Source organism: Achromobacter sp. UBA2119 (assembly GCF_002331005.1).
GTDB classification, from domain to species: domain Bacteria; phylum Pseudomonadota; class Gammaproteobacteria; order Burkholderiales; family Burkholderiaceae_B; genus Achromobacter; species Achromobacter animicus.
On record NZ_DCYD01000002.1, the window covers coordinates 1 to 54,536 of the forward strand.

Here is a 54,536-nt window from a genome sequence, read left to right on the forward strand (position 1 = left end):
CGGGTGCAGCAGGCACTCCGGGCGCAGCAGGTACTCCGGGCGCAGCAGGCACTCCGGGTGCAGCAGGTACTCCGGGCGCAGCAGGCACGCCGGGCGCAGCAGGAACTCCGGGCGCAGCAGGCGCTCCGGGCGCAGCAGGCACCCCAGGTGCAGCAGGCACCCCGAACGCGGCAAGCACCCCCGGCGCCACGACCTCCTCACCCTCCGACGCCGACAAACCCGTCGGCACGCTTCCGGACAAAACTGTGCAAACTGGCATGCCCGGCTGGCTGGCCGACAATCTTCTCGTGATCGTTACCGCGGTGCTGGCGCTGGTTGCCTTCGCCATTGCCTGGCTATTGCGCCGGGCCGCCGCGCGGCGTGACGACGATGACGAGGATAGCTATACCTACAACGAGCCCGCGCTGGATACGGCAGCGCTGAACCGCAAGCTCGATACCATCAATCTCGACCTGGACGTACCGCCCACGGACGAACCGCGCCGTATCGGCGGTCCTCGGGTTTGAAGCATGTCTAGAGTTGCATTGGGGCTGGCGTATGACGGCTCCGCCTGGCAGGGTTGGCAGACACAGCCGCACCGGCAGACGGTGCAGGATTCGCTGGAATCCGCCCTGGCCAGTTTCTGTGGCGTCGCCGATCCGGTGCCCACGATCTGCGCCGGGCGCACCGATACCGGCGTGCATGGCGCGATGCAGGTGGTCCATCTGGACACCACGCTGAACCGCAAGACCGAATCCTGGGTGCGTGGCGTCAATGCGTTTTTGCCGCCCAGTATCTCCGTGCAATGGGCCGAAGAAGTCTCCGACGAGTTCCACGCGCGTTTTTCGGCGCGCGCCCGCACTTACGTCTATCTGCTCTGGCGCGGCCGGGTGCGTCCGGCGCTGTGGGCAGGACGTGCGGGTTGGTGCTTTCAGCCGCTGGATGTGGACGCCATGCGCGCGGCCGCCAAGGCGCTGGTCGGCGAGCATGATTTTTCCAGCTTCCGTTCCTCGCAATGCCAGGCCAAGCATCCGGTGCGCCACATGCACAGCCTCGAGATCGAAGAGCGCGGACCGTTCCTCGTCTTCACGCTGAAGGCAAATGCCTTTCTGCATCACATGGTGCGCAACATCATGGGTGCGCTGCTGCAGGTCGGGCAGGGCAGGGAATCGGTGGACTGGATGACGCAGCTTCTGGCGTGGCGTGACCGCAAACGCGGCGCGCCCACGTTTGCGCCGGATGGCTTGTACCTTGCCAGCATCGATTACCCGGAAGCCTTCGGGCTGCGCGAACTCGATGGCGGGGCGACGCTGTTGTCGCCCTTTACTCAATCCTATTAGGGAAGCCGCCGCGCAGCCGGCGGGTTCCCGCGCCTTTCTGGAGGCATGCGCCATGCAACGCCGCGCGTTTCTGAAGCAGACCGCCCTGGGCGCCGCCGCCGGCAGCGCCGTGCTGGCCGCTCCCGCCATTGCGCAGGAAGCGCCCAACCTCACCTGGCGGCTGGCTTCGGACTTTTCGGCCGATGCGGCGACGCTGTTTGCGGGAGCCGCCGACGTGTCGCGCTACGTGGCCGAAGTCACGGAAGGGCGCTTCAACATCGAGGTCTTTCCTGCCGGCCAGTTGTTCCAGCCGGGCCAGGCGCTTGAAGCCGTGCAGCACCGCATCGTTGAATGCGGTCATGCGTCATCGGTCCAGTACTTCGCCACCGATCCCGCGCTTTGCTTTGATGGCGGCGTGCCATTTGGATTGAACACGCGCCAGATGAACGCATGGATGCGGAAAGGCGAGGGTCTGACGCTGACGCGCGAGGCCTTCGCCAAGTTCGGCATCCTGAACTTTCCCTGCGGCTATACCGGCGCACAGATGGGCGGGTGGTTCCGCGGCGAGATCAAGACCGTTGTTGATCTGCGCGGCCTGAAGGTAGCGGCCGATGGCTTTGCCGCCCACATCCTGTCGCGACTGGGTGCGACGCCGGTCGACATACCCGCGAGCGATGTGCATGCCGCGCTGGCGCAAGGCGTGGTGGACGGGGCGGCGACGATCGGCCCGTTCGACGATGAGCGGTTTGCGTTGTTCGAAGTCGCGCGCAATTATTACTTTCCGGGCTGGTGGGCCGGCACGCAGCAGTTGTCGCTGTACGTCAATCAAGACGCGTATGGCGAGCTGCCCAAGGCCTATCAGACCGCGCTGTCCCTGGCCTGCGCCGCCGCATGCAACGACATGATTGCCGCGTTCGATGCCAACAATCCCGATGCACTGCGCCGGCTGGTGTCGCAGGGTGCGCAATTGAAGGCGTATCCGCGGCCGGTGCTGCAAGCTGCGCACGAAGCCACGGTGGCGTCCTGCAATGAATTAAGCGCGAAAAACGCGACGTTCAAGAAGCTCTACGACAGCATGCTGGTTTTCCGCGGCAAGCAGGTCCCGTGGTTCCGCATGGCCGAGGGCAGCTTCGACAACATGGTGGCGACGCTGGGCGCGCCCGGGGCGTAGGGGCCGGATATACTGGCCTATCCAGTCGCCGCGGGGCGACACATCCAGAAAATGCCATGCGTACACGCATAAAGATCTGCGGGCTGACCCGCGAAGAAGACATTGAAGCTGCGGTGTCCGCCGGCGCCGACGCGATCGGCTTTGTCTTCTATCCCAAAAGCAAACGTTGCCTCACGCCTACGCGCGCCGCGCAGTTGCGCCGCGGGGTGCCGGCGTTTGTCGACGTCGTCGCGCTCTTCGTGAATGCGCAAGAGGAAGAGGTTCGCACGGTGCTGGGCGAAGTCGGGCCCGACCTGCTGCAATTCCACGGCGACGAAACGCCGCTGGAATGCGCGCGCTATGGGCATCGCCACCTGCGGGCCTTCCGTGCCGGCGCGCCCGGCCTGGAGACGGCGGAAAACCTGGCAGCCACTTGCCGCGCATACGGCCAGGCCGCGGGATGGTTGTTCGACAGCTACAGCGCCGGTTATGGCGGCAGCGGACACGGTTTCGACTACGCGTTGCTGGATGATGTGCGGGCCGATCCCATGTCCCGTCCGTTGATTCTGTCTGGCGGATTGAATGCAGAAAACGTCGGCGCGGCCATCGAATCCGTGCGGCCTTGGGCGATTGATGTGAGTAGTGGCGTCGAAGTCGAGCAAGGAATAAAAAGTTCTGATAGAATCTCGTTCTTCGTTGCTGCGGCACATGACGCAGACACGAAATTGAAGGAAAAGAAATAGTGCTTTAAAGCGCTTTAGAGCGTGTTGCGAAAGGGCAGTTTGGCAAGGCCGCAAGGTAAATGCCGCAAAACCCGAAACGCAATAAAAACTGCAAAAAATCTTCCAAGACGATTTGCACAGTTTAAAAAAGCACTATATAATTCTTCTTCTTTGCAGGCGGTTAGCTCAGCTGGTTAGAGCGCCACGTTGACATCGTGGAGGTCGTTGGTTCGATTCCAATACCGCCTACCAAATTCCTGCAAAGGTGTGTTCGATAGAGCTAGTCGAACGCAGACCTGAAAAGCCGCGACAGTCTTATGACTTCGCGGCTTTTTGCTTTTCCGCGTGCGACGGTGCTTTTAACAAATCAAGCGCGCGGCGCGATCCTCGCATCGGTTCGCAACATCGCTGCATCGGTTCGCAACATCGCTGCATGGGTTCGCTCCATCGCCGCATCAGTATCGCAACGCTGTTGCCTTGGTATCGCAATAGCTTCGCATCAATACCCACGCAGGTATATTCCTTCTTTCCCAATTCAAAGCCCGCCCATGCACTGCACGTTGAAGGCGTTCGTTCTGGCTCAGTTGCTGTGGCTGCCCGGCTGCGCAATCAAGGCGCCGTCGCCGGCGCAAACGGCTAGCGACGAGGCGCCGATGTATGCCGGCGCAGATCGCCGCGCGGCCGCCGCGTTGCGCGCGGGCGATGAACAACAGGTTGCACTGGCCGCAAAGGCGTTTGCATCGCCATCGGCGGCGGCGCAGGCGCGGGTCGAAGCGGGCTATCGTCTTTTCCGTGAAGACCAGCCCGGCCAAGCCATGCGGCGCTTCAATCAGGCCTGGCTGCTCAATCCCGACAACGCCGAGGTATACGCAGGTTTCGCTGTCATTCTGGAAAGCCAGCGCAAAGTCTGCCAGGCGATGGGCATGATGGACCGCGCGATCAGTTTGAATCCGCCCGCGTTTCGCGGCATTTATGCGGACGCGGGCCGGATCGCGGCGCGTTGTGCGGCAGAAGACAAGACGCTGCCGCCCGAGGCGCGCATCGCGGCCACGACGCGTTCGGACGAGTGGTACCGCAAGGGCGAGGCCGTCGAGCCGGACAAGGGTTATCTGTATGCGTCATGGGCCACTGCCTACTACTGGCGCGGCCAGTATGGCGAGGCGTGGGCCATGGTTCACCGGTCGCGTGACGCCGGCGGCAGCCCTGATGCGGAATTCGTCAGGATGCTGCGCGCCCGCATGCCGGAGCCCGCCGCATCCTGAGCCGGTCGATGCTGGGGGCGTCGAAGATAATGCGGGCAGGGCAGACGTTGCGGACACGGCAGACGATCCGGGCGGAGCAGGCAATGGACGCGGCGCGAAGCAGCCGGTTCCCCACCCGCCCATTTGCGATATCCTGCACACCATCATGATGAGAGCACTTTGGTTATGCCTGGGCTGCCTGATGCTGGCGCTGGGCGTCATCGGCGCCTTTCTGCCGGTGATGCCGACGACGATCTTCCTGATCCTGGCCGTGGGCTGCTTTTCGCGCTCGTCGCCCCGGCTCGAGAAATGGCTGCTGGACAGTCCGACATACGGTCCATCGCTGCGCGCCTGGCGCGAACAGGGCGCGGTATCGCGCAAGGGTAAAACGTACGCCAGCCTGGGCATGGCAGCGGGCTATGTGTTGTTCTACTGGAGCGCCAATCCCTCGCCGTTGCTGGCCATCGGCGTGGGCATCTTCTTTCTGGCCAGCGCGGCCTACGTGCTCAGCCGGCCCAGCCCGCGTGCCGAGAGCCAGGCCACTGACCCAGCAGCCGAACCGCTCACCGAACCGACCACCGATCTGCCCTCCGACGCTACGACAGAATCCGCCTCGGACCCGGCCGACACGCCTGCTCGCAAATAGCCCGCACGGCCCGCATACCTCAATGCGAATGCCGCGGATCCCCGCGCGTCTCCACCACTTTCAAATACAGCGTCGCCGCCTCCAGGCACCCGCCCGTGGACAGTTGTCCCACGGTCTGCCGGTAGAGCTCCTGCCAGGGCGTCTGCGACGGCGGCGCTTCGTATGCCGGTTCCTGGCGGCGCCGTTCCAGTTCCGATTCATCCACCTGCAAGATGACCGACCGCTGGTTCAGGTCCACGCGGATCCGGTCGCCGGTGCGCAGAAGCGCCAACCCGCCGCCCACCGCAGCTTCCGGCGACATGTTCAGGATGGACGGACTGGCCGACGTGCCGCTTTGGCGGCCGTCGCCCATGCAGGGCAGCGAGTCGATGCCGCGCTTGATCAGATGCGACGGCGGCGCCATGTTCACGACCTCGGCGCTGCCGGGGTATCCCACGGTGCCTGCGCCGCGGATCACCAGAATGCAATGTTCGTCGATGTTCAGGGCCGGATCTTCGATCCGGGCGTGATAGTCCTCCGGGCCTTCGAAGACGATGGCGCGGGCGTCGAAGGCGTTTTCCGAACCGGGCTCCGACAGGTACGCGCGGCGAAATGCCTCTCCCACGACCGACATCTTGATGATGGCGCTATCAAAGAAGTTGCCGGACAGCACGATGAAGCCGGCGCGGTGCTTGAGCGGCATGTTGCAGCTTCGGATGACGTCGGTGTAATGGGTCTTGGACGCTGCGGCAATGTCGCCGATGGTCTTGCCCGACACGGTCCCGCAGTCAGGATGCAGACGGCCCGCGGCCAGCAGCTCGTGCAGCACGGCCGGCACGCCGCCCGCGCGGTGAAAGCCTTCGCCCAGGTGCTCGCCGGCCGGCACGCAGTTGACCAGCAGCGGCACGTCTTCGCCCAGCCGCTGCCAATCGTCCAGGCTCAGGTCGACGCCCATGTGGCGCGCAATCGCGATCAGATGCGGCGGGCAGTTGCTGGACGCGCCCAGTGCCGAGGCAACGACGATGGCGTTTTCGAACGCCTGCCGCGTCATGATGTGCGAAGGCCGCAGGTCTTCGCGCACCATGTCGCAGATGCGCATGCCAGTGGCGTAAGCCATCTGGCCGCGTTCGCGATACGGCGCGGGAATGCTGGCACAGGTGGGCAGCGACATGCCCAGCGCTTCGGCCAGCGAGTTCATGGACAGGGCGGTGCCCATGGTGTTGCAGTGGCCGATCGACGGCGACGACGCCGTGGCCAGCGTCATGAAGCCTTCGTAGTCCAGCTTGCCTGCGGCCATCAGGTTGCGCGCGTGCCAGATGACGGTGCCCGACCCCACGCGCTGCCCCTCATGCCAGCCATCCAGCATGGGTCCGCCGGACAGCACGATGGCCGGAATGTCCACGGTGGCCGCGGCCATCAGGCACGCGGGCGTGGTCTTGTCGCATCCGGTGGTCAGCACCACGCCGTCCAGCGGATAGCCGTGCAGGATCTCCACCAAACCCAGATACGCCAGATTGCGATCCAGCGCCGCGGTGGGCCTTCGGCCCTGTTCGGCCAGCGGATGCACCGGGAATTCCATGGGGATGCCGCCGGCGTCCCGGATGCCCGCCTTGATGCGTTCGGCCAGCGCCAGATGGTGGCGATTGCAGGGCGCCAGGTCGCTGCCTGTCTGCGCGATGCCGATGATCGGCCGCCCCGACTGCAGTTCCTGGCGCGTCAGGCCGTAGTTGAGATAGCGCTCGACGTAGATCGCCGTCATGTCGGCGTGCGAAGGATCGTCGAACCATTTCTGGCTGCGCAGTCGGCGGGGTGTCTGGGACATGGCTGTCTCGCTTCGGTTGCTTACTGGCCCGGACCAAAAGCGGATCCGGGCCACCATTGGCGCTAGTTGCGCGCCTTCTGGATTTCGTCGTTCAGCTGCTTGACCAGTTCCGGGCCGAGCTCTTGCGTGTACTTGTCGACCACGGGCTGCACCTTCTGGCGCATGCGGGCCACTTCTTCCGGCGTGACGGTGTTGATCTTCATGCCGTTCTTTTCAAGCGTACCCATGGCCTTGGTGGAATCGGCGCGGCTGTCCTGCCGTTCAAAGTCGCGCGACGACGCGGCGGCCTGGCGTATCAGCTTCTGCTCGTCGGGCGACAGCGTGTCCCACCACTTCTTGGACGCCAGCACCACCCACGGCGTGTAGACGTGGCGCGTGATGGTCAGGTAGGGCTGCACCTCGTAGAACTTGCTGCTCTGGATTGTGGTGATGGGATTTTCCTGGCCGTCGACCGTGCGCGTTTCCAGCGCGGTAAACAGTTCCGAGAACGGCATCGGCACCGCGTTGGCGCCCAGCGTGTTGAACACACCCAGCGCTATCTGGTTCTGCATGACGCGCAGCTTGATGCCCTGCAGGTCCTCGGCGCGCGTGATCGGCCGCTTGGAATTGGTCATGTTGCGAAAGCCGTTTTCCCAATAGACCAGGCCGACCAGACCTTTGGCTTCCAGCTTTTTTAGCAGATCCTGCCCGAGCGGGCCGTCCAGCACCGCGTCGGCCTCTTTTTCGCTGTTGAACAGGAACGGCAGGTCGAACACGCCGAATTCCTTGACCATGCCCGCCAGCGGCGCGGTGGATCCCACCATCATTTCCTGCGCGCCGCCCACCAGCGCGCTCTGCATCTGCTCGTCCGAGCCCAGGTTGGCGGAGCCGAAGGTCCGCATCTTGAGCTTGCCGCCGCTGACCTTTTCCAGTTCCTGCGCCAGATGGCGGGCCGCGCGGCCCTGCACGCTTTCCTCGTTCAGCCCGTAGCCGAAGCGGATGAGGCGCGGCTTGACGTCCGCGGCCGCGGCCACCCCGGCGACGGTGCAGGACAGCACCGTCGCCAGGACAAGAATGCGGGTCTTGAATTGCTTGATCATGGTGTTTCTCCTCGGGGGTTTTCAAGTGCCGCTAGTGCATCCAGCGTGCGGGTACGGTGATCAGTTCGGGGAAGATCACCAGCAGGACCAGCAGCAGTGTGTAGGCCACGACGTAGCGCCACACCCCTCTGCAGATGGTTTCCATATTGATGCGGGCCACGCCGCAAACCACGTTGAGCACCGTGCCCACCGGGGGCGTCAGCAGGCCGACGCTGCCGACCATGACGAACATGACGCCGAAGTAGACGGGGTCGATCCCTGCCTTGATGACGACGGGCATGAGTACGGGCCCGAGGATCAGGATGGTCGGCGTCAGATCCATCACCGTGCCGACCAGCGTCAGCAGGATCAGCAACGCGAACATCAGCATCTTTGGCTGATCCATGACCGGCTCAAGCAATGCGATCAGGTCCTGAGGCAGGTCCGCCAGCGTGATCATGTAGGACGAGACCATGGCGGCCGCCACCAGAAACATGACCACGGCGGTGGTGCGCGCCGCGTTGATGAAGAGCGGTCCCAGGTCGCGCCAGCCGATTTCGCGGTAGACGAAGAGGCTGACCAGCAACGCATACACGGCGGCGACGACGGCCGCTTCCGTGGGGGTGAAGATGCCGCCCCGCAGGCCGCCGATGATAATGACCGGCAGGAACAGCGCCCATAGCGATCCGCGCAGCGCCTTCAGCCGGATGCGCCAGGGTTCGCGTGGCGCCGGCTTGATGCTGCCGTGTTTGCGCGCGACCCAGGTCCACACCGCCACCAGCGTCAGCCCCATCATGAGGCCCGGTGCGATGCCGGCGAAGAACAGCTTGGTGATCGACACATTGGTGGCGACCCCGAAGATGATGAACGAGATCGACGGCGGAATGATGGGCGCGATGATGCCGCCGGCGGCGATCAGGCCCGACGCCTGGCCGGCCTCATAACCCTTTTCGCGCAGCATCGGGATGAGCAGTGATCCCAGCGCCGCGGCGTCAGCCACGGCCGAGCCCGACAGGGACGCCAGCAGCACGCTGGCGAAAATGGCCACATATCCCAGGCCGCCCTGGATGTGGCCCACGAACGTGTTGGCCAGATGCACGATGCGCCGCGAGATGCCGCCGGCGTTCATCAGCTCGCCGGCCAGCATGAAAAGCGGCACCGCCATCAGCGTGAAGCTGTTGGCGCCGGACAGCATGTTCTGGGCAAGGAGCTGGGTGTCGTAGAAGTCCAGCTGGAACATCATGACGATCGCGCTGATGATGAGCGCGAAGGCGATCGGCATGCCCAGGGCGATCAGCCCCAGCAGCACGACTAGGAAGACGGTCAGGATCATTGCGGATATCCGGGCAGGTGATTGGGGGCGGGGAGGGGCGGGTTCAGACCGCCGGGTCTTCCGGACTGGACTCCGCCGGCAGCGGGCCGCCCGCAATCACGCGGACCAGGTCGATGAGGGTCAGGATGCCCATCGCCACGGCGGCATACAGGCCGGCTGCGTTAAAGACGGCCAGCGGCATGCCGGTGACCGGCAGCACGGTGTCCATGCCGATCACCGTCTGGACCCAGCCGCCTTCAGCCATCAGCCACAGCACCCACAGGATCATCAGCTGGCAGGCAATGTGCGACACGCGGCGCGCGCCCGGGCCGAAGCGTTCCACCATCATGGTGACGCCGATGTGCTGGTGTTCGCGCAGCGCGATCACCGCGCCCAGGAAGATCATCCAGACAAAGGCCAGGCGCGAGACCTCATCGGACACGTTGATGCCGGAGTTGAAGAGATAGCGCAGCGCCACGTTGCCGAACAGCAGCACGACCATCACGATCAGACAGGCCACCATCAGCCAGGTCTGCAGCACAAAACACCAGTCCGCGGCGCGGGCCAGCGGCGACCGGCCGGGACGCGATGGCCCCGGCCGCCCCAGTGGGGAAGCTTGCATGGTTGTCTCCTCTCCGTTTTTCCGGAGTTTTCTAATCATTTGATGTGGGTCATGTTAGCGCTAACATTTTTGCTTTGGCAAGCCTCTTTTTTTCCGTCAGACTACGCGCTTGCATTCACCGCGAGGGTCCATGTCCATCCGCAAACCCCGAAGCTCGCGCGCCGGCCGCGTCACCATGCAGGACGTCGCGCGGCGCGTCGGCGTCAGCGCCATCACGGTCTCGCGGGCGCTGCGCACGCCGGACAAGGTGGGGGAAGACCTGCGCCAGCACATCGCGCGGGTGTGCCAGGAACTTGGCTACGTGCCCAACCACGCCGCCAGCGCGCTTGCGTCGGCGCGGTCGCAGACCATCGTGGTGCTGATTCCGTCGCTGAGCAACGTGGTCTTCGTGGACATCATCACGGGCATCAAGGACGTGCTGGACCAGCACGGCTACCACATGCTGATCGGCGTGACGGGCTATTCGCCGGACGAAGAAGAGGCGTTGCTGCGCAAGTACCTGCAGCACTCGCCCGACGGGTTGGTGCTGACTGGCATCGATCACAATCCGGGCGTCTGGGAACTGCTGCGCGCGCAGGCGATTCCCACGGTGCACACGATCGAAACGCTGGAAGGCAACGACGACATGAGCGTCGGGTTCTCGCAATTCGACTCGGGCTACGCGGCCGGCCGTCATCTGGTGGAACGCGGCTACCGCCGCATCGGCATCATTGGCGCGCAGCTGGATCCCCGGTCGCTGCGCCGTTGCGAAGGGTGCCGTCAGGCGCTGCGCGATGCAGGCTTGTATGACGCGGCGCTGGAGATCATGACGCCGGAGAAATCGTCGATCAGCCTGGGGGCCGCGCTGATGCAGGACCTGCATACGCGTCATCCCGACTGCGACGCCGTGTTCTTCTGCAACGACGACTTGGCGCAGGGCGCGGTGTTCCAATGCGGCCGCGACGGGTTGCAGGTGCCGGCGCAGATGGCGATCGTCGGGTTCCATGACCTGGCGGGCACGGCCTGGACCACGCCGCCGCTGTCCACCATCGCCACGCCGCGCTATCAGATCGGGCTATCCGCCGCGCGATTGCTCATGCAGCATCTGGCGGGCGAACCCGTGCCCGAGCGGCACGTGGATCTGGGTTTCGAACTGGTCCAGCGCGAAACCAGCTAAGCGCCGCACGTTCATGCTGTCGGCGTCGATGGATTTCTAAGGGGGCGCAGCGCCAGAAACACCCCGGCCGCCATGATGAGCCCCATGCCCGCCAGCGCCAGCGCGTCTGGCGGGCGCTGGAACCAGAACGTGCTGAAGCCCAGCGCCAGCAGCAACTGGAAGTAGTTCAGCGGCGCGAGCGTCGCGGCCGGGACGCGCTGGAAGGCGGCGATCAGCAGGATCTGCGCCAGTCCGCTGCATGCGCCCAACGCAAGAATGATGGCGGTGTCCGCCGGCCCCGGCCAGGGATCGGGCAGGAAGAAGGGCGCCGGCAGCGCCGTCACGATGAGGCAGATGAACGCGGTGTACGCATACTGCACCGGCCCCGGCACCTTGTTCGACAGCTTGCGCGTCAGCACCTGGAAGATTGCGTAACTGACGGCGGACACCGCCATCAGCAACGTGCCCAGCAGAGGCAGGTCGCCGCCGGGCCGCACGATCAGCAGCATGCCGCCAAACCCCGCAGCCACGGCGCCCCATTGCGCCGCGCGGACGCGTTCGCCCAGCATCCAGGGCGACAGCGCCACCATGATGAGCGGGGCCGTGAAGTAGATGGCGGTGGCTTCGGACAGCGGCATCCAGATCAGCGCGGTCATGAAGCAAGTGGCCACCGTGGCCAGCATGACGCCGCGCAGCACCAGAAGCGGCTTTTCCGGCGCGTCGCGCAGGCGCAGGCCGCGCCCATGGCGCCACAGCATGCCCATCGCCAGCGTCACCACCGCCAGGTAGCGCATCACGTTCAGGAAGGGCGCGGGGTAGCGTTCCAGCAACTGCTTGGCGCCCGCGTCGAAGGTGGCAAACGCCACCAGCGCCGCAAAGAACAGCAGGATGCCGGTCTGGCGTGCGGGCGTTGATCCGGTCAGGGTGCTCATCCGGCGCACGTGCTCATGCACGCCTTTGCGTACCCCCGCGCATGGTCACTTGCCGCCACGGTCGAATCCTTCAAGAAACGCGTCCAACGCCGGTCCGATCGCCTCGACCATGTAGCCGCCTTCCTGCACCACCACGGTCGGCACGCCCAGACCGGCGACGCGCGCGCCGATGTCGCGGTAGGCGTCGATGTCCAGCCGGAGCACGCTGATGGGATCGTCCTTGTACGTGTCGAACCCCAGCGGCAGAACCAGCGCTTGCGGCGCATAGCCCGCTAGGGCGTCCAACGCGATGTCCAGCGCCTGCAGGAATTCCGTGTTGCCGCAGCCGTGCGCCAGTGGCAGGTTAAGGTTGTAGCCTTCGCCCGCGCCGTGGCCGCGTTCGTGCGCGTAGCCGGTGTAGAAGGGGTAATAGCCCGCCGGGTCGGCATGAAGCGACACCGTTATCACATCCGGCCGCTGGTAGAAGATGTTCTGCGTGCCGTCGCCGTGATGCGCGTCCACGTCCAGCACCGCCACCTTGGACCACGTCTGCAGCAGCCGGCTGGCCGCGGCGGCGCTGCTGTTCAGGTAACAGAAGCCGCCCGCGCGATCGCGATGGGCGTGGTGGCCGGACGGCCGGCACAGCGCATACGCCACCCCGCCACCGCCCGCCACATGATCCGCCGCCGCCAGCGCGCTATGGGTGGACCGCAGCGCCGAACGCCACGTCTGCGGCCCGATGGGGCAGGACAGGTCGCTCAGGTAATACCCGGTCTGCGCCACGATGGACGGCGAGGGGCAGGGGCCGCGCCCGGCGGCATCGATGCGGCCGTTGTAGTACGGCGAGAGATTCGGCAGAACCTCCGGCCCGGGATCGACCCCCGGCGCCCTCAACGCCTGCCAGCGCGCAAAGGCCGTTTCCAGATAATCCAGGTAATCCGCGCTGTGGACGTGTTCGAGCGGCTTGCGTCCATAGTCGGCCGGCGCTTCGACCTTGATGCCGCGGGCGGCCAGCGCCTGCTGCAGGTTCTCGGCGCGCGACGGCAGGTCGGTTGGGGCGCTGATGCGGCCCAGCCGCATGAATTGGCGGGGCGAATGCAGCAGCTGTTCTTCGGAAAAAAAGGCCTTCATGGATATCCTCGCTCAGACCGTCCGGGTCAATGCCAGATGCGCAGGGCTCATGCCCGCTTCAGTTCGATCTCGACGAACACGAACTCCGTGTCGCTGGGATTGATGACGTTGTGCTCGACGCCGACCGGCCGGTAGTACGCCACGCCGGTGGTGAGCTGGCTGGTGACCTGACCGGTGGGCGTGTCCAGCAGCAGCGGGCCGGTGGTCTGCGGCACCACCACGTAGTTCATGCCATGGCGGTGCCAGCCCGTCTCGCCACCCGGCGGGAAGCGCCACTCGGTGACGGTGACCTGCTCGTTGTCGATCTGCACGGTGGGGATAGCGGCGGGGCGTTGCATAAGCGGTTCTCCTGAATGACGATGACGGAATGGCGGTCAGGCGGCCTGCGCCTTGGTCGGGTCCCAATGCTGGCCCGGCACCGCGGCGATCAGCTGGCGCGTGTACGCATGCTGCGGGTTGTCGAAGATCTGGGCAGGCGACCCGTACTCGACCACCTTGCCGCGATGCATGACCAGCACCGAATTGCAGATCTGCGCCGCTACGCGCAGGTCGTGGGTGATGAACACCAGCGCAATCTTCAGCCGCTGCTGCAGGTCGTGCAGCAGTTGCAGCACTTGCGCCTGCACCGACACGTCCAGCGCGGAGACCGATTCGTCGGCCACCAGCACCTTGGGTTCCAGCGCCAGGGCGCGCGCGATGCCGATGCGCTGGCGCTGGCCGCCCGAAAACTGGTTGGGATAGCGATCGAAGGCAGACGGATCCATGCCCACCAGCGACAGCAGCTCGCGCGCCCGGGCCTCGGCCTGCGCCCGCGCCACGCCGTTGGCGACCGGGCCGTCGCTGATGATGCGGCCCACGGTGTGCCGGGGGTTGAGCGAGGCAAACGGGTCCTGGAAGATCATCTGGATTTCGTGCCGCATCGGCCGAAAGCGCGATTCGGGCAGCGTGGCGATGTCCTGCCCGTTGAACAGCAACTGGCCGCCATTGATGCCGACAAGCTTGAGCAGGCATTTGCCGATCGTGGACTTGCCGGACCCCGATTCACCCACGATGCCCAGCGTCTCGCCGCGCCGCACGGCAAAGCTCACGCCGTCCACCGCGCGCACCTCGCGCTTGTTGCCCAGCCAGCCGTGGCCGATCACGTAGGTCTTCTTCAGGTCCTTCACTTCCAGCACCGGTCTGTCGTCTGCGATCCCGGCGCGCTCCTCGCCGCGCCGGTGAGGCACCGCCGCGATCAGGCGCTGGGTATACGGATGGCGCGGACGGTTGAGCACTTCGTCGGCAGGGCCTTGCTCGACCAGAATGCCTTTCTCCATGACGGCCACGCGATGGGCGATCTCGGCCACCACGCCGAAGTCGTGCGTGACGAACATCACGCCCATGCCTTTCTCTTTCTGGATCCGCGCGATCAGCGCCAGGATCTGCGCCTGCGTCGTCACGTCCAGCGCGGTCGTGGGCTCGTCCGCGATCAGCAGTGCGGGTTCCAGCGCCAGCGCCATCGCGATCATGACGCGCTGGCGCTGTCCGCCAGACAGCCGGAATGGGTAGACGTGATAGAGCGTCGCCGGGTCCGGCAGGCCCACGAATTCCAGCAGTTCCAGCGTGCGCTTCAGGCGCTCGGCGCCTGGGTAGGCGTCATGCACGCGCATCACCTCGCTGATCTGCTCGCCCACCGTCATCAGCGGGTTCAGGGCCGACAGCGGCTCCTGGAAGATCATCGCCATGTCCTTGCCGCGCATGGCCTGAAGCGCCGGCTCGTCCAGCTGCAGCAGGTCCTGGCCGCGGAACAGGATGCGGCCCTGCTGCGGCGTCAGGTAGTCGGGCAGCAGTCCCATGATGGCGTTGGCGCTCATGGACTTGCCCGATCCGGATTCGCCGACGATGCACAGGATTTCTCCGGCGCGGATGTCGTACGAGACGTCCTGTACGGCGTAGGGGCGGTCACCGCCCTTGGGCAGCGCAATGGTCAGGTTCTGGATGGACAGCAGCGGCGTCGATTCTGGGGTTGGATTCATGCCGGCCTCCTATTCGCCGCGCTTGCGCAATTGCGGGTTGAGGGCGTCGTTCAGGCCTTCGCCGATCAGGTTGATGGCCAGCACGGTCAGCAAAATCGCGACGCCCGGCCACACGCTCATCCACCACGCTTCGCGGATCATCGTGCGCGCCGCGCCGATCATGAAGCCCCAGCTCATCAGGTTGCGGTCTCCCAGACCCAGGAAAGACAGCGACGATTCCGTCAGGATGGCGGTCGCCACCATGAACGAGGCCGACACGATGATGGGCGACATGGCATTGGGCAGGATCTGCGTGCCTACGATGCGCGCCGGCGTCTGGCCAATCACGATGGCCGCCTGCACGAATTCGCGCTGCTTGAGCGTCATGAACTCCGACCGCACCAGCCGCGCGGCCGGCGGCCAGGACACCACGGCGATTGCGCCCATGATCGAATACACCGACGGACTCAAAATGGCGACCAGCACTACGGCCATTGCCAGTTGCGGAATGGTCTGGAAGAACTCGGTGAAACGCATCAGCGCGTCGTCCACGCGGCCGCCGCAATAGCCGGCCACCGACCCCACCAGGATGCCGAACAGCAGCGCCACGGCGGTCGACAGCAAACCGACCATCAGCGACACGCGCGCGCCCCACACCAGGCCGGCCGTGATGTCGCGGCCCAGCATGTCCGTGCCGAACGGATAGTCCGCATTGGTGAACGGCGGGATCAGCGGATCGGCCACCATCATCCACGGCGATTCCTCGTACAGCAGCGGCGCCGCCAGGGCCACGGCCACCACGATCAGCATGATGACCAGGCCGGCCACCGCCCCGTAATTGCGCATGTAACGTTGGGCGAATGACTTCATGCGGAGGCTCCTTGCTGCGCACCCGCGCCGATGCGCGGATCGATCAGGCGGTACAGCACGTCGGTCAACAGGTTGAAGACGACGACCATGATGGACGTGACGAGGAAGATGCCCAGCAGAAGCTGGTAGTCGCGTTGCAGCAGGGCGTCAAACATCAGGCGTCCGATGCCGGGCCACGCGAAGACGGTTTCGGTCAGGACCGCGCCGCCCGCCATCTGCCCGAGTTGGATGCCGGCAAACGTGATGACCGGCAGCAGCGCGTTGCGCAGCACGTGCGCGCGGATCACACGGCTGGGGCTCACGCCCTTGGCGCGGGCCGTTTTCACGAAGTCCATGCCGATCACTTCCAGCATCGACGCGCGCGTCAGCCGCACATAGACGGCCATGAAGAAGCAGCCCAGCGTCACGGTCGGCAGGATAAGGTGCAGCGCGATGTCGCCCGCGCGCGCCCAGCCGGTCAGGTTGGCGCCCACGGTTTCCATGCCGAACGCCGGCAGCCAGCCCAGCACCACCGAAAACAGCAGAATGCCCATCAGCGACAGCCAGAAGAGCGGCGTGGCGTACAGGAGCAGGGCCCCGGTCATCACCGAGCTGTCGATCCAGCGGCGCTTGTTGCGGTAGCGCGCCTTGGCCGCCACCACGCCCAGCAGCACGCCCAGCACGATGGAAAACACGAAGGCGCACGACATCAAGAGGAACGTGGCGGGCAGGCGCTCGACGATCAGGTCCAGCACCGGCACGTGGTTGCGGTACGAAAAGCCCAGGTCCAGCTGCACCACGCCCTTCAGATAAAGCAGGAGCTGCGTCAGGATCGGCTTGTCCAGTCCGAAAGCGACACGCAGCTGGTCCACGTAGGCGGCATCGCCCGCGCCGGCCTGGCCGGCGAGCACGGCGGCGGGGTCGCCGGGCGCCAGCCGTATCAGGAAGAAATTGATGATCACCACGCCCAGCACCACCACCAGGGCCTTGCCGATGCGGGAAAGCAGGAAAGACAGGAATCTCATGCTCGGGTCCTTTCAGGACGGGCTTTGCCGGCGGCAAGCGGGCCCATCGCGCAGCGGGACGCCGCCGCGGGTCAAACCCACGGCGGCGCATCGGCAGCGCTTACTTCTTCTCGATGTAGACGTCGTCGAACGACTCGTTCAGACCGATGGCGGTCTTGACCAGGTTCTTGACGTTGGCGCGAGACAGGGTGGGGAACTCCATGTCGACCAGAAATCCGTTGGCCACCTCGTTGACGAGGGTCGTCTGGATCTTGGTGTAGAGCTCCTGGCGCTTGGCCGGATCGACCTCGGAGGCGGCGGCCTCCCACAGCTTGTCGGTCTCGGGATTGCTGTATCCCTGCACGTTGGCGAAGGGCGAACCCTTGACGATGTTCGACGAGATGTACAGCCGCTGCACGCCCAGCGCGGGGTCGCCGTACTGGTAGGTGAAGGTGGTGGTCAGGTCGAAGTCCCAGTTGCCGGTGCGGCTGGCCCAGCCGCCCGCGTCGGTCGATTCCACATTCACCTTGAAGCCAAGCTGTTCCAGCGCCTGCTTGGTGTATTCACCCAGGCGGTCCCAGGTCGAGCCATACGGAAAGCTCAACTGGCGGATCGTGTAGTCGCCCGGCTTGATGCCTGATTCCTTGATCAGCGCGCGCGCCTTCTTCATGTCGAACGGCATCGGCGGCATGTTCTTGTCGTAGAACATCTCGGTCGTCACGAACGGGCTGGTCGACACCTTGCCCAGGCCGAAGAAGATGTTGTTGACCACCATGTTGCGGTTCATGGCCGCCATGACCGCCTGACGCACCTTCAGGTTGTCGAAGGGCGGCTTGCGCATGTTGAAGATCAGGTAGGCCTGCGGCGAGAACATCTCCCAGCCCGCGGTGGTGTATTCCACGTTGGGCAGGCCGCGCAGGCGCTTGATGTCGACGTTGTCCACGTCGCCGCCGCGCAGCACGTCCACGCTGCCGCGCTCGAACGCCACGGCGCGCGAGGCCGCATCGGGAATCACGTTGAACACCAGCTCATCCAGATAGGGCTTGCCGGGCTTCCAGTAGTCGGGATTGCGCGCCAGCTTGATGTATTCGCCGCGCTTCCATTCCTTGAAGACGAACGGGCCGGTGCCCACGGGCTTCTGGTTGGCGGGGTTGGTCATGTAGTCCGTGCCGGCGTACAGATGCTTGGGCATCATCGGTGCAAAGCCGGGTTCGAACATCAGCATGAAGGCCGGGAACGGCGTCTTCAGCTTGATGACCACGGTCTTGGCATCCGGCGCCGTCACGGAATCGACGAACTTGTTCAGGATGACGCGGGCACGCGCATGGGTCTTGGGCAGCATCTCCGCCAACGAGAACACCACGTCTTCGGACGTGAACGGTTTGCCGTCATGCCACTTCACGTTGTCCTGCAGATGGAAGGTGTAGGTCAGCCCGTCGGCGGCTGCTTCCCAGGACTTGGCCAGGCCGGGCTGAGGCTTCAAGTCGGTAGAGTAGGTCAGCAGGCTTTCGTAGATCTTGCCTGCAACGAATTGCGTTGGCCCCTGCTGATTGATGGCCGTGACGATCACCGGCGGTTCGGGCTGCACGATCATGTTCAACGTGCCGCCCTTGGTCTGGGCGAACGCCTGCGTGGCGGGCAACGCGGCCGCAAGGACCAATGCGCCGATGCTTAGGGAAAACCAGTTTTTCGATTTCACTGCGAGCCTCCGGGCTGGAAAGGGTCGGACAGGCGGCCGCCTGGACGCGGCGATAGCCGTGCCGAATCAAGCAAACCTCATGCCACCTGCGTTTCTCGGGTACTGCGGGTGGAGCTGCTGCAACAATGCTTCGTTCAGGTGCTGGTTAAGGCGCCGCGCACCAATGCGGAGAATTCAATGGTGCTTCGCCAGGGCGGCGAGGGCGGTGCGGTCGTCGGCTGCGGTGCGGTGAGTGTCCGGCTGCAAGTTTTTTCCCCTTTGCATTTTTTGTTGGACGAATCAGGCGTGCTGGCTACGGCTTGGGCAAATCATTCAGGGCGCTGACTGGCGCCATTGGCCCGCGCCACCATGGCGTCGAGCAGGACGTTGCACCCGGCCTCCAGATGCTCGGGCCGGGCGTCTTCGATTTCGTTGTGGCTGATGCCGTCCTTGCACGGCACGAAGATCATGGCGGTGGGCGCGACGGCGGCCATGTAGACGGCATCGTGTCCAGCGCCGGTGACGATGTTCATCGCGGGCAGACCACGGTTCGCGGCGCCCTTGCGCACCTTGTCGACCAGATCGGGATCGAATGGCGTCGGCGGAAAGTACTGCACATCCTTCACCTCGACACGCACGCCATGCGCGACGGCGATGTCGTCGCAGACGCGCCGCCAATCCTGGTCCATGCGGTCCAGCGTCGCCTCGTCTTCGTGGCGCAGGTCGGTGGTGAAACGCACTTGGCCCGGGATCACGTTGCGCGATCCGGGAAATGCGTGGATCTCGCCCACCGTGCCGCGTCCATGCGGCTGATGGGTGTTGGCGATGTTCACGACCGCCTGCAGCAGGAAGCTCGTGGCAAAAAGCGCGTCGCGGCGGATTGCCATCGGTGTCGGGCCGGCGTGCATTTCCATGCCGGTCACCGTGACGTCGTACCAGCGCAGCCCCAGCGACCCCGTCACCACGCCGACGGTCTTTTCCTCGTGCTCAAGAATCGGGCCCTGCTCGATATGCGCTTCGAAATAGGCGTCGACGGGGCGGCCGCCCACGGGATCTGCGCCCGCGTACCCGATGGCGGCAAGCTCGTCGCGCACGCTGATGCCCTGCGCGTCGCGGGCCGACAGCGCGGTTTCCAATGGGAATTTGCCGGCGAATACGCCCGATCCCATCATGACCGGCACAAAGCGCGAGCCTTCCTCGTTGGTCCAGATCGCCACTTCCAGCGGGGCGTCGGTCTGCACGCCCGCGTCGTTCAGGGTGCGGATGACTTCCAGCCCGGCCAGCACGCCATAACAGCCGTCGAACTTGCCGCCCGTGGGCTGCGTGTCGATGTGACTGCCCGTCATGACAGGCGGCAGGCTGTCGTCGCGGCCCGCGCGCCGGGCAAAGATGTTGCCCACCTGGTCCACGTGCACCGTCATGCCGGCATCGCGCATCCAGCCGGTCACCAGATCGCGCCCCTGGCCATCGAGCGCGGTGAGCGCCAGGCGGCAGTTGCCGCCCTTGGGCGTCGCACCGATCTGCGCAAGATCCATCAAGGATTGCCACAGCCGGTTGCCGTTGATGGACAGGGTGGGTGTCGTCATAGGTCGCCTCGGGGGTTGGAAACGTCGCCAAAGTCCTCGCGCAATCGCGCCAGGATGCCAAGCAGGTGTGCGTGCATGGCGTGGCGCGCCCGCATGGGGTCGCGCGCCGCGATCGCAGTCAGGATGCGCTGGTGTTCGGCGTGGGCGACGGCCCACACCTTGGCATCGACGAAGTAGTCCTGCATCCGGCGGTACACCGAACTGGACTGGGTCAGGTTCCACAGGTGGCCCACTGCGGCGGCCAGCGCGGCGTTGCCGCAGGCGGCAGCGATCGCGCCGTGGAATTCGCGGTCGTGCCGACCGGGTGACTCCGTCAGCGACATGCCCTCATGGGCTTCGCGGATCGCCGCAAGCTGGGCGGGCGTGGCGTGCTGGGCCGCCATGCCGGCGCATTCGGGTTCGATCAGGAGGCGGGCTTCCAGCAGGTCGAACGGCCCGATGTCGTCGGTGCTCTGCGCCGCGCTGGCGTTCGGCCCGGCGCCCCACGCCGCGCCGCCGCCTTCCTTGTCCGCCACGAAAACCCCGGTGCCGACGCGGACCTCGACGTAGCCCTCGATTTCAAGCGCGATCAGCGCTTCGCGGATCGACGCGCGGCTGACCTGCAATTGTTCGGCCAGATCCCGCTCTGACGGCAACCGCCGGCCGCGCGGAAAGTCGCCGGCCCGGATGCGTCCCGCGATCTGGTCGGCGATCATGCGATACAGACGAGTGACAGCGACGGCTTGAAAGGTGCTCATCGGGCGGTCTGCGCAAAGGGTTGGCCTGGTGGTCAGGCCACCAATATAGGCACCTCGCCCTTGAAACAAAAGGGGAAACCGACGCTTTCAGGGAAAACGATGTGAGGGAATCCACTGCTGTTCGTCTGGTGGTCAGGCCAGTCGGAGGTTATTGGCCTGAGTTCGACGGGCGTCTACTGCCCGTCATCGTCCGGTTCGGGCGTTTGCGTAAACGCTCGCACCAGCCGGGCGATGCCGTCGAGTTCGTCATGGGCGCCCACCACCCATTCCGGCTTGCCGAACGGGCTGTCGGCCGGCGTGTTGTCCAGATTGGCCTTCAGGTCGCCCAGGAGTTCCAGCGCCATGTCGGTGGCCTGGGGGCTGCTGCGGGTCGACAGGGCGATCGCAATCGCCAGTGCTTGGCGCATGGCCAGCAGGCGGCCTTCCAGTTCGGTTTCCATTGATTGATCCTTGTTTGCTGCGGGAATCTCGCGGCGGGAGTCCGTGGCGGGAATCGGGCTGCGCGATTCTCGGCATGCACGTCTTGCCCGGTGTGTCGCGGCATTTTACGGGGCAGGGCGGCGCAGCAGGATGGCGCTCGCTCGCCGTGGCAAAGCTTGCCCCGCGGCAGACGCGGTGCTCGCCGTTTGCGCAAGATCAAAGTGCCGGGGGGCGGGCAGGCGAATAATCCGGGTTATGCAAGCCGCTCTACGCCCTCAATCTTCGGAATCGCCGGCGCCCGCCACCGCCGAGCCGTTTTTTCCACCCCAACTGCTGGCCCGGTTGGACAAGAACGGGCCGCGATACACCTCGTATCCCACGGCAGACCGTTATCACGGAAGCTTCGGCGAGCATGACTACCGCCTCGCCCTGCAGCAGCGGCGCGCAACCAGCCCGGCCGAGCCACTGTCGCTCTACGTGCACATTCCCTTCTGTGAATCGGTCTGTTATTACTGCGCCTGTAACAAGGTGGTGACCCGCCACCACGACCGCGCTGCCCGCTACCTGGATGCGCTGTCCAGCGAAATCGCGCTGCATGTGCAGGAACTGGGCTCGGGCGTGCCGGTATCGCAACTGCATTTCGGGGGCGGCACCCCCACGTTCCTGTCCAACGAGGAACTGGCGCGGCTGATGGGCGATCTGCGCGGCGCCTTCCGCTTTGAGCCCGATGCCGAAATTTCCGTCGAAGTCGATCCTCGCACCGCTACCCCCGAGCGCCTGGCCTTCCTGCAGCAGCTGGGCTTCAACCGCTTGAGCTTCGGCGTCCAGGATTTCGACGAACGCGTACAGGTCGCGGTGCACCGGGTCCAATCGTACGAAGACGTCGCCGCGCTGATGCATAGCGCGCGGGCCTTGGGCTATGCGTCGGTCAACGTGGACCTCATCTATGGGCTGCCGCTGCAAACCACCGAATCCTTCGCCCGCACCATCGAGCAGGTCATCTCACTGCGTCCCGACCGCATCGCGCTCTATGCCTACGCGCATCTGCCCGAACGCTTCAAGCCGCAGCGCCGCATTCAAGAAGCCGACCTGCCGGACCGCGCCACGCGGGTCGGCCTGCTCAGCTCCGCCATCCAGGGCTTTCTGAAGCAGGGCTACACGTATATCGGCATGGACCATTTCGCGTTGAACACCGACGCACTGGCCATTGCCAAGCAACGCGGCGAGCTTCACCGTAATTTCCAGGGTTACAGCACACAGCCGGATCGCGACCTCATCGCACTGGGCGTGTCGGCCATCGGACGCATCGGCGACACCTACAGCCAGAACGCGAAGATCCTCGACGAATACTACGCGGCCATCGAATCCGGGAAGTTCGCCGTCGAACGCGGCCTGGCCCTTAGCCCCGACGATCTGGTCCGCCGCGAAATCATCATGGACATCATGTGCCAGGGCCGCGTGGACTTCGCCCGCATCGAGGCCAAGCATGGCCTGCAGTTCGGCGACTACTTCAGCCGCGAGCTCTCGCAGGTGGCCAGCCTGGCCGAACTGGGCCTGGTGAATCTGCACCTGGGCGAATTGCGGGTCACCGGCCTGGGCTGGTACTTCGTGCGGGCCGTGGCCATGGCCTTCGACAAATACCTGCGATCGGCCATTCCTACCGCCACGTACTCCCGCATCATCTGATCTCTCGCGCGGCCAACCGGCCGCGCGATTCATTCGGCAAACTTGTCGCGCAAGTACAGCGCCAGCGACAAATCATCCGACAGCCCCAGCTTGCGCATGGCCCGGCGCTTGTGGGTGCTGACTGTCTTCTTGCTGCGCACCAGCCTGCGGGCAATCTGTGTCACCGACAGGCCCTGCCTGATGTGGCGCAGCACCTCCACTTCCGACGTCGTCAGCAGCGCATGCGGCGCCGTCGGCTCCATGCTGCAGATCTGTCCGTCTTCGACCGTCAGGAACGGCGTATTGGCCTCGACCACGCCGCGGATCATGTCCGGCAGCAGGACCAGACCCCATTGTTTTGCCAGGTAACCGGCGGCGCCGGCCCGAAAGGCGGCGTACTCGGTCTCTTGGCGATTGCCAGCCGAAAAGGTGATGACCGCCATGTTGGGGTGATAGCGGCGCACCCGCCGCAGGTAGTTGACGCCATCGAAGGGTTCCAGGGGCAGATAGAAGTCGATCAGCGCGACGTCGCACGGCTGCTTGGCCAGTTTCTCCAGCAAGGAGCGCGCGGAGGTCTCGCGGTGCACCACGTGAAACCCAGGGCGGCTTTCCAGAAAGGCGCCAATGCCCAGCGCGACGACGGGATGGTCGTCCAGGACCGCGACCCGGATCACCGGCGGCGGCCGCGACAGCAGCAGGTGCTTGCGGGCCTCTAAGCCGTCCGCCGGCGCGATAAGCGGGCCGTGAAGCGAGCCGCCGGTCATCTGGCTTGCAGTCTCTGAAACGCGATTCATCGTTGCTCCACGATCGGATGGGGGTCCAGGGCAATCCGCGCGGCCACGACGCGGCGGTCGCTGGCGCATTTCCGTGCGCGGCCCTGAAATTCGTGGGCAGATTACGTGTTCGGCGCGCGTTTGAGTTACCAAACGGGCCAAAATCAGACCGATCCGTCGGCACTAAACGTCTCGCTGCGTCCCCGGTGCGCTCACTGCAATCCTCCGTGGCGTTTTCGCCACGGAAAGCCCGCAAACGGTGCTACAATCGGCAACGATCCATGCAGCTATTTCGGCTGCATTTGTTTTGCTGCACCTTGATTCGCGCCCCGCAGTGCGCGCACCAACAGGCCCAAACATGTTTTTCCCGCCCGCACGAACTACGACCCGGAACTTTCGCCCCATGTCGCGTTAGTTTTTTCGTGCGTCGGGTTTCACCGTGTCAGGTCAGCGGTAGGACTCATCAAGACAATCAAATGAACGCGGCTACCAGGCCGCGTTTTTCGTTTCTGTTTTCGTTTTTCAGTTCCAAGAACCCCAGGAAGCACTCCCGATGGTACAGATCACATTGCCCGATGGTTCGCAGCGCCAATATCCGGAACCGGTAACGGTTGCCGAAGTGGCGCAATCGATCGGTACGGGCTTGGCGAAGGCTGCCCTGGGCGGCCGCGTGACGTTCGACGGCGCGGAATCCAAGCTCGTCGACACCAGTTTCCGCATCTCAGAAGACGCCCGTCTGGCCATCGTGACGGCCAAGGATGCGGACGGCCTGGATCTGATCCGCCACTCGACCGCCCACCTGCTGGCCTATGCCGTCAAGGAGCTCTTCCCTGATGCCCAGGTCACCATCGGCCCTGTGATCGACAACGGCTTCTACTACGACTTCTCGTACAAGCGCCCCTTCACGCCGGAAGATCTGGCCGCCATCGAAAAGAAGATGGCCGAACTGGCCAAGAAGGACGAAGTCGTCACGCGCGAAGAATGGTCCCGCGACGACGCCGTCGAATTCTTCAAGGGCATCGGCGAAAAGTACAAGGCGGAAATCATCGCCTCGATCCCGTCCAACGAGACGCTGAGCCTGTACCGCGAAGGCGACTTCATCGACCTGTGCCGCGGCCCGCACGTGCCGTCCACGGGCAAGCTCAAGGTCTTCAAGCTGATGAAGGTGGCAGGCGCCTACTGGCGCGGCGACAGCAAGAACGAGATGCTCCAGCGCATCTACGGCACCGCCTGGGCAACGAAAGAAGAACAGGAAGCCTACCTGCACATGCTCGAAGAGGCCGAGCGCCGCGACCACCGCAAGATCGGCCGCGAACTCGACCTGTTCCACTTCCAGGACGAGGCCCCGGGCCTGATCTTCTGGCATCCCAAGGGCTGGGCCCTGTGGCAGCAAGTGGAGCAATACATGCGCAGCGTGTACCGCGACAACGGCTACCAGGAAGTCAAGGCGCCGCAGATCCTGGACATTTCGCTCTGGAAAAAGACCGGCCACTGGGACAACTACCGTGAAAACATGTTCACGACCGAGTCCGAAAACCGCGTCTATGGCCTCAAGCCCATGAACTGCCCGGGCCACGTGCAGATCTTCAACGCCGGCCTGCATTCCTACCGCGAACTGCCCCTGCGCTACGGCGAATTCGGCCAATGCCACCGCAACGAGCCCTCCGGTTCGCTGCACGGCATGATGCGCGTGCGCGGCTTCACGCAGGACGACGGCCACATTTTCTGTACCGAAGACCAGCTCCAGGACGAATGCGCCGATTTCACGGCGCTCTTGCAAAAGGTCTATCGCGACTTCGGCTTTACCGAAGTCCTGTACAAGGTCGCCACGCGTCCTGAAAAGCGTATCGGCACGGACGAAGTCTGGGATACGGCCGAAGCCGCCCTGATGGAAAGTCTGCGCCGCACGGGTTGCGAATTCGAAATTTCGCCGGGCGAGGGCGCCTTCTACGGTCCGAAGGTCGAATACACGCTCAAGGACGCCATCGGCCGTCACTGGCAGTGCGGCACGATCCAGGTCGATTTCTCCATGCCCGTGCGCCTGGGCGCCGAGTACGTGGACCAGAACGACCAGCGCCGCCCGCCGGTCATGCTGCACCGCGCGATCCTCGGTTCGCTCGAGCGCTTCATCGGCATGTTGATCGAAAACCACGCCGGCGCCATGCCGCCTTGGCTGGCGCCCGTGCAAGCAGTTGTATGCTGCATTTCCGAACCTTCGGCCGATTATGCTGCCGAAATCACGCAAAGCCTGAAAAAACAAGGCTTTAGAGTAGAGTCCGATTTGCGCGGTGAAAAAATCACTCGTAAAATTCGGGAACACAGCCTGCAAAAGGTGCCGTACATTCTTGTCGTCGGCGACAAGGAAAAGCAAAACGGCACTGTCGCGGTACGTGGATTGGGCGGCCTGGACCTTGGCGCCATCCCGTTCAACGACTTTGTGTCCCGGTTGTCCGAAGACGTCGCCACCCGTCGCGACGTCAATCAACCCGATAGCAGCGCTGCTTAACATTTCTAGGAGCTTTCAACATCGCCACTGAAAAAGCCAATCGCATCAACGGTGAAATCCGCGTCCCCGAGGTGCGCCTGATAGGTCTGGACGGAGAACAGCTGGGCATCGTCAAGATTGCCGACGCGTTCCGTCTTTCCGAGCAAAACGACGTGGATCTGGTGGAAATCGCGCCGAACGCCGAGCCGCCGGTCTGCCGTCTGATGGACTACGGCAAGTTCAAGTACCAAGAGCAAAAGCGCCAAGCCGAAGCCCGCTCCAAGCAGAAGGTCATCCAGGTCAAGGAAGTCAAATTCCGTCCGGCGACCGACGAGGGCGACTATCAGGTCAAGCTGCGCAACCTGCGCCGCTTCCTCGAAGAGGGCGACAAGGCCAAGGTGACGTTGCGTTTCCGTGGCCGTGAAATGGCTCACCAGGAACTTGGCATGCGCGTCCTTGAGCGCGTGCGCGACGATCTCCTGGAGCTTGCCCAGGTCGAAGCCATGCCCAAGCTCGAAGGCCGTCAGATGGTCATGGTGCTGGCGCCGAAGAAAAAGGCTGTGCCCGCAGGCAAGCCCGAATCGGCAGCCTGAGCGCCCGCCGTATCCGGTTCATGCAAGGCTCCGCCTTGCGGTCCTGCAACCCGCCGTGTCCGTCTCGTGACCGGCGGGTTCGCTTATTGACCGGCTCTACGCTACGATGTCACAAAGCATAGCCGCCTTCCCACCAGGGGAGGCGGCGTCCGTTCAGGGTGTCGCGATGCACGTTTTGTTCGTTTTGGATCCCTTGCCGCTACTCAAGGCGTACAAGGATAGTTCGGTCGCCATGATGCGTGCCCTCGTGGCGCGCGGTCACACGCTCAGCGTGGCCATGCAGGGCGACCTCTACATCGAGGCGGGCGTCGTCAAGGCGCAGACCACGCCGATCGAGCTGGTGGCGGATGCCGACCTGCACGGTCACGACTGGTGGCGCGAATCCGCTTCCCAGGATCTGCCGCTGGCGGATTTTGGCGCGGTCGTGATGCGCAAGGACCCCCCGTTCGACATGGAATACGTGTATTCCACGCATTTGCTCGAATACGCCGAGGCGCAGGGCGCCTGCGTGTTCAACGGCGGTGCGGCCATCCGGAACCACCCGGAAAAGCTGGCAATCACCGAAATCAGCGAGTTCACCGCGCCCACGCTGGTCACCCGCAACATGGCGCGTCTCAAGGCGTTCCATGACAAGCACCAGGATGTCATCGTCAAGCCGCTGGACGGCATGGGCGGCACGGGCGTGTTCCGCCTGCAGCCCAAAGACCCCAACCTGAACGCCATCCTGGAAACGCTCACCGACAACGGCGCGCGCACCATCATGGCGCAGCGCTTCATCCCTGACATCGTCAAGGGCGACAAGCGCATCCTGCTGATTGGCGGCGAACCCGTGCCGTATTCCCTGGCCCGCATTCCCCTGGCCGGCGAAACGCGCGGCAATCTGGCCGCCGGCGGCCGTGGCGTCGCGCAGGAACTGTCTCCCCGCGACCGCGAAATCGCCGAAGCCGTGGCGCCCAAGCTGGCCGCCCGCGGTCTGCTTCTGGTCGGCCTGGACGTCATTGGCGACTTCGTTACCGAAGTCAACGTCACCAGCCCCACCTGTTTCGTGGAAATCGCCGAACAGACCGGCTTCGACGTGGCCGGCATGTTCGTGCAGGCGCTCGAAAAGGCCGTGGCGGCCAAGGCCGCCAGCGCCGCCTCCGTTGCTGCCTGAGTTTTCGGAACCGACATGACCACGGGTATTGTGATCGTCGTGCACGCGCCCCTGGGCGCGGCAATGCGCGAATGCGCGAGCCACGTCATGGGCGATCTGGACGGCATGCTGGCAATTCATGACATCCTGCCTGAAGACCTGCCGGATGACCTGGCGCCGGATGTCCTGAAAGACATCCTCGAGCAGGACCACGGCGCGGGCGTCCTGGTGCTGACCGACCTGATCGGCGCCACGCCCGCCAACATCTCCAAGCGCGCGGTCGCCGATGCGCAGGCACAGGGCATCCAGTGCTGTGTGCTCGCGGGTCTCAACACGCCGATGCTGTTGCGCGCGTTGACCTACCGCAACCTGCCGCTGGCCGAAACCCGCGAAAAGGCGCTTGCTGGCGGGGTGCAGGGCGTCTTGCGGGTAGACTGACGGGCGGAAAATTGCCCTATTATGTCGGCTATTATTTCAAGCCGACGATCGGTACGACGATTGGCTGCGATCAACACTGCGGCATAGCCCGCGGTCACCACCTTTCCTATGCCTAATACTGACATTGTCATCAGCAACAAACTGGGATTGCACGCCAGGGCCGCCGCCAAGCTGACGCAGCTGGCCAGCAAGTTTTCCAGCGAGATCTTCATTTCGCGCGGTGCGCAACGCGTGAACGCCAAGAGCATCATGGGCGTCATGATGCTGGCAGCTGGACTGGGCGTCACCGTCAAGCTGGAGGCCTCCGGCAGCGATGCCGAGCAAGCGCTTTCCGAAATCGAAACTCTGTTCGACAGCAAATTCGGTGAGCAGGAATAGACCCTCTCCTGAAGCAACCGGCCCGGCTCGGGCCGGTTCGCCCGTAGCGGCAACCGGCGTGCCCACGACCGGCGCGCCCGCGACCAGCGCACCACAAGGGGCTGGTTCTGCCGGCCCCGTTGTGTGTCTCTACGGCAAGGGTGTCGCCAAGGGCTACGCCATCGGCCGCGCCGTCGTCATGGGGGCAGCGGCCCTTGAAGTCGCGCACTACCGGATTTCGCCGGAAGACGTGCCCGCTGAAAGCGCCCGCCTGACCGAGGCCCTGGCGTCAGCCCAGCAGGAACTGCTGCAACTGGCCGACACGCTGCCGGCCGACGCGCCGCGCGAGCTGGGCGCGATGCTCAACGTACACAGTCTGCTATTGGGCGATCCGCTCCTGGCCGAACAGACGCTCGCCTTGATCGCCGAGCGCCATTACAACGCCGAATGGGCGCTGACGACGCAGGGCCAGATTCTGGGCCAGCAGTTCGACGCCATGGAAGACGAATACCTGCGCGAGCGCGGGGCGGATGTGCGCCAGGTGATCGAGCGCGTGCTGCACGTCCTGGCCGGCACGTCGGCGATCCTGCCCGACATGTCCCACATGGGCGGCGACGACGCCCTTGTCGTGGTGGCGCACGATATCTCGCCCGCCGATATGCTGCGCTTGCGCGGCGGGCGTTTTGCCGCCTTTGTCACCGACCTGGGCGGACCGACCTCGCACACCGCGATCGTGGCGCGCAGCATGGGCGTGCCCGCGGTGGTGGCAATGGGCAATGTGCGCGAACTGGTCCGCGACGGCGACATGCTGATCATCGACGGCTCGGTTGGCGTCGTGGTGGTCAATCCGTCCGAACGCATCCTCCAGGAATACCGCCGCCGTCAGGCCGCCTACGCCGACGAGCGCGCAGAACTCAGCCTCCTGCGCGACGAACCGTCCGTCACCCTGGATGGCATCGATATCGTGCTGCACGCCAATATCGAGCTGCCGGACGAGGCCGCGCTGGCGCTGGCTTCCGGCGCGCACGGTATCGGGCTGTTCCGCAGCGAATTCCTCTTCATGGGCCGGCCCGACCTGCCCGGCGAAGAAGAGCAATACGAGGCCTATGCTTCGGTCGTCAAGGTGATGGCCGGCCGTCCGGTCACGATCCGCACGCTGGACATCGGCTCTGACAAGACGCTGGACGGCGAGGCCACCGTAGCCACCAATCCCGCCCTGGGGCAGCGTGCTATCCGCTACTGCCTGGCGCGCCCCGAGATGTTCGCGACTCAGTTGCGGGCCATCCTGAGGGCCTCCGCCCACGGACCGGTGCGCTTGCTGATCCCGATGATCGCGCATATGCACGAGGTCGTCGCGACCAAGGCCGCCATCGAGGCCGCCCGGCGCGAACTCGATGCCCGTGGCCAGGCCTACGCGCCGCACATGGAAGTGGGCGCGATGGTTGAAGTCCCCGCCATCGCCATCGCCATCGAACCCTTTGCCCAGGCGCTGGACTTCCTGTCCATCGGCACCAACGACCTGATCCAGTACACGCTTGCCATCGACCGCGGCGACCACGATGTGGCGTCGCTTTACGATCCGCTGCACCCGGCGGTGCTGCGCCTGGTCGCCAACACCATCAATGCCGGCGAGCGCGCGGGCAAGCCGGTGGCCGTCTGCGGTGAAATGGCAGGCGATTCGCGCATGACCCGCCTGCTGCTCGGGCTGGGTCTGACCGAGTTCTCCATGCACCCGCAGCAGCTGCTGGACGTCAAGCGAGAGGTCCGCCGGGCGCACTCCAATGCGCTTCGCATCAAGGTGGCGTCGGCGCTGAACCGCGCCTTGCCCGTCGATCTGGACGCGCTCGGCCCGGTCTGATTCGTCCTTCGCGGCGATGGCTGAACCAGGTGTCAGACACCCGTCGAGTCGCTGCCACAAGCTGACGATCATCCCTGCCGGGTGTCTGACACCGTCCCAAGCAAGCAGGCATAAAAAAGAGCCCTTCATGATGAAGGGCTCTTTCATTTTTCGATCCACCCGCCGCGGGTCGCGGCGGGAGCATCGCAGCAGCTTAGCTGTGATACGCGGATTCGCCGTGGCTGGTGACGTCCAGGCCTTCGCGCTCCTGGTCTTCCGGCACACGCAGGCCGCACAGGGCATTGGCGATCTTGTAGGCAATCCATGCCACCACGCCGGACCAGACGATGGTCAGCAGCACGCCTTCCAGCTGGACCCACAGTTGGTGAGCAATCATGGAGGGCTCGGCCAGGCCGGGGCCGCCGAAGACCTGCGCATTGAACACGCCGGTGAGCAGGGCGCCCACAATGCCGCCCACGCCGTGGATGCCGAACACGTCCAGCGCATCGTCGGCACGCAGCATGCGCTTCAGGCCGTTCACGCCCCAGACGCAGACCACGCCGGCAACCACGCCGATGATCAGTGCGCCCACCGGACCGACCAGGCCCGCGGCGGGGGTGATGCCGACCAGGCCGGCGACGGCACCCGAAGCGGCGCCCAGCATCGAGGGCTTGCCCTTGATGGCCCATTCCGTGAACAACCAGGCCAGGACGGCGCCCGCCGTGGCGATCATGGTGTTGAAGAAGGCCAGCGTGGCGTTCTCGTTGGCGGCCAGGGCCGAACCCGCGTTGAAGCCGAACCAGCCCACCCACAGCAGGGCGGCGCCCACGAAGGTCATCGGCAGGTTGTGCGGCTGCATGGCTTCACGGCCATAGCCCACGCGCTTGCCAACCACATAGGCGCCCACCAGGCCGGCCACGCCAGCGTTGATGTGCACCACGGTGCCGCCGGCAAAGTCCAGCGCGCCTTGTGCGTTCAAGAGGCCAGGCGCCGTTTCAGAGGCGAACCACACCATGTGCGCGATGGGGATGTAGGCGAACGTGAACCAGATCACCGTGAACACCAGCACGGCCGAAAACCGGGCGCGTTCGGCAAAGCTGCCGACCACCAGGGCGCAGGTGATGCCAGCGAACGTGGCCTGGAACGAGGCAAACAGCAGCTCGGTCAGGGAGTTCGACATGGCGTACGTGCCGTCGGCGGGATTGAACATGCCAGAGAAGAAAGCGCGCGAGAGGCCGCCGAAGAAGGCATTGCCCTCGGTGAACGCCAGGGAATATCCATAGATGAACCAGAGAACCAGGCCCAGCACGAACGTGCACAACACTTGCAGCAAGACGGACAGCACGTTTTTGCTGCGCACCAGGCCGGCGTAGAACATGGCCAGGCCGGGTACGGCCATCATCAATACAAGCAGGGTAGAGACGAGCAACCAGGAAATATCTGCTTTATCCATTTTCAGGCTCCATTGAGTCTTTATTTATTTACAGCGCAGCTTCGCCGGCTTCGCCAGTTCTGATACGGATGACTTGTTCAAGGGGGGCGGCAAAGATCTTGCCGTCGCCAATCTTGCCGGTGCGGGCGGCTTGTTCGATCGCTTCGATGACCTGATCCACAAGGTGGTCGGGCACGGCGGCCTCGACGCGCAGCTTGGGCAGGAAGTCAACGGCGTATTCCGCGCCGCGATAAAGTTCGGTGTGGCCTTTTTGGCGGCCAAAGCCTTTGACTTCGGTGACGGTCAGGCCCTGGACCCCGATTCCGGATAGAGCCACCCGCACTTCGTCGAGCTTGAAGGGCTTGATGATGGCGATGATGAGTTTCATGGCATTTCCTCTCTTGGTTGCACGCTCCGTGGTTAAAGCAATATCCATGCCATGTTGGCCAGCGCTGGCGATGCCCGGGAACGGCGCAAAAGTTGTGCAAAATGGCACCGTTGTGGTGCGCGATGCACCGCAGGCCGGCCTCAATTTGGTGCGCAACAACGCGTAGCAGTCACATGCAACGACATGTGATCCGCAAGAGGGATTTGTAGCCATTTAATGCGAGCGATTGGGGGGGCGGATGTGTGCCGATGCTTGCGCGTAGTCGCGTCAACAGAGCGTGTCGTCCGGCGCTCCGCCTTGCGGGCTGCGGTTCTTTGCCCGCCGACGGCCTTTCCACCCCAGCTGGAATTCGTTTGGACCCGTCCAAATTGGGGCGCGACCGTGATACGAGGGTTTACACGGGTCGGCTTGTTGACCGGTGTGGGCTCGAGTTGAATCGGATTCAGGAGGTGCATCCGCCATTTGGACGATGCACTGCGCGGTCGAATAGACCGGCGGCAAGGTTAGTGGTGTTGGTAGGGGGTTGCCGTCAGGCAGCCCGGTTTTCTCCTGTGCTTTGAAGGGCGGTCACCGCATGCGGCCCGCCCTTTTTTTTGCGGCGGCGCAAGCGGTCTCGCCTGAAACAATCTGGCCGACGCACTACACTTGAGCCATCAAGAACATCGAGAGGCCCATATGAACAATCGCACCCAGTGGATGGAAGACCTTCAGAAGAATATTTCCGACCTGATCGCGCGCAGCCCCGCGGCGGACGTCGAGCGCAACGTGCGCGCCATGATGACGCAGGCGTTTTCCAAGCTGGATCTGGTCACCCGCGAAGAGTTCGACGTGCAGGCCGACTTGCTCGCACGTACGCGCGCCCGGGTCGATCAGTTGGCCGCCCAGGTGCAGCAGATGGAACAGCGCCTGACGGGTCTGGACAAGGGTCCGGCGACGGGCCTGGACAAGTAAGTAAGCAAGCGCCGCGCACCCCCCACGTGCGGGTCCAGCGCGAGATCGTTTTGTCACGGCCGCTCTCCGCGGCCGTTTGTTTTTGCGGATACTGGCGTCCCGAACTCATCCGGAGACCCCCGTGACGCTTGCCGTACTCGCCAGCAGGGCCCTCAGCGGCATGCACGCCCATGCGGTCCGCGTCGAAACACACCTCGGGCCCGGCTTGCCAGGATTCAACGTGGTCGGGCTGGTTGATACCGAGGTCCGGGAAAGCCGCGAGCGGGTCAGGGCCGCCATCATCAACAGCGGCTTCGAGTTTCCGGCGGGGCGCATCACCGTCAATCTGTCGCCGGCAGACATGCCCAAGGAGTCCGGCCGCTTCGATCTGCCGATCGCGCTGGGCGTGCTGCTAGCGTCCGGTCAATTGGCCGCGCCTGCGCAAGATGGCGCGCAGGCGGGCCGGCAGCGGGGCGGGCGTTCCGGTGGGGATTCGGGTGAACAGTCCGTAGACCGCTGCGCGGGCCGCTCCGGCGAACTTCCTGGCGAACGTCCCGGTGAGCATCCCGGCAAAGATCCCGACGGCACTTCCAACGAACCTGCCGGCGACAGCCTCGGCGCACATGCCGCGGGACTTGCGGGCGAGCGTCACGCAGATCAGCCTCGCGCACCCGACCCCGCGCTCTCCCGCCTGGTGCTCGCCGGCGAACTGTCCCTCACCGGCGCGCTCGTGCCGGTCGCCGCGCCGCTGGTGATCGCCTTGAGCGTCGCCCGCGACGCGCCCGATGCCACGCTGATCCTGCCGGCTGGCAGCGCCGAGCAGGCCGCCTGGGTCCCGGGGCTGCGCGTCCTTTCGGCGCGTTGCCTGGCAGACGTGGCGGCCCATGCGGCGGGCGCGTCGCTGCTGCCCGATGCCGTGCCCGCACCGTGGCCGCCCGCTACGCCCATTCCCTGCCTGTCCGACGTGCGCGGCCAGCCCGGCGCGCGGCGCGCGCTGGAAGTCGCGGCGGCAGGCGGGCACAGCCTGCTGATGCTGGGGCCGCCCGGCGCGGGCAAGAGCATGCTGGCCGCGCGCCTGCCGGGCCTGCTGCCGCCGCTCGAGCGGAGCCAGGCGCTGGAAGCGGCGGCGGTGGCGGCAATGGCCGGCATGCCCGACGCGCTGACCGGCCAGCCGCCTTTCCGGTCGCCGCATCATTCGGCGTCGGTGGCGGCGCTGGTGGGCGGGGGTGGGCGGCCGCGTCCCGGCGAAATCAGCCTGGCGCATCACGGCGTCCTCTTCCTGGACGAACTGCCCGAGTTCAGCCGCCGCTCGCTCGAGGCGCTGCGAGAGCCGCTGGAAGCGGGAAGGGTGGTCATCTCCCGGGCGCTGCACGCGGCGCAGTTTCCCGCGCGTTTTCAGCTCGTCGCGGCGATGAATCCGTGTCCTTGCGGCTGGCGGGGCCATCCGGCGCGCGCGTGCACCTGCACGCCGGATCAGGTGGCGCGCTACGCGGGCAAAATCTCGGGGCCGCTGCTTGACCGGATCGACCTGCATGTTGCCCTTCCTCCCTCCGATCCCGCCTGGATGACCGCGCCGCCGGGCGAAGCGTCTCAGGCTGTCCGGGAGCGCGTGGTCCGTTGCCGCGAGCGTCAGCTTGCCCGGCAGGGCAAGATCAACGCCGCGCTGGCCGGGGCCGAGCTGGACGAGTTCTGCGTCATGGACGCCGACGCGCAGGCGCTGTTGCATCAAGCCATGCGGCGCCTGACTGGCTCCGCCCGGGCCATGCACCGGGCGCTCCGTGTGGCCCGCACGATCGCGGACATGGACGGCCAGACCGTGCTTGCGGCCAGCCACGTCGCGCAGGCGGTGCAGTACCGGCGAACAGGCGTATGATCCCCGCCTCCTGTCCCCGTTGTTGGCGGAGCACTCCCCGACTCGACAAAGTCCGGGAAATCACCATATAATCAAAGGCTTTTCCGGATGTGGGTAGCTATTTGTCCGCCTTCGGGAAAGATCCGCGAATCAACGTTGCAGTTCAAAAATCGTTGGTTGCGACCCCCCAGAAGTGGCAACAGGTCTACAAGTTTTGGCGTCTTTGGCGTCAAGCACCTGGCGTCATGTAAATCAACAATGCGTGTTTTAGTTTAGGGAATCATCATGCCCAAGATGAAAACCAAGAAAAGCGCTTCCAAGCGCTTTAAGGTGCGCGGCAGCGGCTCCATCAAGCGTGGTCAGGCGTTCAAGCGTCACATCCTGACCAAGAAGACCACCAAGGCCAAGCGTCAACTGCGCGGCTCTGCAGCGGTTCATGACTCCAACGTGGCCTCCGTCAAGGCCATGATGCCTTTCGCTTGATCTAAGGGAGATCTACTATGCCTCGCGTCAAACGCGGCGTAACTGCCCGCGCACGTCACAAGAAAGTCATTGCCGCCGCCAAGGGTTACCGTGGCCGCCGCGGTAATGTGTTCCGTATTGCCAAGCAAGCAGTCATGCGCGCTGGCCAATACGCCTACCGCGACCGTCGTAACAAGAAGCGCACGTTCCGCGCTCTGTGGATCACGCGTATCAACGCGGCCGTCCGCGAGCATGGCGTCAGCTACAGCGTGTTCATCGCTGGCCTGAAGAAGGCTTCGATCGAACTCGACCGTAAGGTCCTGGCCGATCTGGCCGTGCGCGACAAGGCCGGCTTTGCCGCCATCGTGCAGCAAGCCAAGGCTGCCTTGGCTGCCTGATCGCGCGCTTTAACTCATCGCGCATCGCTGCAAACGGGGCTGTAATAGCCCCGTTTGCGTTTTGAAGGCTGGATTTCATGACTCGATTGGTTGACGACCTGGTAGACCAGGCGCAAGAACGGTTCGCCGCGGCCTCGGACGCCGCCGCACTTGAGAACGCAAAAGCTCGCTTCCTGGGCAAGGAAGGCGCCTTGACGGTGCTGCTCAAAGGCCTGGGCAAGCTCGATCCCGAGCAGAAGCGAGAAGCGGGCGCGCGAATCAACCAGGCCAAGCAGAAGATCGAAGAGCTTCTGAACTCGCGCCGCGCCGAACTGGCGCAGGCGGAGCTGGATGCCCGTCTGGCATCCGAAACCATTGACGTCACCCTGCCGGGCCGCGGTCGCGCGCCGGGCGGCATCCATCCGGTGATCCGGACTTGGGAACGTGTGGAAGAGATCTTCCGTTCCATTGGCTTCGACGTGGCCGACGGCCCCGAAGTGGAAAACGACTGGACCAATTTCACCGCTTTGAACAACCCGCTGGACCATCCGGCGCGTTCCATGCAGGACACGTTCTACGTCGACATGAACGACGCGGACGGCCTGCCGCTGCTGCTGCGCACGCACACCAGCCCCATGCAGGTGCGTTACGCCCGCATGAACAAGCCGCCCATCAAGGTCATCGCGCCGGGGCGCACCTACCGCGTCGACAGCGACGCCACGCACTCGCCCATGTTCCACCAGGTGGAAGGGCTCTGGATCGCCGAGGACATCTCGTTTGCCGACCTGAAGGGCGTGTACACCGATTTCCTGCGTTGCTTCTTTGAAAGCGACGATCTGGTCGTGCGTTTCCGTCCGTCGTTCTTCCCGTTCACGGAACCGTCCGCCGAGATCGACATGATGTTCACCTCGGGTCCCAATCGCGGCCGCTGGCTCGAAATCTCCGGATCCGGCCAGGTGCATCCGCAGGTGGTGCGCAACTTCGGGCTGGATCCCGAGCGCTACATCGGCTTTGCCTTCGGCTCCGGGCTCGAGCGCCTGACCATGTTGCGCTACGGCGTCAACGATCTGCGCCAGTTCTACGAAGGCGATTTGCGCTTCCTGCGCCAGTTCAACGAATAACAGACGGCTGATCATGCAATTTCCCGAATCCTGGCTGCGTACGCTGGTCAATCCTCCGATCGCAACCGATGAACTCGCGCACCGGCTCACGATGGCCGGCCTGGAAGTCGAAGAAACCGAGCCCGCTGCACCGGCATTCACCGGCGTGGTCGTCGCACACATTGTCGAGATCGCGCCGCACCCTGACGCCGACAAGCTGCGCGTCTGCCAGGTCGACGACGGCTCCGGTGAACGCCTGCAGATCGTCTGCGGCGCACCCAACGCTGCTGCCGGCCTGAAAGTGCCGCTCGCCCGCGTGGGCGCAGAATTGCCCGGCGGCATGAAGATCGGCGTCGCCAAGATGCGCGGCGTGCAATCTTCCGGCATGCTGTGCTCGGCCCGCGAACTGGGTCTGTCGCAAGACCATGCGGGGCTCCTCGAGCTGCCCGCCGACATGGTCCCCGGCCAGTCCATCCGTGAAGCGCTGGATCTGGACGACACGCTGTTCACGCTCAAACTGACGCCCAACCGCGCCGACTGCCTGTCGATTCTGGGCGTGGCGCGTGAAGTGGCCGCGTTGACCGGCGCGCCGCTGTCGGTGCCCACCGCGGCCGCCGTGCCTGTCACGCTCGACGAGCGCCTGCCCGTCAAGATCGAGGCGCCCGACCTCTGCGGCCGTTTCGGCGGCCGCGTCATCCGCGGCGTGAACGCCCGCGCGGCGACGCCCGAATGGATGAAGACGCGCCTCGAGCGCGCCGGCCAACGCTCGCTGTCCGCGTTGGTCGATATCTCGAACTACGTCATGCTCGAACTGGGCCGTCCGTCGCATGTGTTCGATCTGGACAAGATCCGCGGCGACATCGCCGTGCGCTGGGCGCGTGAAGGCGAAACGCTGGAACTGCTGAACGGCCAGACCGTGACGCTGGACCCGAAGGTTGGTGTGGTCGTCGCTGGCGAGCAGGTCGAAAGCCTGGCCGGCATCATGGGCGGCGAAGCTACCTCGGTGACGCTGGACACGCAGAACATCTATCTCGAAGCCGCGTTCTGGTGGCCGCAAGCCATTGCCGGCCGCGCGCGCCGCTTCAAGTTCAGCTCCGAAGCCAGCCACCGCTTCGAACGCGGCGTCGACTACGCCAGCATTCCCGAGCACATTGAATTCATCACCCGCCTCATCGTCGACATCTGCGGCGGTCAGGTCGGCCCCATCGACGACCAGATCGTCAATCTGCCCCAGCGTCCGCCGGTGCGCATGCGCCTGGCGCGCTGCCATCGCGTGCTGGGCGTGCCGGTCACACGCGAGCAGGTCGCCACGATCTTCGGCAGCCTGGGCCTGGACTACTCGGTCGAAGGCGACGACTTCATCGTCAACCCGCCGTCGTTCCGTTTCGACCTGGAAATCGAAGAAGACCTGATCGAGGAAGTGGCTCGCATCTACGGCTTCGAAAGCATTCCCGACGTGCCGCCGATGGCGCGCGCCAAGATGTTCTCGCAGCCCGAAGTGCGCCGCGGCGCGCATGCGCTGCGCCGCCTCACGGCTGCTCAGGACTACCAGGAAGTCGTGAACTACAGCTTCGTCGAAGCCGACTGGGAACGCGATTTCGCGGGCAACGACAACCCCGTGCGCCTCGTGAATCCGATCGCCAGCCATCTGTCGGTCATGCGTTCCAGCCTGATCGGCGGCCTGGTCGCCAACATCCGTCACAACGCCAACCGCAAGCAGTCGCGCGTGCGCCTGTTCGAACTGGGCCGCGTGTTTTTCCGCGATGCCTCGGCCGAAGACGGTCCGCTGCAAGTGGCCGGCGTGCGCCAGCCCATGAAGCTCGCGGGCGCCGCATGGGGCCCGGCAGTGGAAGAGCAGTGGGGCGTGCCCACGCGCCAAGTCGATTTCTTCGACGTGAAGATGGATGTCGAGTCGCTGTTCGGCGCCCGCGGCCGCCGCCTGCGTTTCGAGGCAGCGGCGCATCCTGCCCTGCATCCCGGCCGTGGCGCGCGCGTCATGCTGGACGGCAAGCAGGTCGGCTGGATCGGCGAACTGCATCCGCGCTGGGCGCAGCAGGCAGACCTGGCGCATGCGCCGGTGGTGTTTGAACTGGACGTGGACGCATTGTCCGAAGGCGAGTTGCCGCAGGTGCGAGAGCTTTCGCGCCAGCCCGTGGTGGTGCGCGACCTGGCGCTGTGGGTCGACGAGGACGTGACGGTACAGTCCATGCTCGACACCGTTGCCGCCGCCGTCAAGGCCGATGCGCAACTGGCCGTCGTGCAGGATGCGCGCGTGTTCGACGTGTGGCGTGACAAGGCGCAAGGCAGCGAACCCGTCGCCGAGAAAAGCCTTGCGTTCCGTTTCTGGCTACAGGACACTGAGGTCACTTTGGACGAAGCCCGCGTGGCGGATTGCCTTGCGCGCATCAAGGAAGCCCTGGTTGCCGCGCACGGCGCGCGCCAACGTGGCTGAACATGGGGACCAGTATGCTTGCCGAGCAACGCACCCTCACCAAGGCCGAGCTGGCCGAACTGCTCTTCGAGCGGGTCGGCCTGAACAAGCGCGAAGCCAAGGACATCGTCGATACGTTCTTCGAGGAAATCCGCGACGCCCTGGCGCGCGGTGATTCCGTCAAGCTCTCGGGTTTCGGCAACTTCCAGGTGCGCGACAAACCGCCGCGCCCTGGCCGCAATCCCAAGACCGGAGAAACCATTCCCATCGCGGCGCGGCGCGTGGTCACGTTCCACGCCAGCCAGAAACTCAAGAGCGTGGTGGAGCAGGCCGTTCCCGCAGCACCGGAGGCCGCGGAGTGATACGCTTTGTCGGTAATTGTTATCGGCGCCCCACGCATCGCGCGCATAAAATCCGCTTATGACACGTACTGAATCCACCGTTACCCTACCGCCCATTCCCGCCAAGCGTTACTTCACCATCGGCGAAGTCAGCGACCTGTGTGGCGTCAAGCCTCATGTCTTGCGGTACTGGGAACAGGAATTCACGCAGCTCAAGCCCGTGAAGCGCCGCGGCAACCGCCGCTACTATCAGCATCACGAAGTGCTGCTCATCCGCCGCATCCGTTCGTTGCTCTACGAACAAGGCTTCACCATCAGCGGCGCGCGCAATCGCTTGGGCGACGCGCGCGACGTGCCGCACGATCAGGACGCCGCCGTGCGCCTGTCGGGCACCGAGATGCAGTCGTTGCGCAACGAACTCGGCAACGTGTCCGCGATGCTCGCCGAAGCATTGGGCACCGCGGCCACTGCGCCCGCTGCCAGCAGCACGACGCACACGGCGCCTGCCGCCTGAGCCGCTGTCACCGCGGTTCTTCGCTTGAAATCCAAAGCTTGAAATCAGTACCCGCAGCGCGCGATGGCCTTCATGGCCGCGCGCTCTGCACAACGTAGTGCCTTGCGCTTTGTGCGCGCCGGCTCATCACACGCAGTCTTGTGAAGGGCGCACGCAAAGCGCAAAAATTTTTTCGAGTATTCAGCACTTTTTTTGCACCAATGCGTGCAAACATTTTTTAGTTCTGCTATACTCTTTTTCTTTCGGGGCGTAGCGCAGCCTGGTAGCGCACTTGCATGGGGTGCAAGGGGTCGCGAGTTCGAATCCCGCCGTCCCGACCAGTAGTTCCAAGGCCGTCAGTGAGAAATCACTGACGGCCTTTCTCATTTGCGGGCCTTCAGATTCCGGCATGTAGCCAGGTTCCCAAGATGGCGTGGTGTACGCGCGTTCGTGGTGTACGTGCGATGCGTGGTGCACGTGCATTTCGTGGTGCACGTACATTTCGTGCTGGCCCTTGCTACACAGCCTATAAAAACAGCAATGCGCCAGCCGCAACGGCTGTGGGCCCCAACGCACCCAGCAATAATCCGCCAACGCTGATCGTCTCGTCCGAAAATCCGCGTTTCAGCAGGGCCACGCCCGCAGGGTTCGGTGCATTAGCGATGACCGTTAGGCCGCCGCCCGCAACCGCGCCCGACACGAGCATGTACTTCGATTCGTCGGATATCCCCTCAATCAACGAACCCAGGTAGGTCAACGCGGCATTGTCGGTGATCGCGGTGAGCGACAGAGATCCGAAAAACAACGCGAGCGGTTCCAGGCTTGAGACGATGGGTTGCAGCCACCAGCCCTGCATGCCTCCCAGGATGACCAGCCCAGCCAGGAAGAACCCAACGAGCAACGCTTCTTTGATGATCAGCGGATTCTGATGCCGTTCGTACGCCTGGGTGTAACCCAGGAACAGCAGAAAGAGGCCGATGAACGCGACAGGGTGGTGCGCCAGTGCCACGACCGCCGCCAGCACGGCCAGATGGACCAGAACAACCGAGAGCGGCACGGGAGGCCTTTCCGACCGGCCTACGCTTTCAGTCGGCAATTGCAGCAGATACTTGCGCATCATGAGTGTCGCAACGGTCGCGTTCACGATGACGGCAATCGCGGCTTTCCAGCCAAAGGTTGCCAGCATGAAGGCGGAATCCCATTGCCAGGTTGCGGCAACCATCAAGACGGGAGGGGCGGCATAGGCCGTCAAGGTTCCTCCGATCGAGATGTTGACGAACAGCACGCCAAGCGCGAAGTATTTGGGAACAGCCGGAATTGCCGGCCGGAACAGCTGCGGCGCGAGCATCAGGGCAGCGATGGTCATGGCGGCCGGTTCCGTGATCAGCGATCCCATCAGCGGTACCGCGGCCAGGCCCAACCACGCCGTCGCAACGGAGGTGTGAAAGGGCACCTTCCTGGCAATGAGGTTGACTGCGGCCATGACAGTCTGGAGTACCGGGCGGGACGCCGCCACTACCATGACGACAAATACAAACAGCGGTTCGGTGTAATTGCGAGACTCGGCGTACGCGAGCGCTTCTGCGCCGCCGGCGGCCATCGCCATGACGATAAGCAGCACAAATGCCCAGAAGCCGAAGACGATTTCGACTTCGCCCAGAAGATGGAACAAACCGGCGTGGCGAGGGTAGCGGTGCGATAGCCGCTCGAACTGCTTGACGGTGAAAGTGTGGATCAGCGCCAGCGCAAAAATGATGGCGGCTGCAATGTCGAGGGCATGGGTGGTGCTGGTCTGCATGGACGTGGGGGTTCCGCGCGGCGGCCCGACCAGCGCTTTGACCTGCCAGCGCGAAGGAAGACGCCTGACACCCAGTCAGGCAGTGTATCAAACTGAATGGAGCGGACAGTGCAATTCGAGGTGGCGATATTGAAACTCATGGGCCTCCAGTCCGACCGCCGCCGTGCTCATCAATCGAACACATCAATCAGCACATCCGCGACTACAGCCGTCGCAATGGCAACAAGGACAAGATCCGAGCCGGCGATTCGCCATTCGTACCCGGGATAGGCGGGGAGGCGAGCGAGCATTGGACCGCGGACCATTTTTTTCGCGATACCTGGAGGCAGGGGCTTTCCGCGTGCGAGGTTTTTGCGGATGCCCGGCGGCAGTTGGCTGTAGCCCGACAGACCGTATTCATGTGCGTAGGTTCTGGCGGTTGAGACCGTGATGCCTGCAAAGCGCAGCGTGACGCTGGAACTATCGGAATTGCCGGTTTTGCCGTTTGGTCCGCCGCCGCCGGAATAGCCTTTTCCAGCGCCGTTGCCGTTGTTATTGTTTTTTCCGCCGCCCTTGTTTTGCCCCTGTCCCTGGCTCTGGCCTGGGTTGTCAGGTTTGCCTTTGCCCTCTGGCGGCGCGGCGAATGCGCCGGTGTTCAAAAAAAAACAGGAAATGGCTGCAATAAATACCGGCTTGGCCCTGAATGTCATGACTCGCTCCACTCAGCCTGAGGCTGGCAGGCTGATTCTAGGGCGGGCAAACATTTTTAGGGTTTGGGGACCTGATCATTTGTAAGCGACTGCGTGCGCAGCGGGGAGGGGCCGCAGCGGCGAGAGGGAGGGAGTGTGCGTAACCGCCCTCTGCTTGATCGAAAGACAGTCACGCCGCTGCGGTGTCAGTTCCGTAACAAACCGCGTTCCCGACGACGGCGGACGCAATGCCCGCGGCCACGTCTTTAATCGAACGATTGCTGTATCAGCCGGCGGCGTTGCAGTTCAGCGAGGCGGGCTTCAGTTTCTTCGCGCCAGCCTGCTTCCCAGGAGGCCAGTCTGGCGCGCCATATCGGTAGCGATTCGCCCGTATGGCCTGGCATATTGGCTTCTTTCATGAGGGGGCAAGCGGAAAGCGGCACGCCATATCGGGCGGCTTCCTGGCCGGCTTTGTGGACGGGGTCATCCATTTTGCGCCTCCTGCAGGGAAAGGTCCTCAGCCGAAAGATGAGCGCGATCAGGATTCGTGTCCAGAAAAGTTACGCGAAGAAATAGCGGGATGGATCAGGCATGCGCCAACGTCCCCGCATCGCCAATGCAAAGCGCCCCGTTTCCCGGGGCGCCTTTTCACTTCATCAAATGACCAGCAGCGACATGGCGCGCGGCACAAAACGTGTCCGGATGCCGGGTGGGGCCTGGCCGCCGCCGGTGGCTTCCATCCATCCGGCTTCCCAGGCCTCGACTTTTCCGCGCCATTGCGAAATCGATTCGCCGGTGTGACCTGGCATGGCGGCGGCCCGGTAATACGGGCAGTCCCACAAGCTCAATCCGTCGCGGGCCGCTTGAGCGCCCAGCTTTTGGATGTCTTCGCGTTGCATGGCAATACCCTCCAAAAGTAGATGCACGGGACGCAAAGTATTCCGTAGGCATCTGCGATTTTCAATAGTCTGCGCGCATCAACCGAGGCGGTGCGGGTGTCATGCGGACCGCGCACATGATCGTCCACGGGCACCCCGCGACTCGTCTGTTATGCGCGCAATTTCGCGGCTCTGTGCCTTTCGCGACCGCCTTGCGGCACGCACAATTTCCGCTTCCCGCCGGCTTCAGGCGGATCTTGAGGATGCTTGGATGCGCTACCGCTACGTCACCGCCGATGTGTTCACCGGCCACGCCTATCAAGGCAATCCGCTGGCTGTTGTATTGGACGCGCAGGGGCTGGACACCCGCCAGATGCAGTTGATTGCGCGCGAATTCAATTATTCGGAAACCAGCTTCGTGATGCCGCCGCAAGACCGCGCCCACACGGCACGTGTGCGCATCTTCACGCCGGACCGCGAGGTGCCGTTCGCTGGTCACCCGAATGTCGGCACGGCCGTCGTGCTGGCGCGCGAGCAGATCGCGGCAGGGCTGTCTGCGCCGCAAGCCTTCGTATTTGAAGAAGAAGCCGGCCTGGTGCGGATTGCGTTGGCGTACGGCGAAGGCGGGTTGCAGGGCGCGGAGCTGCGCGCGCCGCAGCCGTTGTCCTGCGGCCGCGAGGCGCCGTTGGATGCGGTGGCAAGCGCGCTGCGGCTGGAGGTTGCGGACATTGACGTGTCGACGCACGCACCGATGGTGGCGTCGGTGGGCCTGCCGTTTCTGGTGGTGCAGCTTGCCAACCGCGACGCGTTGCGGCGCGCGGTGCCGGACTTGGGCGGATACGCGGCCCTGATGCCGCAGCTTGGCGCAAAGTCCATCTATGTCTACACCACCGACACGGCGGGCGAGGCGATGGACGCGCCCACCGATATCCAGGCGCGCATGCTCACCGGCCGGATGACCGAGGATCCCGCCACGGGTAGCGCGACAGCCGCGGTCACGGCGCTGCGGGCATCGCTGGCGGGCAAGGGCGATCTGCGGTTACGGGTGGGGCAGGGCGTGGACATGGGGCGCGCAAGCTTGCTGCTGGCGCATGCTGAACCGCGCGAGGACGGCGTATGGGCCAGCGTGGCGGGGCAAGCCGTCGTGGTGATGGAGGGCACGCTGCCTGCTCCCGCGGCGGGCTGACGTCGATGCGCGTTGCTGGCGGAAGACGGCCTCGTGTATGCTGCTGCGCATGAACACTTCGCATATCGCTGCCGCAACGCGCGCAGATTTCCGACGAATCACTCGACGTCTACGTTGAGTGGCTAGCCGTGTTCGGGCGCCGGTTTTCCGGCGCTTATTCCAGAAGGCCACGATACCCTCGTGGCTTTTTTGTTTGCCGTATTTCCCCCGCCGAGGCGTGTCGCAAGGCCTTCATTCTTTCATCACAAGGAATGAAGCATGTCTCATCAAGACCTCGCCATCCGGCCTTTTCATCCGACCGACGAGACGGCGCTTATCGCGCTGTGGCACGTCTGCGGGCTGACGCGTCCGTGGAACGATCCGCGCAAGGACATCGCGCGCAAGTTGACGGTGCAGTCCGATCTGTTTCTGGTAGGCGTGCTGGACGGTGAGATCGTGGCGACGCTGATGGGCGGCTACGACGGTCACCGCGGCTGGATCAACTATTTGGCCGTGTCGCCCGAGCATCGGCGGCGTCAGATCGCCACGGCGCTGATGCGGGCCGTGGAGCGCAAGCTGCTGGAGATGGGATGTCCGAAAATCAATCTGCTGATCCGTTCGGACAACATCGTGGTAAAGCGCTTCTACGATAGCCTGGGGTTTCAGGAGGACGCGGTGATCAGCATGGGCAAGCGCCTGATACCGGATCTTTGAAGATGGCGGGTACGAAATACCCGCCTCGAATCATCGGTCTTAAATCGCCTGCGTCAAATACACGGCTTCACGTCCGACAATCGGCATGCGCGTGGGCATGAAGATCGTGCACGCATCGCACGGGGAGCGGATTTCTTCCGTGCCGTTCATGGCAATCAGCTCGCCCTTGTCGAAGGTCTCGAAGCCGATCACGGGTCGCGTGAAGGTGAAGTCTTCGGACTTCACCATGTGGACCTCCAGCAGGCGATAGCGTTGCGGGGTGGGCGGGGGCGGCGTGCCGGCCGGGGTGTCGAAGAGACCCAGATGCGCCAGAAAGCGCAGGGTGACGTCGGTGGCGAGGTCGGCGGCGGAGCGGGCGAAATGCTGGCCGCATTCGACGACGAGCGCGCCGCCACTGTTCGACAGCGGGTCACCGTGATGGCCGTAGCCCATGACACCGGTGCCCGGAAACTTGTCTTGCGGCATGACCAGATGGACCTGCGGTGATCCGACAGCCGCGGCCAGCGCGGTGTTGCGGTCCATCTCGTTGTAGACCCAGAACGGTTGCACGGGCGCGCGCGTGGAATGGATGTCCAGCACGAAGTCGGCGGCATCCAGGATGGGGCGCATTTCGCGGGCACGGCGCAGTTCGGGGCTGTCCTCCGCGCCGTCGAGCATGGCGGCGGACCAGATGCGATTCAGGTTGTGGACGAGCTGGCGGTTGTCGTAAGGCCGGTCGATGTCGAAGGCCTCGTAGGCCTCGACGTGGGCAAAGCTGACCGTCAGTGTGCCGATCTTCGGGCGTACGCCGGTGTCCAGCAGATGGGTGGCGGCCACCATGCCACAGATCTCGTTGCCGTGCGTGATGGCGTTGATGAGCACGTGCGGCCCGGGCTTGCCGGATTCAAAGCGGTGCACATAGGGAATGCCGGTGTTGCCCTCGCGGTAGGCAGAGAGGTCACGCGGCAAGACTTCCAGCGGAGCGGTATCAGGTTCGAAGCCAGGTGTGGTCATGAGAGTTGGTTGAAGGTGGATGTTGAAGACAAAGCGGGAAAACAGCGTTTTTGATCGCATTTTTGCGATCTTCAAGATGCCTCAGCACTAGGTGGATTAGTACGTTTTTACCCCTAAAAAAGTTCGCTTTCCAAGCCTTTTTCTTTGGGGCATATTGCGGCCGGGCAGTCGGAATTCATAGGTGCAGCATGAGTGGGTGGCCACAGCGTCATATCAATGGTTTTCAAGTGCAGTGCGAAGTCGTGGACTTGAATACCGGCGTGTTGGCTATTGAAATACTTGTGAGCCGCAACGGCAACGAGACCGTTGCGCGGCGCTGGTCACTGCCCCGCTTCGTGACCTTCAACGACCCCGTCAGTGCACGGCGCCATGCCGAACTGGTGCTCTCCGGCATCCTGTCCGTGGACGAGTACACCGGTGAACCTCGCTACGGAATTCTCTAGCGCTCGCTAGTGTTTTGTTTCGTTTATCACATTCGTCTGACTTGTCGGATCTGGAATGCCCGGTACAGTTGTCCCTGTATGACAACAAAAGGAGAGCTCCATGTTCGACACTTTTCCTGTTCTGCGCCGCACCGGCATGGCGATCGCGATTGGCGCCGCCGGTCTCGTTTTTGCGGGTTGCACGACGACCACGCCCAGCAAGTCGCCGGCCGCCTCGACGTCCGAGCAGCGGCAGTCGATGAACAGCGCGGCCAACGCGACCCTCGCCAAGCTTTATGAAGCCGCTCCCCAGTCCAAGGATCTGGTGGCGCGCGCCAAGGGCGTGCTGGTGTTTCCGGACGTGCTGAGCGGCAGCTTTATCGTGGGCGCCGAACATGGCAAGGGCGTGCTGCGCGTGGGCGGGCAGAATGCCGGCTACTACAGCACGACCGCGGGCTCGATCGGCTTCCAGGCCGGCGCGCAATCGAAGGCGATGATCCTGCTGTTCATGACGGATGACGCCTTGAACAAGTTCCGCAACAGCAGCGGTTGGACCGTTGGCGCGGACGCCACGGTGGCGGTGGTCAACATCGGCGCCAATGGCCGCATCGACACCAACACGGCTCAGCAGCCGGTGGTGGGCTTCGTGATGAACAACGGTGGCCTGATGGCGGGCGTGTCGCTCGCGGGCACGAAGATCTCGAAGCTCGACCGCTGATCGGGCAAGCGCCCAGTCAAAACGCCGCGGATTCTTCCGCGGCGTTTTGTTTTATGCGGGGCAGGTTGGACCCGCCCCGCGAGGTGTGCCGGCCGTTCAGCCGATCACGTTGTCGCTGTTGTTGCGCAGGGCTGCTTCGCGCTCGATCTCGGCTTGCTCGATGTGCGGATCCAGCCCGCGCCAGCGCAGGATGTGGCCGCGCTCTTCTTCGGGCTCCCAGCCCAACATGCCATAGCGCGTGATTTCGGTTTCGCCGCTGGCGAACTCCACTTCAAAGTAACCCTGACGATCGGGTAGCGAATTGCCGGGGAACCATTCGGTTTCGGGCATGGTTTGCTCCTTGCTAAGCGATGGGAGGGATGCTGACGCCGATCAGGAAAAGCCGGCGTCATGCGTTTTCATTGTGGGCCGGCCCCCGCAATCCCGCAAGCGCCGGATGGATACGAAATGCGGCGTCAGGCAAGCGGCACGGCGGTGGTGTAGAGCACCTGCTTGAGCGCAAAGCTGGAACGGATGCTTGCCACGCCGGGGATGCGGGTGATGTGTTCGACGATCAGTCGTTCCAGCGCATCGACATCCGGCACGAGCGCACGGATCAGGTAGTCGGCGTCGCCGGACATCAGGTAGCACTCCATGATTTCGGGCAGCACCGCGATCTCGCGTTCAAACACGTCGAGCGCGGCCTTGCGCTGCTTGTCCAGCGAGATCTGGATGAAGACGTTGACCTTCAGACCCAATTTGCGCGCATTCAGCAGCGTGACGCGCCGATCGATGAGGCCTTCGGTTTCCAGTCGCCGCACGCGCGCCAGGCACGGCGAAGCAGACAGGTTGACGCGCGCGGCCAGCTCAACGTTGGTGAGCCGAGCGTCGCGTTGAAGTTCATTCAGGATGCGGATGTCGGTGGCATCCAGGTTGATTTCCGGCATAAGTGACCTTCAAGCGGCAGGTTGGCAGTGCATCTGTGCTGAGTATGCCGGTTATTGGCGCAGAAAGCGGTCAAAAATGCTGGGGTTTACCCTATAGACTGTTCCGTCCTCCGGTCAAAGCGCCGAAATGCAGAATAATCAGCGGCAGAGCAGGGTAGTAATGAGTCAGTACGGCAGTCTTCGCAAGTTCCTCCCGCTCGCGGGCGCGGTTGCCATTTGGGGCGGAAACTGGCCCGTCATGAAGTTGGGCCTGGCGCACATGAGTCCGTTGTGGCTTGCCGCCAGCCGATTCGGCTCCGCCGCGCTGATCAGCGTGCTGGTGCTAGCGGCGCTGGGTCGCTTGCGTTTGCCCTCGCGTCAGGAATGGCTGCTGGTGGCGGGCGTGGCCTTGCTGCAGATGGGCGCATTCACGGCGTTGGCGCTTTGGGCCCTGCAATACGTGGCGCCAGGCCGCGCCTCGGTCATTGCCTATGCGACATCCATCTGGGTGATTCCCTTGTCATCGATGATCTTGAAGGAACGCCTCTCGATGGGCCAATGGCTGGCGACGGCGCTCAGCTACGCCGGCATTGGCGTCATCGTCGCGCCCGCATTCAGCCCGTGGCAGGCGCATACCGTCATCGGTCTGGTGATGCTGTTGGGCGCGTCATTTGCCTGGGCCTGCAACATCATCCAGTTGCGCGCCAATCGCCATGTGCGGCTGGGCGCCGACATGATTCCCTGGCAAACCGCGATGGCCACGATCCCGCTGGCCGCGCTGGCATGGCTGCGCGACGGCGCGCCGACCTTTCTGGGCGATGCGCAGGCCTGGCCGCTGATCCTGTACACCGGACCGCTTGCCACGGCGCTGACGTTCATCGTCGTGCTGGGCATGACGCAGAAACTGCCGCCTGCCGCGACGTCCATCGCGATGCTGTGCGTGCCGGTGATCGGTTTGATCGTGTCGTCCGTCGTCTTCCACGAACGCATCTCGGCAGACCTGGCGCTTGGACTTGCGCTGATTGCCGCCAGCGTCGCCGCGTCCGCGTTGGCCACGCGCCTGCGGCGACCGCTTGCGCTGCGTCCTTCCTAGAACGCACTAGAATGGCGTGCGCCGGAAATGGTGCCGGCCGGTGATGCGGAACGCGCTGCGGATATGGACTCGTTATATGTAGTGGTCGTGGTGGGAGCGATGGCCGCGGGCTTTGTGCAAGGCCTGTCGGGCTTTGGCTTCGGCATGGTCGCCATGTCGTTCTGGGCCTGGACCGTGGACCCGCGGCTTGCTGCGGCGATGGCGGTGTTCGGCGCATTGACCGGGCAATTGCTGGCGGCGTTCACGGTGCGTCGCGGCTTTGCCATGGCGCATCTGCTGCCGTTCGTCGTCGGCGGATTGCTCGGCATTCCGCTGGGCGTAAAGGTGCTGCCGCATCTGGACCCCGTGGTGTTCAAGGCCTTCATCGGCGGACTGCTCGCCATCTGGTGTCCGATCATGCTGTTTGCCGCGCGGATGCCGCGCATCACGGTGGGGGGCAAGGTGGCCGATGGCGTGGCCGGCGCGATCGGTGGCGTCATGGGCGGGTTGGGCGGTTTCACCGGCGTGATTCCCACGTTGTGGTGCACCTTGCGCGGCTTTGATCGCGACGTGCAGCGCGCGGTGATCCAGAACTTCAACTTGTCGATGCTGGCGGTGACGATGGCCAGTTATGTGCTGACCGGTGTCGTCACGCGCGACATGTTGCCGCTGTTTGCATTGATCGTGCCCGCAATGCTTGTGCCGACGATATGGGGCACGCGCGTCTATGTGGGCATCAGCGATGTCGCGTTTCGCCGGGTGGTGCTGGGCTTGTTGACGATATCCGGCATCGCGTTGCTTGCGTCGTCAGTGCCCCGCCTGCTTGCCTGAGTGCCTCCGCCTGAGGGGCGGAAAGGGCTTGACGGCCGTGCTATCGTTGACAAATTCAAGAGAGAATCACGCATGGCATTGCATCGTTTCGAAAAGGGCGAACTGGGACATTGGCTACGCGTCGTGGCCGACAACAACGAACCCGGCGCGGTCCAGACCGAAGTGCCCGCGCATGTCGCGCAGGCGCTGGAAACCTTGCGCTGCATTGAATCCGGCGCCGATGGCCGCTGGGTCATCACCGACAAGGGCAGGCTCTCGCTGCGCATGGAAGAGCCGGGCGCCATCCATTTGCGCTAAGCCATTTGCGGTCTTCGCGGCGGTAAGACAATCGCCCGATTACGCAGTTCACCATATCCGTCATTTGAACAGCCGCAGGCAAAGTACTGCATGGTTGCGAATGTTTTCGCAGTATTTCGTGCTGGATGCCATCCCTACAGTGCGGCAAGGCATATCCTGAGACGGAATGTGGGAATTGACATCTTTCGGACGTATTCCACCCTGCGTCCGACCAGTAAGATGAACTTTGCGTGACGGATGCAGGTCTATTGTCTTGCGCGGGTAATTTTGCCCTGTCGCACGTCACGCGTGGTTCGCGCGTTTAGGTAACCGACTGGGAGGTAGCACATGCAGCATCGTGACCAGGAAGTACTGATCGACGTTTCCACAGCGGCCATGGATACCGGCGGATATGGCGTATTGCTGACGGTTACGGCTGAGGGCGGCACCGAAGTGGATGCCGCGTTTTCCCACTTGGGCAACTGCGCTTCGTTGGACGAAGCACGTGATCGCGCGGAAATCTTCGCGCAAAACTGGGTAGAGGAAAATATCTTCCGATAGGGCTTGCACCCTGGACGGAGCTGATCGGCACGACCGGTCTGTGTGTGCATGAGCACGTGGCGCATACCTTCGAGATGGCGACGACGATTTCGGTTATCGTTGCTGCTCCAAAACCTGGGGCCCTCGTCGGGTATGCGTCGTTCCAAGATGACTGCCGCACAGACCAATTCCTTTCTAGCGGATGATATCCGCGCGCTGCGGGCGCATTTTGATTCGGTCGTGTTGCCCATGTGGTTGGGCCGCGGTTTCAACGAAACGCTTGCTCTGCCTTACGAATCTCTGAATTCCGCCAGCGGTGAACCGTTGCCACCAACGCGTTATCGCGCGATGGCTTGTGCGCGCCAGTTGTATGTTTTTGCGCAGGCGCCGGGCGAGGCGGCCGCGCAGCATGCGGACCGGTTGTTCGAATCCCTGCGGCGCGTGTTCCAGGACGAGCACGGCGGTTGGCGATACAGCGTCGATGCGGCGGGTCAGCCGCTGGACGATACGCAGGACCTGTACACGCACGCGTTCATCGTGCTGGCCGCTTCCGCCTATTTCCGGCGTAGCCGCAACGCGCAGGCGCGCAAACTGATGCTGGCCACGGCGCGCACGATCGAGGCGCGTTTCAAGACCACCGATTCGCTGTATCACGCGGCGCTCAGCGCGGACTTCTCGCAGCCGCTGAAACCGCCGGCGCAGAATCCGATGATGCATCTGACCGAAGCCTATCTGGCGGCGGCGCAGGTTGCCGAACCCGCCTGGTTTGCGCAGCAACTGCGCGAACTTGCGCAAGGCATCAGCCAGTTCTTTGTGCATGCGCCGACGCAATGCGTATCAGAGGCGTTGCAGGGCAGTGCTGCAAACCGGCTGGAGCCCGGCCATCAATTCGAATGGCTGTCTCTCGTGCACGAATCGGCGCAGGTGTTCGAAGGTCTGGACCTTGTAGAGTCCCTGCCGCGCGCCGTGCAGTGGTCGCGTGATCATGGCGTCGATGCCGCGGGCGTGATCGCCTCGCTGGACGAGTCCGGCAAGGTTGCGGACGATACCCGCCGAATCTGGGCCCAGACGGAGTACCTCAGGGCGTTGGCGGTGATGGGCGATCTACCCGCGCTGCAACCGGCGCTGGCAAATTTCCGCAGCCGCTTCCTGCACCCCCCAGGCTGGTACGAATGCCTGGATACAAACGGAAACGTGACGCGGCCCGATATGCCCTCCACATCCCCCTATCACCTAGCAACATGTTTGGCGGCGTTACAAAACGTTGTTTGCTAATCACGTTAACAATTTAGTTCTCCCTATAAAGGCGATTTAATAGAAAGACATTGGTGAAATCCCTTACAATTTGCTAACACTGTTTGTGGGGAAGCATCAATGAGCGTTATGTGTTTGGCTTGCCAACGCATTAATCCAGGACTTGCAGGCGTAGCGCCGCATTCGCACCTGGGACATCAAGGATTTACCAACCCAACGCAGAAAGGCCGGGAGGAAAGCCGCGAAGATCACTTCCGCTGCCTGAATTGCGGCGCGAAATGGCTGCGCGAGACCGACAAATGGGGCGTGGACCTGGGCTTCAAGCTCGCGCCCTGATCGGAATTCACCGGCACTCGTACGACACGGGCCCCTTCATGGGGCCCGTTGCTTTTGGGGCGGAATTCGGCGTGCGGAAAAGTGAGGACGATAGCCGGCGCGGCGCGATGCGCGGGGCGTTCAGCAAGGGGCGCGTGCCGCCATGACATCGGGATCGCGGCTGGCGGTTTCCAGCAGCCATTGGCGGAAACAGGCGAGGGCGTAGTGATCGCGCCGCTGTGCGGGAGCGCACAGGTGATAACCGCGGTCGATGCGGATGACCAGGTCTGGAAAGGGCGCGGCGACCCGGCCCGCCTGCAGTTCGTCCCGGACCAGGCAGCGTTGCAGCACCGCGATGCCCATGTCGGCCATCACCGCGCGTATCAGGATGGATACCTGATCAAACCCGTTCGACAGCGCGACACTGCCGCGCGCCACGCCAGCCGCACTGAACCATTGCGACCAGTTTTCCTGGCCGTTGGTATGAAACAGCAGCGGCTCGCCGAGCAACCCCTGCGGCGTGCTCCACAGACCTTGCGCGTGACGTTTCGCCAGTCGCTCCGGATGGCAGATCACCACCATCTCGCGACCGATGACGTAGTCCGCGTGCCAGTTGGGCCACTGCGCCGGCGTGCCAGACAGGATGCTGGCATCCGGCGTGGCGCCGGAAAAGTCTTCGCTGCGGCGGTAGGCCGAAAAGCCGAGCTGGATGTCAGGGTGGCGCTGGTGGAAGTCCGGCAGGCGCGGCACAAGCCACGCGCTGGCCAGCGTCGGAACAGAAGAAAGCGTCAAGCGCAGCCGCCGGTCGTCGGCGCGTAACTCCGAGCTGAGCGTTTCGATCGCCTGCAGCGGCGCCCGCGCGCCATCGTAGAGCTTGCGGCCGGTGTCGGTCAGCGTGAGGCCGTGCGCATTCCTGTGCATGAGAGGCTGGCCGAAGTGCGCCTCCAGGCGCGAGATGGCACGGCTGATGGCACCCTGCGTGACGCACAGCACTTGCGCAGCCTGAGTGAAGCTGCCCAGCCTGGCCGCCGTCACGAAGGCATGCAGCTCGGACATCGACGGCGAATGCAAACGCATCTAGCATGACCTTTGGTAATGAAGGAGTGCAATATAGTCGTTTGAAAGGGGATCGTAAAGTTTGGACACTGGCGGCCTTCAGAACAACAACCCAGGAGTCGCCTCATGTCCCGCCGTCTTTTTGGCCGGTCCGCGCGCTTTGCGCTCGCCGGCATGTTTGCCACGTTGTCCTTCTGCGGCGTCACGCATGCCGCCGACTATCCCGCGCGTCCGATCAAGCTGGTGGTGCCGTTCGCGGCGGGCGGTTCGACCGACATCGTGGCCCGCCTGGTGGCTGAATACGCAGGGCGGGATCTGAAGCAGACCATCGTGGTGGAGAACAAGGCTGGCGCTGGCGGATCGCTGGGCATGGAACAGGTGGCGCGGTCGACGCCGGACGGGTACACCATCGGCATGGCGACCATGAGCACGCACGGGTCAAATCCGGCCGTGTTCCGCAAGATGAACTATGACCCCGTCAAGGACTTCGTGCCGGTGGCCAATGTGCTGGCCGTGCCCAGCATCTTTGCGATCAATCCGAACATTCCGG

General features: G+C 64.0%; 58 protein-coding genes, 2 tRNA genes and 1 pseudogene (1 of these 61 running past the window's edge). 36 read left to right on the plus strand and 25 right to left on the minus strand.

The window, feature by feature from the left end; all coding sequences use genetic code 11:
• From B3098_RS00220 to B3098_RS00250, 7 genes and pseudogenes are all read left to right on the plus strand, one after another.
• A pseudogene (locus B3098_RS00220) lies at nucleotides 1-506 on the plus strand (peptidoglycan-binding protein LysM); the annotation flags it as partial.
• 3 nt (nucleotides 507-509) lie between these two features.
• Nucleotides 510-1,319, plus strand: a complete 810-nt coding sequence (gene truA / locus B3098_RS00225; RefSeq protein WP_286889946.1) for a tRNA pseudouridine(38-40) synthase TruA — start codon at nucleotides 510-512, stop codon at nucleotides 1,317-1,319.
• Between the two features lie 52 nt (nucleotides 1,320-1,371).
• Nucleotides 1,372-2,469, plus strand: a complete 1,098-nt coding sequence (locus tag B3098_RS00230) for a TRAP transporter substrate-binding protein (RefSeq protein ID WP_286889948.1) — start codon at nucleotides 1,372-1,374, stop codon at nucleotides 2,467-2,469.
• A 56-nt stretch (nucleotides 2,470-2,525) separates the two neighbouring features.
• Complete coding sequence (locus tag B3098_RS00235; protein WP_286889949.1) at nucleotides 2,526-3,191, plus strand: phosphoribosylanthranilate isomerase; 666 nt, start codon at nucleotides 2,526-2,528, stop codon at nucleotides 3,189-3,191.
• A gap of 154 nt (nucleotides 3,192-3,345) precedes the next feature.
• A tRNA-Val gene (locus B3098_RS00240) sits at nucleotides 3,346-3,422 on the plus strand.
• Between the two features lie 65 nt (nucleotides 3,423-3,487).
• Nucleotides 3,488-4,432 carry a tetratricopeptide repeat protein gene (locus B3098_RS00245; protein ID WP_286889952.1) on the plus strand — a complete coding sequence of 315 codons (945 nt, stop codon included), beginning with the start codon at nucleotides 3,488-3,490 and terminating at the stop codon, nucleotides 4,430-4,432.
• 145 nt (nucleotides 4,433-4,577) lie between these two features.
• Complete coding sequence (locus tag B3098_RS00250) at nucleotides 4,578-5,057, plus strand: YbaN family protein (RefSeq protein WP_414631249.1); 480 nt, start codon at nucleotides 4,578-4,580, stop codon at nucleotides 5,055-5,057.
• 19 nt (nucleotides 5,058-5,076) lie between these two features.
• On the opposite strand, the gene B3098_RS00255 is transcribed toward B3098_RS00250, so the two are convergent.
• The 4 genes from B3098_RS00255 to B3098_RS00270 form a co-directional block, all read right to left on the minus strand.
• Nucleotides 5,077-6,858 carry an IlvD/Edd family dehydratase gene (locus B3098_RS00255; protein WP_286889953.1) on the minus strand — a complete coding sequence of 594 codons (1,782 nt, stop codon included), beginning with the start codon at nucleotides 6,856-6,858 and terminating at the stop codon, nucleotides 5,077-5,079.
• 62 nt (nucleotides 6,859-6,920) lie between these two features.
• Entirely contained in the window at nucleotides 6,921-7,937 is a 1,017-nt protein-coding gene (locus B3098_RS00260; protein WP_175124000.1) for a TRAP transporter substrate-binding protein, read from the minus strand.
• Nucleotides 7,938-7,968: 31 nt separating this feature from the next.
• Nucleotides 7,969-9,249, minus strand: coding sequence for a TRAP transporter large permease (locus B3098_RS00265; protein WP_279973476.1), 1,281 nt, complete (start codon nucleotides 9,247-9,249; stop codon nucleotides 7,969-7,971).
• 43 nt (nucleotides 9,250-9,292) lie between these two features.
• Nucleotides 9,293-9,850 (minus strand): TRAP transporter small permease, encoded by a 558-nt coding sequence (locus tag B3098_RS00270; protein WP_175138561.1) that lies wholly within the window; start codon nucleotides 9,848-9,850, stop codon nucleotides 9,293-9,295.
• Nucleotides 9,851-9,980: 130 nt separating this feature from the next.
• Here B3098_RS00270 and B3098_RS00275 point away from each other — a divergent pair, with 130 nt between their 5' ends.
• A complete protein-coding gene (locus B3098_RS00275; RefSeq protein ID WP_175124003.1) occupies nucleotides 9,981-11,006 on the plus strand; it encodes a LacI family DNA-binding transcriptional regulator in 1,026 nt (341 codons plus the stop codon).
• Nucleotides 11,007-11,017: 11 nt separating this feature from the next.
• On the opposite strand, the gene B3098_RS00280 is transcribed toward B3098_RS00275, so the two are convergent.
• From B3098_RS00280 to B3098_RS00310, 7 genes are all read right to left on the minus strand, one after another.
• Nucleotides 11,018-11,917, minus strand: coding sequence for a DMT family transporter (locus B3098_RS00280; protein ID WP_286889960.1), 900 nt, complete (start codon nucleotides 11,915-11,917; stop codon nucleotides 11,018-11,020).
• A gap of 45 nt (nucleotides 11,918-11,962) precedes the next feature.
• Complete coding sequence (locus tag B3098_RS00285) at nucleotides 11,963-13,027, minus strand: histone deacetylase family protein (RefSeq protein ID WP_286889961.1); 1,065 nt, start codon at nucleotides 13,025-13,027, stop codon at nucleotides 11,963-11,965.
• Nucleotides 13,028-13,074: 47 nt separating this feature from the next.
• Nucleotides 13,075-13,365: a cupin domain-containing protein gene (locus tag B3098_RS00290; protein WP_056569641.1), complete on the minus strand. Its 291-nt coding sequence runs from the start codon at nucleotides 13,363-13,365 to the stop codon at nucleotides 13,075-13,077.
• 36 nt (nucleotides 13,366-13,401) lie between these two features.
• The gene (locus B3098_RS00295) at nucleotides 13,402-15,042 is read right to left on the minus strand and encodes an ABC transporter ATP-binding protein (RefSeq protein ID WP_286889964.1); all 1,641 of its coding nucleotides are present in this window, start codon (nucleotides 15,040-15,042) and stop codon (nucleotides 13,402-13,404) included.
• A 9-nt stretch (nucleotides 15,043-15,051) separates the two neighbouring features.
• Nucleotides 15,052-15,891 (minus strand): ABC transporter permease, encoded by an 840-nt coding sequence (locus tag B3098_RS00300; protein WP_056569649.1) that lies wholly within the window; start codon nucleotides 15,889-15,891, stop codon nucleotides 15,052-15,054.
• A complete protein-coding gene (locus B3098_RS00305) occupies nucleotides 15,888-16,895 on the minus strand; it encodes an ABC transporter permease (protein WP_056569653.1) in 1,008 nt (335 codons plus the stop codon). Before B3098_RS00305 ends, B3098_RS00300 begins: the two co-directional genes overlap by 4 nt.
• A 100-nt stretch (nucleotides 16,896-16,995) precedes the next feature.
• Nucleotides 16,996-18,573 (minus strand): ABC transporter substrate-binding protein, encoded by a 1,578-nt coding sequence (locus B3098_RS00310; protein WP_175124014.1) that lies wholly within the window; start codon nucleotides 18,571-18,573, stop codon nucleotides 16,996-16,998.
• A gap of 108 nt (nucleotides 18,574-18,681) precedes the next feature.
• On the opposite strand from B3098_RS00310, the gene B3098_RS00315 reads away from it, so the two are divergent.
• Entirely contained in the window at nucleotides 18,682-18,897 is a 216-nt protein-coding gene (locus B3098_RS00315; protein WP_286889971.1) for a hypothetical protein, read from the plus strand.
• Here the strand turns inward: B3098_RS00315 and B3098_RS00320 are convergent.
• From B3098_RS00320 to B3098_RS00330, 3 genes are all read right to left on the minus strand, one after another.
• Nucleotides 18,882-20,138 (minus strand): Zn-dependent hydrolase, encoded by a 1,257-nt coding sequence (locus tag B3098_RS00320; protein WP_286889974.1) that lies wholly within the window; start codon nucleotides 20,136-20,138, stop codon nucleotides 18,882-18,884. The genes B3098_RS00315 and B3098_RS00320 overlap by 16 nt on opposite strands.
• Nucleotides 20,135-20,875: a FadR/GntR family transcriptional regulator gene (locus tag B3098_RS00325; RefSeq protein WP_286889976.1), complete on the minus strand. Its 741-nt coding sequence runs from the start codon at nucleotides 20,873-20,875 to the stop codon at nucleotides 20,135-20,137. Before B3098_RS00325 ends, B3098_RS00320 begins: the two co-directional genes overlap by 4 nt.
• Nucleotides 20,876-21,048: 173 nt before the next feature.
• On the minus strand, nucleotides 21,049-21,315 hold the full coding sequence (locus tag B3098_RS00330; protein ID WP_175124017.1) for a hypothetical protein: 267 nt from the start codon (nucleotides 21,313-21,315) through the stop codon (nucleotides 21,049-21,051).
• Between the two features lie 235 nt (nucleotides 21,316-21,550).
• Between B3098_RS00330 and hemN the strand changes: the two genes are divergently transcribed.
• Entirely contained in the window at nucleotides 21,551-22,981 is a 1,431-nt protein-coding gene (gene hemN / locus B3098_RS00335) for an oxygen-independent coproporphyrinogen III oxidase (protein WP_286889979.1), read from the plus strand.
• Between the two features lie 29 nt (nucleotides 22,982-23,010).
• Here hemN and B3098_RS00340 read toward each other — a convergent pair whose 3' ends face one another.
• Nucleotides 23,011-23,724, minus strand: coding sequence for a response regulator transcription factor (locus B3098_RS00340; protein ID WP_175124188.1), 714 nt, complete (start codon nucleotides 23,722-23,724; stop codon nucleotides 23,011-23,013).
• A 562-nt stretch (nucleotides 23,725-24,286) separates the two neighbouring features.
• Here B3098_RS00340 and thrS point away from each other — a divergent pair.
• From thrS to ptsP, 6 genes are all read left to right on the plus strand, one after another.
• Entirely contained in the window at nucleotides 24,287-26,239 is a 1,953-nt protein-coding gene (gene thrS, locus B3098_RS00345; protein ID WP_286889983.1) for a threonine--tRNA ligase, read from the plus strand.
• A 20-nt stretch (nucleotides 26,240-26,259) separates the two neighbouring features.
• Nucleotides 26,260-26,811 carry a translation initiation factor IF-3 gene (gene infC, locus B3098_RS00350; protein WP_076812461.1) on the plus strand — a complete coding sequence of 184 codons (552 nt, stop codon included), beginning with the start codon at nucleotides 26,260-26,262 and terminating at the stop codon, nucleotides 26,809-26,811.
• Between the two features lie 166 nt (nucleotides 26,812-26,977).
• Nucleotides 26,978-27,964, plus strand: coding sequence for a glutathione synthase (gshB, locus tag B3098_RS00355; protein WP_286889985.1), 987 nt, complete (start codon nucleotides 26,978-26,980; stop codon nucleotides 27,962-27,964).
• 15 nt (nucleotides 27,965-27,979) lie between these two features.
• Complete coding sequence (locus tag B3098_RS00360) at nucleotides 27,980-28,381, plus strand: PTS sugar transporter subunit IIA (RefSeq protein WP_056569684.1); 402 nt, start codon at nucleotides 27,980-27,982, stop codon at nucleotides 28,379-28,381.
• 108 nt (nucleotides 28,382-28,489) lie between these two features.
• Nucleotides 28,490-28,759, plus strand: coding sequence for an HPr family phosphocarrier protein (locus B3098_RS00365; protein WP_006387993.1), 270 nt, complete (start codon nucleotides 28,490-28,492; stop codon nucleotides 28,757-28,759).
• Nucleotides 28,695-30,596: a phosphoenolpyruvate--protein phosphotransferase gene (gene ptsP / locus B3098_RS00370; RefSeq protein WP_414631250.1), complete on the plus strand. Its 1,902-nt coding sequence runs from the start codon at nucleotides 28,695-28,697 to the stop codon at nucleotides 30,594-30,596. Before B3098_RS00365 ends, ptsP begins: the two co-directional genes overlap by 65 nt.
• A 193-nt stretch (nucleotides 30,597-30,789) precedes the next feature.
• Here ptsP and amt read toward each other — a convergent pair whose 3' ends face one another.
• A complete protein-coding gene (gene amt, locus B3098_RS00375) occupies nucleotides 30,790-32,028 on the minus strand; it encodes an ammonium transporter (RefSeq protein WP_175124021.1) in 1,239 nt (412 codons plus the stop codon).
• A 28-nt stretch (nucleotides 32,029-32,056) separates the two neighbouring features.
• A complete protein-coding gene (locus B3098_RS00380; RefSeq protein WP_006218735.1) occupies nucleotides 32,057-32,395 on the minus strand; it encodes a P-II family nitrogen regulator in 339 nt (112 codons plus the stop codon).
• Nucleotides 32,396-33,070: 675 nt separating this feature from the next.
• On the opposite strand from B3098_RS00380, the gene B3098_RS00385 reads away from it, so the two are divergent.
• The 9 genes from B3098_RS00385 (at nucleotide 33,071) to B3098_RS00425 (ending at nucleotide 40,722) form a co-directional block, all read left to right on the plus strand.
• Nucleotides 33,071-33,346, plus strand: a complete 276-nt coding sequence (locus tag B3098_RS00385) for an accessory factor UbiK family protein (RefSeq protein ID WP_056315890.1) — start codon at nucleotides 33,071-33,073, stop codon at nucleotides 33,344-33,346.
• A 121-nt stretch (nucleotides 33,347-33,467) separates the two neighbouring features.
• Complete coding sequence (locus B3098_RS00390) at nucleotides 33,468-35,198, plus strand: YifB family Mg chelatase-like AAA ATPase (protein ID WP_286890020.1); 1,731 nt, start codon at nucleotides 33,468-33,470, stop codon at nucleotides 35,196-35,198.
• 264 nt (nucleotides 35,199-35,462) lie between these two features.
• A complete protein-coding gene (gene rpmI / locus B3098_RS00395) occupies nucleotides 35,463-35,660 on the plus strand; it encodes a 50S ribosomal protein L35 (protein WP_008159912.1) in 198 nt (65 codons plus the stop codon).
• A 17-nt stretch (nucleotides 35,661-35,677) separates the two neighbouring features.
• Nucleotides 35,678-36,037: a 50S ribosomal protein L20 gene (gene rplT, locus B3098_RS00400; protein ID WP_006218741.1), complete on the plus strand. Its 360-nt coding sequence runs from the start codon at nucleotides 35,678-35,680 to the stop codon at nucleotides 36,035-36,037.
• 77 nt (nucleotides 36,038-36,114) lie between these two features.
• On the plus strand, nucleotides 36,115-37,137 hold the full coding sequence (pheS, locus tag B3098_RS00405; protein WP_175124022.1) for a phenylalanine--tRNA ligase subunit alpha: 1,023 nt from the start codon (nucleotides 36,115-36,117) through the stop codon (nucleotides 37,135-37,137).
• 13 nt (nucleotides 37,138-37,150) lie between these two features.
• A complete protein-coding gene (pheT, locus tag B3098_RS00410) occupies nucleotides 37,151-39,568 on the plus strand; it encodes a phenylalanine--tRNA ligase subunit beta (RefSeq protein ID WP_286890037.1) in 2,418 nt (805 codons plus the stop codon).
• Nucleotides 39,569-39,570: 2 nt separating this feature from the next.
• Nucleotides 39,571-39,909: an integration host factor subunit alpha gene (locus tag B3098_RS00415; RefSeq protein WP_082579019.1), complete on the plus strand. Its 339-nt coding sequence runs from the start codon at nucleotides 39,571-39,573 to the stop codon at nucleotides 39,907-39,909.
• A 58-nt stretch (nucleotides 39,910-39,967) separates the two neighbouring features.
• Nucleotides 39,968-40,402 (plus strand): MerR family transcriptional regulator, encoded by a 435-nt coding sequence (locus B3098_RS00420; RefSeq protein ID WP_175138542.1) that lies wholly within the window; start codon nucleotides 39,968-39,970, stop codon nucleotides 40,400-40,402.
• Between the two features lie 243 nt (nucleotides 40,403-40,645).
• Nucleotides 40,646-40,722: transfer RNA gene (locus B3098_RS00425), tRNA-Pro, on the plus strand.
• A gap of 185 nt (nucleotides 40,723-40,907) precedes the next feature.
• Here B3098_RS00425 and B3098_RS00430 read toward each other — a convergent pair.
• From B3098_RS00430 to B3098_RS00445, 4 genes are all read right to left on the minus strand, one after another.
• Nucleotides 40,908-42,179: a putative Na+/H+ antiporter gene (locus B3098_RS00430; RefSeq protein WP_279973422.1), complete on the minus strand. Its 1,272-nt coding sequence runs from the start codon at nucleotides 42,177-42,179 to the stop codon at nucleotides 40,908-40,910.
• A 170-nt stretch (nucleotides 42,180-42,349) separates the two neighbouring features.
• Nucleotides 42,350-42,868, minus strand: coding sequence for an anti-virulence regulator CigR family protein (locus tag B3098_RS00435; protein ID WP_286890041.1), 519 nt, complete (start codon nucleotides 42,866-42,868; stop codon nucleotides 42,350-42,352).
• A gap of 245 nt (nucleotides 42,869-43,113) precedes the next feature.
• Nucleotides 43,114-43,338, minus strand: coding sequence for a CrpP-related protein (locus B3098_RS00440; protein WP_175185015.1), 225 nt, complete (start codon nucleotides 43,336-43,338; stop codon nucleotides 43,114-43,116).
• Nucleotides 43,339-43,503: 165 nt separating this feature from the next.
• Entirely contained in the window at nucleotides 43,504-43,746 is a 243-nt protein-coding gene (locus B3098_RS00445; protein WP_175124028.1) for a CrpP-related protein, read from the minus strand.
• Nucleotides 43,747-43,996: 250 nt separating this feature from the next.
• Here B3098_RS00445 and B3098_RS00450 point away from each other — a divergent pair, with 250 nt between their 5' ends.
• Together B3098_RS00450 and B3098_RS00455 are read left to right on the plus strand one after the other, a co-directional pair.
• On the plus strand, nucleotides 43,997-44,911 hold the full coding sequence (locus B3098_RS00450; RefSeq protein WP_286890044.1) for a PhzF family phenazine biosynthesis protein: 915 nt from the start codon (nucleotides 43,997-43,999) through the stop codon (nucleotides 44,909-44,911).
• Between the two features lie 258 nt (nucleotides 44,912-45,169).
• The gene (locus B3098_RS00455) at nucleotides 45,170-45,604 is read left to right on the plus strand and encodes a GNAT family acetyltransferase (RefSeq protein WP_286890045.1); all 435 of its coding nucleotides are present in this window, start codon (nucleotides 45,170-45,172) and stop codon (nucleotides 45,602-45,604) included.
• A gap of 39 nt (nucleotides 45,605-45,643) precedes the next feature.
• Here the strand turns inward: B3098_RS00455 and B3098_RS00460 are convergent, their stop codons facing one another.
• Nucleotides 45,644-46,597 (minus strand): succinylglutamate desuccinylase/aspartoacylase domain-containing protein, encoded by a 954-nt coding sequence (locus tag B3098_RS00460; RefSeq protein WP_286890046.1) that lies wholly within the window; start codon nucleotides 46,595-46,597, stop codon nucleotides 45,644-45,646.
• Nucleotides 46,598-46,839: 242 nt separating this feature from the next.
• On the opposite strand from B3098_RS00460, the gene B3098_RS00465 reads away from it, so the two are divergent.
• Both B3098_RS00465 and B3098_RS00470 read left to right on the plus strand, forming a co-directional pair.
• On the plus strand, nucleotides 46,840-47,040 hold the full coding sequence (locus B3098_RS00465) for a hypothetical protein (RefSeq protein ID WP_224776782.1): 201 nt from the start codon (nucleotides 46,840-46,842) through the stop codon (nucleotides 47,038-47,040).
• A gap of 100 nt (nucleotides 47,041-47,140) precedes the next feature.
• A complete protein-coding gene (locus B3098_RS00470; RefSeq protein ID WP_175124033.1) occupies nucleotides 47,141-47,737 on the plus strand; it encodes a BPSL1445 family SYLF domain-containing lipoprotein in 597 nt (198 codons plus the stop codon).
• Between the two features lie 96 nt (nucleotides 47,738-47,833).
• Here B3098_RS00470 and B3098_RS00475 read toward each other — a convergent pair whose 3' ends face one another.
• Entirely contained in the window at nucleotides 47,834-48,067 is a 234-nt protein-coding gene (locus tag B3098_RS00475) for a hypothetical protein (protein ID WP_175124034.1), read from the minus strand.
• Nucleotides 48,068-48,192: 125 nt separating this feature from the next.
• Nucleotides 48,193-48,663 (minus strand): Lrp/AsnC family transcriptional regulator, encoded by a 471-nt coding sequence (locus B3098_RS00480; RefSeq protein ID WP_006226939.1) that lies wholly within the window; start codon nucleotides 48,661-48,663, stop codon nucleotides 48,193-48,195.
• A gap of 160 nt (nucleotides 48,664-48,823) precedes the next feature.
• Here B3098_RS00480 and B3098_RS00485 point away from each other — a divergent pair, with 160 nt between their 5' ends.
• The 6 genes from B3098_RS00485 to B3098_RS29015 all read left to right on the plus strand — a co-directional run bounded on the left by B3098_RS00485 (nucleotide 48,824) and on the right by B3098_RS29015 (nucleotide 52,951).
• Complete coding sequence (locus tag B3098_RS00485) at nucleotides 48,824-49,735, plus strand: DMT family transporter (protein WP_286890047.1); 912 nt, start codon at nucleotides 48,824-48,826, stop codon at nucleotides 49,733-49,735.
• Between the two features lie 63 nt (nucleotides 49,736-49,798).
• A complete protein-coding gene (locus tag B3098_RS00490; RefSeq protein ID WP_279973410.1) occupies nucleotides 49,799-50,545 on the plus strand; it encodes a sulfite exporter TauE/SafE family protein in 747 nt (248 codons plus the stop codon).
• Nucleotides 50,546-50,617: 72 nt separating this feature from the next.
• Nucleotides 50,618-50,842: a hypothetical protein gene (locus B3098_RS00495; RefSeq protein ID WP_175138534.1), complete on the plus strand. Its 225-nt coding sequence runs from the start codon at nucleotides 50,618-50,620 to the stop codon at nucleotides 50,840-50,842.
• A gap of 327 nt (nucleotides 50,843-51,169) precedes the next feature.
• Nucleotides 51,170-51,382, plus strand: coding sequence for a hypothetical protein (locus B3098_RS00500; protein ID WP_006218759.1), 213 nt, complete (start codon nucleotides 51,170-51,172; stop codon nucleotides 51,380-51,382).
• A gap of 147 nt (nucleotides 51,383-51,529) precedes the next feature.
• Nucleotides 51,530-52,636, plus strand: a complete 1,107-nt coding sequence (locus B3098_RS00505) for an AGE family epimerase/isomerase (protein WP_286890054.1) — start codon at nucleotides 51,530-51,532, stop codon at nucleotides 52,634-52,636.
• Between the two features lie 99 nt (nucleotides 52,637-52,735).
• Nucleotides 52,736-52,951, plus strand: a complete 216-nt coding sequence (locus B3098_RS29015; RefSeq protein WP_006388022.1) for a hypothetical protein — start codon at nucleotides 52,736-52,738, stop codon at nucleotides 52,949-52,951.
• Between the two features lie 120 nt (nucleotides 52,952-53,071).
• On the opposite strand, the gene B3098_RS00510 is transcribed toward B3098_RS29015, so the two are convergent.
• The gene (locus B3098_RS00510) at nucleotides 53,072-54,007 is read right to left on the minus strand and encodes a LysR substrate-binding domain-containing protein (RefSeq protein ID WP_279973406.1); all 936 of its coding nucleotides are present in this window, start codon (nucleotides 54,005-54,007) and stop codon (nucleotides 53,072-53,074) included.
• Between the two features lie 105 nt (nucleotides 54,008-54,112).
• Here B3098_RS00510 and B3098_RS00515 point away from each other — a divergent pair, with 105 nt between their 5' ends.
• Nucleotides 54,113-54,536 carry the 5' end (the start) of a Bug family tripartite tricarboxylate transporter substrate binding protein gene (locus B3098_RS00515; RefSeq protein ID WP_286890055.1) on the plus strand. It continues 566 nt past the right edge of the window, so 424 of the gene's 990 nt are visible here — the first part of the coding sequence; it begins with the start codon at nucleotides 54,113-54,115; its stop codon lies beyond the right edge, outside the window.

What these genes read in the sequence shown, in the direction of transcription:
- truA (WP_286889946.1), top strand. Translation starts at nt 510, where the DNA reads ATGTCTAGAGTTGCATTGGGGCTGGCGTATGACGGCTCCGCCTGGCAG.
- B3098_RS00230 (WP_286889948.1), top strand. Translation starts at nt 1,372, where the DNA reads ATGCAACGCCGCGCGTTTCTGAAGCAGACCGCCCTGGGCGCCGCCGCC.
- B3098_RS00235 (WP_286889949.1), top strand. Translation starts at nt 2,526, where the DNA reads ATGCGTACACGCATAAAGATCTGCGGGCTGACCCGCGAAGAAGACATT.
- B3098_RS00245 (WP_286889952.1), top strand. Translation starts at nt 3,488, where the DNA reads ATGACTTCGCGGCTTTTTGCTTTTCCGCGTGCGACGGTGCTTTTAACA.
- B3098_RS00250 (WP_414631249.1), top strand. Translation starts at nt 4,578, where the DNA reads ATGATGAGAGCACTTTGGTTATGCCTGGGCTGCCTGATGCTGGCGCTG.
- B3098_RS00255 (WP_286889953.1), bottom strand. Translation starts at nt 6,858, where the DNA reads ATGTCCCAGACACCCCGCCGACTGCGCAGCCAGAAATGGTTCGACGAT.
- B3098_RS00260 (WP_175124000.1), bottom strand. Translation starts at nt 7,937, where the DNA reads ATGATCAAGCAATTCAAGACCCGCATTCTTGTCCTGGCGACGGTGCTG.
- B3098_RS00265 (WP_279973476.1), bottom strand. Translation starts at nt 9,249, where the DNA reads ATGATCCTGACCGTCTTCCTAGTCGTGCTGCTGGGGCTGATCGCCCTG.
- B3098_RS00270 (WP_175138561.1), bottom strand. Translation starts at nt 9,850, where the DNA reads ATGCAAGCTTCCCCACTGGGGCGGCCGGGGCCATCGCGTCCCGGCCGG.
- B3098_RS00275 (WP_175124003.1), top strand. Translation starts at nt 9,981, where the DNA reads ATGTCCATCCGCAAACCCCGAAGCTCGCGCGCCGGCCGCGTCACCATG.
- B3098_RS00280 (WP_286889960.1), bottom strand. Translation starts at nt 11,917, where the DNA reads ATGAGCACCCTGACCGGATCAACGCCCGCACGCCAGACCGGCATCCTG.
- B3098_RS00285 (WP_286889961.1), bottom strand. Translation starts at nt 13,027, where the DNA reads ATGAAGGCCTTTTTTTCCGAAGAACAGCTGCTGCATTCGCCCCGCCAA.
- B3098_RS00290 (WP_056569641.1), bottom strand. Translation starts at nt 13,365, where the DNA reads ATGCAACGCCCCGCCGCTATCCCCACCGTGCAGATCGACAACGAGCAG.
- B3098_RS00295 (WP_286889964.1), bottom strand. Translation starts at nt 15,042, where the DNA reads ATGAATCCAACCCCAGAATCGACGCCGCTGCTGTCCATCCAGAACCTG.
- B3098_RS00300 (WP_056569649.1), bottom strand. Translation starts at nt 15,891, where the DNA reads ATGAAGTCATTCGCCCAACGTTACATGCGCAATTACGGGGCGGTGGCC.
- B3098_RS00305 (WP_056569653.1), bottom strand. Translation starts at nt 16,895, where the DNA reads ATGAGATTCCTGTCTTTCCTGCTTTCCCGCATCGGCAAGGCCCTGGTG.
- B3098_RS00320 (WP_286889974.1), bottom strand. Translation starts at nt 20,138, where the DNA reads ATGACGACACCCACCCTGTCCATCAACGGCAACCGGCTGTGGCAATCC.
- B3098_RS00325 (WP_286889976.1), bottom strand. Translation starts at nt 20,875, where the DNA reads ATGAGCACCTTTCAAGCCGTCGCTGTCACTCGTCTGTATCGCATGATC.
- B3098_RS00330 (WP_175124017.1), bottom strand. Translation starts at nt 21,315, where the DNA reads ATGGAAACCGAACTGGAAGGCCGCCTGCTGGCCATGCGCCAAGCACTG.
- hemN (WP_286889979.1), top strand. Translation starts at nt 21,551, where the DNA reads ATGCAAGCCGCTCTACGCCCTCAATCTTCGGAATCGCCGGCGCCCGCC.
- B3098_RS00340 (WP_175124188.1), bottom strand. Translation starts at nt 23,724, where the DNA reads ATGACCGGCGGCTCGCTTCACGGCCCGCTTATCGCGCCGGCGGACGGC.
- thrS (WP_286889983.1), top strand. Translation starts at nt 24,287, where the DNA reads ATGGTACAGATCACATTGCCCGATGGTTCGCAGCGCCAATATCCGGAA.
- gshB (WP_286889985.1), top strand. Translation starts at nt 26,978, where the DNA reads ATGCACGTTTTGTTCGTTTTGGATCCCTTGCCGCTACTCAAGGCGTAC.
- B3098_RS00360 (WP_056569684.1), top strand. Translation starts at nt 27,980, where the DNA reads ATGACCACGGGTATTGTGATCGTCGTGCACGCGCCCCTGGGCGCGGCA.
- B3098_RS00365 (WP_006387993.1), top strand. Translation starts at nt 28,490, where the DNA reads ATGCCTAATACTGACATTGTCATCAGCAACAAACTGGGATTGCACGCC.
- ptsP (WP_414631250.1), top strand. Translation starts at nt 28,695, where the DNA reads ATGCCGAGCAAGCGCTTTCCGAAATCGAAACTCTGTTCGACAGCAAAT.
- amt (WP_175124021.1), bottom strand. Translation starts at nt 32,028, where the DNA reads ATGGATAAAGCAGATATTTCCTGGTTGCTCGTCTCTACCCTGCTTGTA.
- B3098_RS00380 (WP_006218735.1), bottom strand. Translation starts at nt 32,395, where the DNA reads ATGAAACTCATCATCGCCATCATCAAGCCCTTCAAGCTCGACGAAGTG.
- B3098_RS00385 (WP_056315890.1), top strand. Translation starts at nt 33,071, where the DNA reads ATGAACAATCGCACCCAGTGGATGGAAGACCTTCAGAAGAATATTTCC.
- rpmI (WP_008159912.1), top strand. Translation starts at nt 35,463, where the DNA reads ATGCCCAAGATGAAAACCAAGAAAAGCGCTTCCAAGCGCTTTAAGGTG.
- rplT (WP_006218741.1), top strand. Translation starts at nt 35,678, where the DNA reads ATGCCTCGCGTCAAACGCGGCGTAACTGCCCGCGCACGTCACAAGAAA.
- pheS (WP_175124022.1), top strand. Translation starts at nt 36,115, where the DNA reads ATGACTCGATTGGTTGACGACCTGGTAGACCAGGCGCAAGAACGGTTC.
- pheT (WP_286890037.1), top strand. Translation starts at nt 37,151, where the DNA reads ATGCAATTTCCCGAATCCTGGCTGCGTACGCTGGTCAATCCTCCGATC.
- B3098_RS00415 (WP_082579019.1), top strand. Translation starts at nt 39,571, where the DNA reads ATGGGGACCAGTATGCTTGCCGAGCAACGCACCCTCACCAAGGCCGAG.
- B3098_RS00420 (WP_175138542.1), top strand. Translation starts at nt 39,968, where the DNA reads ATGACACGTACTGAATCCACCGTTACCCTACCGCCCATTCCCGCCAAG.
- B3098_RS00430 (WP_279973422.1), bottom strand. Translation starts at nt 42,179, where the DNA reads ATGCAGACCAGCACCACCCATGCCCTCGACATTGCAGCCGCCATCATT.
- B3098_RS00435 (WP_286890041.1), bottom strand. Translation starts at nt 42,868, where the DNA reads ATGACATTCAGGGCCAAGCCGGTATTTATTGCAGCCATTTCCTGTTTT.
- B3098_RS00440 (WP_175185015.1), bottom strand. Translation starts at nt 43,338, where the DNA reads ATGGATGACCCCGTCCACAAAGCCGGCCAGGAAGCCGCCCGATATGGC.
- B3098_RS00445 (WP_175124028.1), bottom strand. Translation starts at nt 43,746, where the DNA reads ATGCAACGCGAAGACATCCAAAAGCTGGGCGCTCAAGCGGCCCGCGAC.
- B3098_RS00450 (WP_286890044.1), top strand. Translation starts at nt 43,997, where the DNA reads ATGCGCTACCGCTACGTCACCGCCGATGTGTTCACCGGCCACGCCTAT.
- B3098_RS00455 (WP_286890045.1), top strand. Translation starts at nt 45,170, where the DNA reads ATGTCTCATCAAGACCTCGCCATCCGGCCTTTTCATCCGACCGACGAG.
- B3098_RS00460 (WP_286890046.1), bottom strand. Translation starts at nt 46,597, where the DNA reads ATGACCACACCTGGCTTCGAACCTGATACCGCTCCGCTGGAAGTCTTG.
- B3098_RS00470 (WP_175124033.1), top strand. Translation starts at nt 47,141, where the DNA reads ATGTTCGACACTTTTCCTGTTCTGCGCCGCACCGGCATGGCGATCGCG.
- B3098_RS00475 (WP_175124034.1), bottom strand. Translation starts at nt 48,067, where the DNA reads ATGCCCGAAACCGAATGGTTCCCCGGCAATTCGCTACCCGATCGTCAG.
- B3098_RS00480 (WP_006226939.1), bottom strand. Translation starts at nt 48,663, where the DNA reads ATGCCGGAAATCAACCTGGATGCCACCGACATCCGCATCCTGAATGAA.
- B3098_RS00485 (WP_286890047.1), top strand. Translation starts at nt 48,824, where the DNA reads ATGAGTCAGTACGGCAGTCTTCGCAAGTTCCTCCCGCTCGCGGGCGCG.
- B3098_RS00490 (WP_279973410.1), top strand. Translation starts at nt 49,799, where the DNA reads ATGGACTCGTTATATGTAGTGGTCGTGGTGGGAGCGATGGCCGCGGGC.
- B3098_RS00495 (WP_175138534.1), top strand. Translation starts at nt 50,618, where the DNA reads ATGGCATTGCATCGTTTCGAAAAGGGCGAACTGGGACATTGGCTACGC.
- B3098_RS00500 (WP_006218759.1), top strand. Translation starts at nt 51,170, where the DNA reads ATGCAGCATCGTGACCAGGAAGTACTGATCGACGTTTCCACAGCGGCC.
- B3098_RS00505 (WP_286890054.1), top strand. Translation starts at nt 51,530, where the DNA reads ATGACTGCCGCACAGACCAATTCCTTTCTAGCGGATGATATCCGCGCG.
- B3098_RS29015 (WP_006388022.1), top strand. Translation starts at nt 52,736, where the DNA reads ATGAGCGTTATGTGTTTGGCTTGCCAACGCATTAATCCAGGACTTGCA.
- B3098_RS00510 (WP_279973406.1), bottom strand. Translation starts at nt 54,007, where the DNA reads ATGCGTTTGCATTCGCCGTCGATGTCCGAGCTGCATGCCTTCGTGACG.